This window comes from Roseateles sp., assembly GCF_039595295.1.
Lineage (GTDB): Bacteria > Pseudomonadota > Gammaproteobacteria > Burkholderiales > Burkholderiaceae_C > Roseateles.
The window spans coordinates 1-54,450 of record NZ_JBCNLU010000009.1 but is presented as its reverse complement, the minus strand read 5'-3'; the positions used below and the strand labels follow the sequence as shown (position 1 = coordinate 54,450).

Annotated in this window: 53 protein-coding genes (1 of these 53 only partly in view); 33 read left to right on the top strand and 20 right to left on the bottom strand. The window is 69.0% G+C overall.

Annotated elements, in window-relative coordinates; genetic code table 11:
• Together ABDW59_RS09180 and ABDW59_RS09175 are read left to right on the top strand one after the other, a co-directional pair.
• Positions 1–540, top strand: the 3' portion of a protein-coding gene (locus ABDW59_RS09180; protein ID WP_343629394.1) for an ABC transporter ATP-binding protein. 315 nt of this gene lie to the left of the window's left edge; the window shows 540 of its 855 coding nt (coding positions 316–855); the start codon falls outside the window, past its left edge; the stop codon is at positions 538–540.
• Positions 537–1,475 (top strand): ABC transporter permease subunit, encoded by a 939-nt coding sequence (locus tag ABDW59_RS09175; protein WP_343629393.1) that lies wholly within the window; start codon positions 537–539, stop codon positions 1,473–1,475. The genes ABDW59_RS09180 and ABDW59_RS09175 overlap by 4 nt, the downstream gene beginning before the upstream one ends.
• Here ABDW59_RS09175 and ABDW59_RS09170 read toward each other — a convergent pair.
• Both ABDW59_RS09170 and ABDW59_RS09165 read right to left on the bottom strand, forming a co-directional pair.
• A complete protein-coding gene (locus tag ABDW59_RS09170; RefSeq protein ID WP_343629392.1) occupies positions 1,450–1,881 on the bottom strand; it encodes a VapC toxin family PIN domain ribonuclease in 432 nt (143 codons plus the stop codon). The genes ABDW59_RS09175 and ABDW59_RS09170 overlap by 26 nt on opposite strands.
• Positions 1,878–2,084 (bottom strand): type II toxin-antitoxin system VapB family antitoxin, encoded by a 207-nt coding sequence (locus tag ABDW59_RS09165; RefSeq protein WP_343629391.1) that lies wholly within the window; start codon positions 2,082–2,084, stop codon positions 1,878–1,880. Before ABDW59_RS09165 ends, ABDW59_RS09170 begins: the two co-directional genes overlap by 4 nt.
• Positions 2,085–2,525: 441 nt before the next feature.
• Here ABDW59_RS09165 and ABDW59_RS09160 point away from each other — a divergent pair, with 441 nt between their 5' ends.
• Both ABDW59_RS09160 and ABDW59_RS09155 read left to right on the top strand, forming a co-directional pair.
• The gene (locus tag ABDW59_RS09160; protein ID WP_343629390.1) at positions 2,526–3,941 is read left to right on the top strand and encodes a pyridoxal-phosphate dependent enzyme; all 1,416 of its coding nucleotides are present in this window, start codon (positions 2,526–2,528) and stop codon (positions 3,939–3,941) included.
• The gene (locus ABDW59_RS09155; RefSeq protein ID WP_343629389.1) at positions 3,938–5,149 is read left to right on the top strand and encodes a PLP-dependent aspartate aminotransferase family protein; all 1,212 of its coding nucleotides are present in this window, start codon (positions 3,938–3,940) and stop codon (positions 5,147–5,149) included. The genes ABDW59_RS09160 and ABDW59_RS09155 overlap by 4 nt, the downstream gene beginning before the upstream one ends.
• Before the next feature lie 90 nt (positions 5,150–5,239).
• On the opposite strand, the gene ABDW59_RS09150 is transcribed toward ABDW59_RS09155, so the two are convergent.
• Positions 5,240–5,446, bottom strand: a complete 207-nt coding sequence (locus ABDW59_RS09150) for a hypothetical protein (RefSeq protein WP_343629388.1) — start codon at positions 5,444–5,446, stop codon at positions 5,240–5,242.
• 286 nt (positions 5,447–5,732) lie between these two features.
• Here ABDW59_RS09150 and ABDW59_RS09145 point away from each other — a divergent pair, with 286 nt between their 5' ends.
• The 3 genes from ABDW59_RS09145 (at position 5,733) to ABDW59_RS09135 (ending at position 7,936) form a co-directional block, all read left to right on the top strand.
• A complete protein-coding gene (locus tag ABDW59_RS09145) occupies positions 5,733–6,671 on the top strand; it encodes a LysR family transcriptional regulator (protein ID WP_343629387.1) in 939 nt (312 codons plus the stop codon).
• Between the two features lie 108 nt (positions 6,672–6,779).
• Positions 6,780–7,493 carry a Bax inhibitor-1/YccA family protein gene (locus tag ABDW59_RS09140; protein WP_343629386.1) on the top strand — a complete coding sequence of 238 codons (714 nt, stop codon included), beginning with the start codon at positions 6,780–6,782 and terminating at the stop codon, positions 7,491–7,493.
• A gap of 5 nt (positions 7,494–7,498) precedes the next feature.
• Positions 7,499–7,936, top strand: a complete 438-nt coding sequence (locus ABDW59_RS09135; protein ID WP_343629385.1) for a hypothetical protein — start codon at positions 7,499–7,501, stop codon at positions 7,934–7,936.
• 61 nt (positions 7,937–7,997) lie between these two features.
• Here the strand turns inward: ABDW59_RS09135 and ABDW59_RS09130 are convergent, their stop codons facing one another.
• From ABDW59_RS09130 to ABDW59_RS09120, 3 genes are all read right to left on the bottom strand, one after another.
• Positions 7,998–8,639, bottom strand: coding sequence for a glutathione S-transferase (locus tag ABDW59_RS09130; RefSeq protein ID WP_343629384.1), 642 nt, complete (start codon positions 8,637–8,639; stop codon positions 7,998–8,000).
• 67 nt (positions 8,640–8,706) lie between these two features.
• Positions 8,707–9,219: a GNAT family N-acetyltransferase gene (locus ABDW59_RS09125; RefSeq protein ID WP_343629382.1), complete on the bottom strand. Its 513-nt coding sequence runs from the start codon at positions 9,217–9,219 to the stop codon at positions 8,707–8,709.
• A gap of 81 nt (positions 9,220–9,300) precedes the next feature.
• Positions 9,301–10,353 carry a Gfo/Idh/MocA family oxidoreductase gene (locus ABDW59_RS09120; RefSeq protein WP_343629381.1) on the bottom strand — a complete coding sequence of 351 codons (1,053 nt, stop codon included), beginning with the start codon at positions 10,351–10,353 and terminating at the stop codon, positions 9,301–9,303.
• Between the two features lie 218 nt (positions 10,354–10,571).
• On the opposite strand from ABDW59_RS09120, the gene ABDW59_RS09115 reads away from it, so the two are divergent.
• From ABDW59_RS09115 to ABDW59_RS09105, 3 genes are all read left to right on the top strand, one after another.
• Positions 10,572–12,761, top strand: a complete 2,190-nt coding sequence (locus ABDW59_RS09115) for a M3 family metallopeptidase (RefSeq protein WP_343629380.1) — start codon at positions 10,572–10,574, stop codon at positions 12,759–12,761.
• 130 nt (positions 12,762–12,891) lie between these two features.
• The gene (locus ABDW59_RS09110; protein WP_343629379.1) at positions 12,892–13,554 is read left to right on the top strand and encodes a hypothetical protein; all 663 of its coding nucleotides are present in this window, start codon (positions 12,892–12,894) and stop codon (positions 13,552–13,554) included.
• Positions 13,551–13,718, top strand: a complete 168-nt coding sequence (locus tag ABDW59_RS09105; RefSeq protein WP_343629378.1) for a hypothetical protein — start codon at positions 13,551–13,553, stop codon at positions 13,716–13,718. The genes ABDW59_RS09110 and ABDW59_RS09105 overlap by 4 nt, the downstream gene beginning before the upstream one ends.
• 20 nt (positions 13,719–13,738) lie before the next feature.
• On the opposite strand, the gene ABDW59_RS09100 is transcribed toward ABDW59_RS09105, so the two are convergent.
• Both ABDW59_RS09100 and ABDW59_RS09095 read right to left on the bottom strand, forming a co-directional pair.
• Positions 13,739–14,323 carry a DUF2242 domain-containing protein gene (locus ABDW59_RS09100; protein WP_343629377.1) on the bottom strand — a complete coding sequence of 195 codons (585 nt, stop codon included), beginning with the start codon at positions 14,321–14,323 and terminating at the stop codon, positions 13,739–13,741.
• A 149-nt stretch (positions 14,324–14,472) separates the two neighbouring features.
• A complete protein-coding gene (locus tag ABDW59_RS09095) occupies positions 14,473–14,835 on the bottom strand; it encodes a hypothetical protein (protein ID WP_343629376.1) in 363 nt (120 codons plus the stop codon).
• A gap of 221 nt (positions 14,836–15,056) precedes the next feature.
• On the opposite strand from ABDW59_RS09095, the gene ABDW59_RS09090 reads away from it, so the two are divergent.
• The 3 genes from ABDW59_RS09090 to ABDW59_RS09080 all read left to right on the top strand — a co-directional run bounded on the left by ABDW59_RS09090 (position 15,057) and on the right by ABDW59_RS09080 (position 16,158).
• The gene (locus ABDW59_RS09090; RefSeq protein ID WP_343629375.1) at positions 15,057–15,257 is read left to right on the top strand and encodes a hypothetical protein; all 201 of its coding nucleotides are present in this window, start codon (positions 15,057–15,059) and stop codon (positions 15,255–15,257) included.
• 32 nt (positions 15,258–15,289) lie between these two features.
• Positions 15,290–15,604, top strand: a complete 315-nt coding sequence (locus ABDW59_RS09085) for a BON domain-containing protein (RefSeq protein ID WP_343629510.1) — start codon at positions 15,290–15,292, stop codon at positions 15,602–15,604.
• Positions 15,605–15,726: 122 nt separating this feature from the next.
• Positions 15,727–16,158, top strand: coding sequence for a response regulator (locus ABDW59_RS09080; RefSeq protein WP_343629374.1), 432 nt, complete (start codon positions 15,727–15,729; stop codon positions 16,156–16,158).
• Here the strand turns inward: ABDW59_RS09080 and ABDW59_RS09075 are convergent.
• Positions 16,136–16,768: a response regulator transcription factor gene (locus ABDW59_RS09075; protein ID WP_343629373.1), complete on the bottom strand. Its 633-nt coding sequence runs from the start codon at positions 16,766–16,768 to the stop codon at positions 16,136–16,138. The genes ABDW59_RS09080 and ABDW59_RS09075 overlap by 23 nt on opposite strands.
• Positions 16,769–16,816: 48 nt before the next feature.
• Between ABDW59_RS09075 and ABDW59_RS09070 the strand changes: the two genes are divergently transcribed.
• From ABDW59_RS09070 to ABDW59_RS09035, 8 genes are all read left to right on the top strand, one after another.
• On the top strand, positions 16,817–18,244 hold the full coding sequence (locus tag ABDW59_RS09070) for a CHASE3 domain-containing protein (protein ID WP_343629372.1): 1,428 nt from the start codon (positions 16,817–16,819) through the stop codon (positions 18,242–18,244).
• A gap of 210 nt (positions 18,245–18,454) precedes the next feature.
• Positions 18,455–18,901: a BON domain-containing protein gene (locus ABDW59_RS09065; RefSeq protein ID WP_343629371.1), complete on the top strand. Its 447-nt coding sequence runs from the start codon at positions 18,455–18,457 to the stop codon at positions 18,899–18,901.
• A gap of 389 nt (positions 18,902–19,290) precedes the next feature.
• A complete protein-coding gene (locus tag ABDW59_RS09060; RefSeq protein ID WP_343629370.1) occupies positions 19,291–21,417 on the top strand; it encodes an esterase-like activity of phytase family protein in 2,127 nt (708 codons plus the stop codon).
• A gap of 92 nt (positions 21,418–21,509) precedes the next feature.
• Complete coding sequence (locus ABDW59_RS09055) at positions 21,510–22,328, top strand: hypothetical protein (RefSeq protein WP_343629369.1); 819 nt, start codon at positions 21,510–21,512, stop codon at positions 22,326–22,328.
• Positions 22,329–22,418: 90 nt separating this feature from the next.
• Entirely contained in the window at positions 22,419–22,874 is a 456-nt protein-coding gene (locus ABDW59_RS09050; RefSeq protein ID WP_343629368.1) for a universal stress protein, read from the top strand.
• 113 nt (positions 22,875–22,987) lie between these two features.
• Positions 22,988–25,126, top strand: coding sequence for a M13 family metallopeptidase (locus tag ABDW59_RS09045; protein WP_343629367.1), 2,139 nt, complete (start codon positions 22,988–22,990; stop codon positions 25,124–25,126).
• A gap of 215 nt (positions 25,127–25,341) precedes the next feature.
• A complete protein-coding gene (locus ABDW59_RS09040) occupies positions 25,342–25,989 on the top strand; it encodes a hypothetical protein (protein ID WP_343629366.1) in 648 nt (215 codons plus the stop codon).
• Between the two features lie 31 nt (positions 25,990–26,020).
• Positions 26,021–27,505, top strand: coding sequence for a hypothetical protein (locus tag ABDW59_RS09035; RefSeq protein WP_343629365.1), 1,485 nt, complete (start codon positions 26,021–26,023; stop codon positions 27,503–27,505).
• 73 nt (positions 27,506–27,578) lie between these two features.
• Here ABDW59_RS09035 and ABDW59_RS09030 read toward each other — a convergent pair whose 3' ends face one another.
• Positions 27,579–27,938, bottom strand: coding sequence for an H-NS histone family protein (locus ABDW59_RS09030; protein WP_343629364.1), 360 nt, complete (start codon positions 27,936–27,938; stop codon positions 27,579–27,581).
• A gap of 433 nt (positions 27,939–28,371) precedes the next feature.
• Between ABDW59_RS09030 and ABDW59_RS09025 the strand changes: the two genes are divergently transcribed.
• Positions 28,372–29,163: a GntR family transcriptional regulator gene (locus tag ABDW59_RS09025; protein ID WP_343629363.1), complete on the top strand. Its 792-nt coding sequence runs from the start codon at positions 28,372–28,374 to the stop codon at positions 29,161–29,163.
• Positions 29,164–29,257: 94 nt separating this feature from the next.
• Entirely contained in the window at positions 29,258–30,853 is a 1,596-nt protein-coding gene (locus ABDW59_RS09020; RefSeq protein WP_343629362.1) for a methyl-accepting chemotaxis protein, read from the top strand.
• 28 nt (positions 30,854–30,881) lie between these two features.
• Here ABDW59_RS09020 and ABDW59_RS09015 read toward each other — a convergent pair whose 3' ends face one another.
• Positions 30,882–31,349 carry an Lrp/AsnC family transcriptional regulator gene (locus ABDW59_RS09015; RefSeq protein WP_343629361.1) on the bottom strand — a complete coding sequence of 156 codons (468 nt, stop codon included), beginning with the start codon at positions 31,347–31,349 and terminating at the stop codon, positions 30,882–30,884.
• Between the two features lie 185 nt (positions 31,350–31,534).
• On the opposite strand from ABDW59_RS09015, the gene ilvB reads away from it, so the two are divergent.
• The gene (gene ilvB / locus ABDW59_RS09010) at positions 31,535–33,364 is read left to right on the top strand and encodes a biosynthetic-type acetolactate synthase large subunit (protein WP_343629508.1); all 1,830 of its coding nucleotides are present in this window, start codon (positions 31,535–31,537) and stop codon (positions 33,362–33,364) included.
• A gap of 63 nt (positions 33,365–33,427) precedes the next feature.
• Here ilvB and ABDW59_RS09005 read toward each other — a convergent pair whose 3' ends face one another.
• The gene (locus ABDW59_RS09005) at positions 33,428–34,090 is read right to left on the bottom strand and encodes a GntR family transcriptional regulator (RefSeq protein WP_343629360.1); all 663 of its coding nucleotides are present in this window, start codon (positions 34,088–34,090) and stop codon (positions 33,428–33,430) included.
• A gap of 234 nt (positions 34,091–34,324) precedes the next feature.
• Between ABDW59_RS09005 and pcaC the strand changes: the two genes are divergently transcribed.
• The 4 genes from pcaC to ABDW59_RS08985 all read left to right on the top strand — a co-directional run bounded on the left by pcaC (position 34,325) and on the right by ABDW59_RS08985 (position 38,086).
• Entirely contained in the window at positions 34,325–34,723 is a 399-nt protein-coding gene (gene pcaC / locus ABDW59_RS09000; RefSeq protein ID WP_279755557.1) for a 4-carboxymuconolactone decarboxylase, read from the top strand.
• Between the two features lie 12 nt (positions 34,724–34,735).
• Positions 34,736–35,599, top strand: a complete 864-nt coding sequence (locus ABDW59_RS08995) for an NAD(P)-dependent oxidoreductase (RefSeq protein ID WP_343629358.1) — start codon at positions 34,736–34,738, stop codon at positions 35,597–35,599.
• Between the two features lie 4 nt (positions 35,600–35,603).
• On the top strand, positions 35,604–37,004 hold the full coding sequence (locus ABDW59_RS08990; RefSeq protein WP_343629357.1) for an NAD-dependent succinate-semialdehyde dehydrogenase: 1,401 nt from the start codon (positions 35,604–35,606) through the stop codon (positions 37,002–37,004).
• Positions 37,005–37,102: 98 nt separating this feature from the next.
• Positions 37,103–38,086, top strand: coding sequence for a tripartite tricarboxylate transporter substrate-binding protein (locus ABDW59_RS08985; RefSeq protein WP_343629356.1), 984 nt, complete (start codon positions 37,103–37,105; stop codon positions 38,084–38,086).
• Between the two features lie 25 nt (positions 38,087–38,111).
• On the opposite strand, the gene ABDW59_RS08980 is transcribed toward ABDW59_RS08985, so the two are convergent.
• Complete coding sequence (locus tag ABDW59_RS08980) at positions 38,112–39,023, bottom strand: LysR family transcriptional regulator (protein WP_343629355.1); 912 nt, start codon at positions 39,021–39,023, stop codon at positions 38,112–38,114.
• Between the two features lie 259 nt (positions 39,024–39,282).
• Between ABDW59_RS08980 and ABDW59_RS08975 the strand changes: the two genes are divergently transcribed.
• The 4 genes from ABDW59_RS08975 to ABDW59_RS08960 all read left to right on the top strand — a co-directional run bounded on the left by ABDW59_RS08975 (position 39,283) and on the right by ABDW59_RS08960 (position 45,473).
• A complete protein-coding gene (locus ABDW59_RS08975) occupies positions 39,283–40,845 on the top strand; it encodes an AMP-binding protein (protein WP_343629354.1) in 1,563 nt (520 codons plus the stop codon).
• Positions 40,846–40,847: 2 nt separating this feature from the next.
• Positions 40,848–42,014, top strand: a complete 1,167-nt coding sequence (locus ABDW59_RS08970) for an acyl-CoA dehydrogenase family protein (RefSeq protein WP_343629353.1) — start codon at positions 40,848–40,850, stop codon at positions 42,012–42,014.
• A 4-nt stretch (positions 42,015–42,018) separates the two neighbouring features.
• Positions 42,019–43,425: an MFS transporter gene (locus ABDW59_RS08965; protein ID WP_343629352.1), complete on the top strand. Its 1,407-nt coding sequence runs from the start codon at positions 42,019–42,021 to the stop codon at positions 43,423–43,425.
• 68 nt (positions 43,426–43,493) lie between these two features.
• Positions 43,494–45,473, top strand: a complete 1,980-nt coding sequence (locus tag ABDW59_RS08960) for an alkyl sulfatase dimerization domain-containing protein (protein ID WP_343629349.1) — start codon at positions 43,494–43,496, stop codon at positions 45,471–45,473.
• Here ABDW59_RS08960 and ABDW59_RS08955 read toward each other — a convergent pair whose 3' ends face one another.
• The 7 genes from ABDW59_RS08955 to ABDW59_RS08925 form a co-directional block, all read right to left on the bottom strand.
• A complete protein-coding gene (locus ABDW59_RS08955) occupies positions 45,474–45,971 on the bottom strand; it encodes a hypothetical protein (RefSeq protein ID WP_343629347.1) in 498 nt (165 codons plus the stop codon). It abuts the gene before it with no gap.
• A 76-nt stretch (positions 45,972–46,047) separates the two neighbouring features.
• Positions 46,048–46,488 (bottom strand): hypothetical protein, encoded by a 441-nt coding sequence (locus ABDW59_RS08950; RefSeq protein ID WP_343629346.1) that lies wholly within the window; start codon positions 46,486–46,488, stop codon positions 46,048–46,050.
• A 122-nt stretch (positions 46,489–46,610) separates the two neighbouring features.
• The gene (locus ABDW59_RS08945; protein WP_343629345.1) at positions 46,611–49,016 is read right to left on the bottom strand and encodes a CHAT domain-containing protein; all 2,406 of its coding nucleotides are present in this window, start codon (positions 49,014–49,016) and stop codon (positions 46,611–46,613) included.
• Positions 49,013–50,077 carry a histidine kinase gene (locus tag ABDW59_RS08940; RefSeq protein ID WP_343629343.1) on the bottom strand — a complete coding sequence of 355 codons (1,065 nt, stop codon included), beginning with the start codon at positions 50,075–50,077 and terminating at the stop codon, positions 49,013–49,015. Before ABDW59_RS08940 ends, ABDW59_RS08945 begins: the two co-directional genes overlap by 4 nt.
• Position 50,078: 1 nt before the next feature.
• Entirely contained in the window at positions 50,079–51,290 is a 1,212-nt protein-coding gene (locus ABDW59_RS08935; protein ID WP_343629342.1) for a hypothetical protein, read from the bottom strand.
• Positions 51,291–51,325: 35 nt separating this feature from the next.
• Positions 51,326–52,600 (bottom strand): hypothetical protein, encoded by a 1,275-nt coding sequence (locus ABDW59_RS08930; RefSeq protein WP_343629341.1) that lies wholly within the window; start codon positions 52,598–52,600, stop codon positions 51,326–51,328.
• 187 nt (positions 52,601–52,787) lie between these two features.
• A complete protein-coding gene (locus ABDW59_RS08925) occupies positions 52,788–53,600 on the bottom strand; it encodes a LytTR family DNA-binding domain-containing protein (protein ID WP_343629340.1) in 813 nt (270 codons plus the stop codon).
• Positions 53,601–53,851: 251 nt separating this feature from the next.
• Here ABDW59_RS08925 and ABDW59_RS08920 point away from each other — a divergent pair, with 251 nt between their 5' ends.
• A complete protein-coding gene (locus ABDW59_RS08920; RefSeq protein WP_343629338.1) occupies positions 53,852–54,262 on the top strand; it encodes a DUF3224 domain-containing protein in 411 nt (136 codons plus the stop codon).
• Positions 54,263–54,450 lie beyond the last annotated feature (188 nt).

Below are 54,450 nucleotides of genomic sequence, written 5' to 3'. Positions count from 1 at the left end.
CCGGGGCCCGATCGCATCGCCGTCTTCCAGGAGTTCGATCAGTTGCCGCCATGGAAGACGGTGCTGGAGAACGTCGCCTTCCCGCTGGTCGCGTCGGGCACGGCGCCGCGCAAGGAGGCGCTGGAGCGGGCGCGGGATTGGCTTGCGCGGGTCGGGCTGGCGGACTTCGCCTCGACCTTTCCGCACCAGCTGTCCGGAGGGATGAAGCAGCGTGTCGCGATCGCCCGTGCGCTGGCGATGAAGCCGCGCGTGCTGCTGATGGACGAGCCCTTCGCCGCGCTGGACGCGCTGACGCGCCGCCGCATGCAGGACGAACTGCTGGCGCTCTGGGAGCAGGAGCGCTTCACCTTGTTGTTCGTGACGCACTCGATCGAGGAAGCCTTGCTGGTGGGGCACCGCGTGCTGGTGCTGTCGCCGCATCCGGGCCGGGTGCGGGCGGAGCTCAATGCGCAAGGCCTGACCCCGTCGCAGCGCGCCGCGCAGACGCAACGGATCGAGCGGCTGCTCTTCGACGACGAAATGACCGGAGGCCAGCGATGAGCGTGACCGTCCTGCAAGGCGCGGTCGCGTCGGACCTCCCAGGCGGCTTGACCGCGCCCCCGGCCGCGACGCGCCTGCCCGACCCGCCGCTGCGCCTGGAGCGCGAGATCGCGCTGAGCGTTTACGCCGCGCCGGTCGAGGCGCCGGTGTCGGTCTGGCGCCGGCTGCTCGACTCGAGCGCCTGGCGCCAGGCCTTGCTGCTGGTGCTCCTGGCCGGTGCGTGGGAGATCGCCGCGCGCGTCGCCGACAACGAACTGCTGCTGCCGACTTTCACCGCGGCCGCTCGCGCGCTGTGGGAGGGCCTGGCGGGTGGTGAGCTGCTGCTGCGAGCGGGGATCTCGCTGAAGCTGCTGCTGCAGGGCTACGCGCTGGGCGTGGTGCTAGCGCTCGCGCTGACGGCGCTGGCGACGGCCTCGCGCTGGGGTCGGGACCTGCTCTCCAGCCTGACGGCGATGTTCAACCCCTTGCCGGCGATCGCGCTGCTGCCGCTGGCGCTGCTGTGGTTCGGGCTGGGCGCGACGAGCCTGATCTTCGTGCTGGTGCACGCGGTGTTGTGGCCCTTGGCGCTGGCCGCGTCGGCGGGCTTCGCCTCCGTGCCGGAGACGCTGCGCATGGCGGGCCGCAACTACGGTCTGAAGGGGCCGCGCTATGTCGCCTTCATCCTGCTGCCGGCGGCGCTGCCGGCCATCCTCTCGGGTCTACGCGTGGGCTGGGCCTTCGCGTGGAGGACGCTGATCGCCGCCGAGCTCTTCTTCGGCGCCTCGTCGGGCCAGGGCGGGCTGGGCTGGTACATCTTCCAGAACCGCAACGAGCTGATGACCGATCGGGTCTTCGCGGGGCTGGCGCTCGTGATCCTCATCGGGTGGCTGGTCGAGCGCCTGGTCTTCAGCACCATCGAGAAGGCGACGGTCAGGCGGTGGGGGATGCAGCGGTGAGCGCGGGCTCGCCTCGATGCATCGTGTGAGGCGGCGGCTCGACGTGCGCGACGCCTAGCCGTTTTGCTAGCGCCGCCAATCGCTTGTCCATCGCCCAGAGTCGAGCGCCCGGCGTCTTGATCGTCGACATCAGCAGCGCAAGGTCGACCAGACCGCAACCCCTTCCAAAAATCTCCTCCTCCTCGATCAGCGTGATCACCTCATCGATGCTGACGGCGGCGCTGTGGTGCAGGCCCTCCACTGTCGAGAGTGCCTTGGAGCGAGGGGTCGGCAAGGAGCCGCATCGCAGCTCTCCCAGGATCAGCGGGTGTGCCAGCACGGCATGCGTCTGCAGGAGCCGCAGCAGGGTGGGGTTGGATCGACGAAAGTGGTCGATCCAAACGGAGGTGTCGACGACGATCTTCATGACAGCGGATCCTCCGGATGCTCCGGGTCCTGACGGCGGCCCTTGAACTCAGGCAGGTCCGGCGCGATGCCGCCCATCTCGCACAGTCGGGCCTGCGCCTGGTACGCGATGAAGGTGCGCAGCGCCGTGTTGATGAGCTGGTCCTGACTCATGGGCTCATCCGCGACTGCCATCGCGCGTTGATAAAGGGTTTCGTCGATCATGATCGTCCTTCGCATCGATTCGCTCCGCGGCGCTGTCACTGAAGCCGGATCAGTGACTCGACCCGCCTGTCGGATCGCGAGGGCAGCAGCTTGATCCATGGGCGCCCGCGCGTCATTGACTCGATTCAGCGGATTTCGCCTCGTCGCCTACCGACTCCAGTCGTCGTGCCCCCAAATAGGAACGCCCCGGCCGAAGCCGGGGCGTGCTCGCATCGGATGACAAGGTGATCAGGTCATGGCTGGGTCTTGAAGACTCCCTTTCTGGACGACACGGATCCAAGGGTATGAGCTTCGATCCGGCGCGCGAACGAAGCGATGCGGATAAGCTGCTGCGGCCACCGCGCTAGCGATCGCCTACGCTGGACGGTTCGCCGCCCGCCCCGGCGCCATCCTTGCCGGACGCGGGCCCTCCCCCATCCCACCAGGATCGAAGGAACGCGCATGACCGCCTCTCCCACCGTCGACGACATGCCCTCGCGGCGCCCCGAGCGCGCCGACCGTCCCGCCGTGCTGGACCTGATCGGCAACACGCCGCTGGTCCCCGTCAACCGGCTCGACACCGGCCCCTGCCAGCTCTTCCTCAAGCTCGAGTCCCAGAACCCCGGCGGCTCCATCAAGGACCGCATCGGCCTGTCCATGATCGAGGCCGCCGAGCGCGACGGCCTGCTCCAGCCCGGCGGCACTGTCGTCGAGGCCACTGCCGGCAACACCGGGCTGGGCCTGGCGCTGGTCGCACGCGCCAAGGGCTACCGCGTCGCGTTGGTCGTGCCCGACAAGATGTCGGCGGAGAAGGTGCTGCAGCTCAAGGCGCTGGGCGCCGAGGTCCACATCACCCGCTCCGACGTCGGCAAGGGCCACCCCGACTACTACCAGGACCGCGCCGCCCGCCTGGTCCAGGACATCCCCGGCGCCTGGTACGCCGACCAGTTCAACAACCCCAACAACCCGCTCGCCCACGAGACCACCACCGGTCCCGAGATCTGGCATCAGACCGGCCACCGCATCGACGCGCTGGTCTGCGGCGTGGGCTCGGGCGGCACGATCACCGGGCTGTCGCGCTTCTTCGCGAAAGTGCGGCCGGGCCTGGACGTGGTGCTCGCCGATCCGGCCGGCTCCATCCTCAAGGACTTCATCGAGACCGGCAGCTACGGCGAGGCCGGCTCCTGGGCGGTCGAAGGCATCGGCGAGGACTTCGTCCCGCCCATCGCCGACCTGAGCGGCGTGCGCCACGCCTACTCGATCACCGATCAGGAGAGCTTCTCCACCGCCCGCGACCTGTACAAGGCCGAGGGCATCCTGGCGGGCTCGTCCACCGGAACGCTGCTGGCCGCGGCGCTCAAGTACTGCCGCGCCCAGACCCAGCCCAAGCGCGTCGTCACGCTGGTCTGCGACACCGGCACCCGCTATCTCTCCAAGGTCTACAACGACCCGTGGATGTTCGATCAGGGCCTGCTCGAGCGCGCGTCCAAGGGCGACCTGCGCGATCTGATCGCGCGGCGCGCCGAGGACGACGCGGTCGTCAGCGTCAGCCCCGAGGACACCTTGGCCACCGCCTTCTCCCGCATGCGCCAGGCCGAGGTCTCGCAGCTGCCGGTGCTGCGCGACGGCAAGCTGGTCGGGTTGCTGGACGAGTCCGATCTGCTCGCGCAGATGCACATGGACGCGCGCCACTTCAAGGACCCCGTCGAGGCCGCAATGAGCCATGATGTGCGCACCTTGCCCCCGGGGGCGCCGCTGTCCGACCTGATCGCCCAGCTGCGCCAGGGCCTGGTCGCCGTGATCGCCGACGAGCGCGGCTTCCACGGCCTGGTTACCCGCTTCGACCTTCTGAATCATCTGCGAAAGGGCTTGTCATGAGCCAGTCCCCCAAGAACGACGCCCAGGCTCTCGGCCACGACGACGCCTCGCTGCGTTTCGACACCCGCGCCATCCACGGCGGCCAGCATCCCGATCCGCTGACCGGCGCCGTGATGCCGCCGATCTACGCCACCTCGACCTATCGCCAGCAGAGCCCCGGCGTCCACCAGGGCTACGAGTACGGCCGCACCCACAACCCCACCCGTCAGGCTTATGAGCGCGCGATCGCCAGCCTGGAGGGCGGCGTGCAGGGCTACGCCTTCTCGTCCGGTCTGGCGGCGATGGCGACGGTGCTGGACACGCTGGACGCGGGCTCCCACATCGTGGCGGGCGACGACCTCTACGGCGGCAGCTACCGGCTGTTCGAGCGGGTGCGCAAGCGCAGCGCCGGCCTGCAGGTCACCTACGTCGACAGCAGCCATCCGGAGAACGTCCGCGCCGCGCTGCGCCCCGAGACGAAGATGATCTGGATCGAGACGCCCAGCAATCCGCTGCTGAAGCTGACCGATCTGGCCGCGGTCGCGAAGATCGCGCGCGAACACGGCGCGCTCGCCATCGCCGACAACACCTTCGCCAGCCCCTGGTCGCAGCGGCCGCTGGAACTGGGCTTCGACGCGGTGATGCACTCGGCGACCAAGTACCTGAACGGGCACAGCGATGTGATCTCCGGCGTGGTCGTGGTCGGCGGCGAGCAGCGCCAAGCCCCGCTTCGCGAGCAGCTCGAGTTCCTGCACAACGCGGTCGGCTCGATCGCCGGCCCGTTCGACAGCTTCCTCGCGCTGCGCGGTCTGAAGACGCTGGCGCTGCGCATGGCGCGCCACAACGAGAGCGCACTGGAGCTTGCCCGCTGGCTGGAGGCGCAGCCCAAGGTGCGCCGCGTCCATTACCCGGGGCTGGAGAGCCATCCGCAGCTCGCGCTGGCCAAGCGGCAGATGCGTGGCGGCGGCGGGATGATCAGCGTGCAGCTCGACACCGATCTGGCCGGCGCGCGCCGCTTCCTGGAACGGGTGCGGATCTTCTCGCTGGCCGAAAGCCTGGGCGGCGTCGAGAGCCTGATCTCGCTGCCCGCGCTGATGACGCATGCGTCGATTCCGCTGGAGACGCGCGAGCGGCTGGGCATCACCGACTCGCTGGTGCGGATCTCCGCCGGCATCGAGGACATTGAGGATCTGCGCGACGACCTGAAGGCGGGCCTGGACGCGGTCTGAGGCTCAGCGCCCGTCGACTTTCCCAGTGACAACGCGCCGGGGCCGTGAGGCTGCCGGCGCGTTCTTCATGGGCGCCGCGGTGGCAGGGGCTCAGCGCGACTCGCGCCAGCCCAGCACGCGGGCCGGCAGGAACAGGATGGCCTTGAGCAGGGCGAACACCGCCTCCACGCTCAGCCCGATCAGCCGGAACGGCAGCGTGATCAGCCAGGCCAGCGGCCACAGCACCAGCGCCAGCAAAGCCAGCGGCCAGCACAGCACGAACAGGATCATCCAGAACAGCAGGCCGATGAAGCCCATGACGCTCTCCCGCAGCGGGGACAGTCCCGCGAAAGCCAGAGCCTGGACTGTAGGCAGCAGGCCCCCGCGAACTGGCGAGCTTGCGATGAACCGGCCCGGAAGCCTCATGGACTGCGCCTCGGTCCGACGCGCCGGACCCCTTTTGGGTTCGGTCGGGATCCGAAGTTCCGAAGCTCGGGATCGGTGTTCAGGAATCTGAACGAAAAAACCTTCAACAAAATCGTCTTAACTACCGTCTAAGCGAAGTTGGTTATCATCCCGCTTCGACTTTTTCGGAGGCCCCGCCATGTCCAACCTGAACTACCGTCATCTGCATTACTTCTGGGTCGTGGCCAAGGAGGGCGGTTTCGCCCGCGCGGCCGACCGTCTGGGCATGGCCGTGCAGACCATCAGCGCCCAAGTGCGCGAACTGGAGCGCTTCATGGGTTGCCAGCTCCTCAAGCCCGAGGGCCGCGGCCTGGTGTTGACCGAGGCCGGCCAAGCCGCCTTCAGCCGCGCCGAGGAGATCTTCCAGATCGGTCAGCTGATCCCGCACGAGGTGCACGAGGCCGCGACGCAGCGCGTGCAGCGCCTGTCGGTGGGTCTCTCGGACGGCCTGTCCAAGCTGGCGGCCCATGCGCTGCTGGCGCCGGTGCTGGATACGCCGCATCTGCGTCTGGTCTGCCACGAGGGCGAGGTCGATCAGCTGCTCGGCGAGCTGGCGCTGCATCACCTGGATCTGGTGCTCACCGACCAGCCCGCGCCGGTGAACCCGACGCTGCGCATCACCAGCCAGTTGCTGGCCAGCACGCCGGTGGACTGGTACGGCCCGGCCGTGCTGGTCGAACGCGCCAAGCGCTCGCCCAGCAAGGGCTTCCCGTACAACCTGGAGCAGCTGCCGGTGCTGCTCCCCACCCGCCACGCCTCGCTGCGCGCCGGGCTGGAGCGTTGGTTCGAGCAGCACCACATCCGCCCGCAGATCGTCGGCGAGTTCGAGGACAGCGCCCTGATGAGCGTCTTCGCGGCGCGCGGACTGGGCGTGTTCCCGGTCAGCCGGCTGGGCGCGGACGACTTGTCCATGATGTCCGGCTTGCACCTGCTGGGGCAGACCGAGGTGATGGAGGACGTCCACGCGATCTATTCCCGCCGCGGCCAGAACCACCCGCTGGTGTCCAAGCTCCTGGGCCGCCGCAGCACCGCCGCCGGCGAGGTGAGTATCGAGTCGGAAATTACTTCAGAAAATTGAGAAAGAAGCAGGTTTTTTGGAATCTATCGAGCCATTAAGGTCAGGGCCTCGTGCGCGCGCGAGCGCGCTCTCGTCCAACGGCTCAATCGGATCCAGGAGAACCTAGCCATGAGCGATTTCCAACGACAGCCGGCGTCCCCTTCGGCCTGGACGCCCGCCACTTCCTCGACGTCCCCCGGTGACGTCTTCAGCCAGCGCGGCGACGTCGCCCGCGTCCTGCGCAACACCTACGCGCTGCTGTCGATGACGCTGCTGTTCAGCGGCGCCGTCGCGGCCGCCGCGGTGGCCTTCAAGCTGCCCGCGCCGGGCATGATCCTGACGCTGATCGGCTACTTCGGCCTGCTGTTCGCGATCCACAAGACGCAGAACAGCGCGGCTTCGGTGCCGCTGGTGTTCGCGCTGACCGGTTTCATGGGCTACACCTTGGGGCCGCTGCTCAACGCCATCCTTGGTCTGCCCGGCGGCGCAACCACGATCGCTCTGGCGCTGGGCACCACCGGCGCGACCTTCCTGGTGCTGTCGGCCTACGTGCTGGCGACCAAGAAGGACTTCAGCTTCATGGGCGGCTTCCTGTTCGCCGGCATGATCATCGCGATCCTGGCGTCGCTGGCCAACATCTTCTTCCAGCTGCCGGCGCTGGCCATGGCCGTGTCGGGCGTGGTGGCGCTGCTGTCGGTGGGCATGATCCTGTTCGAGACCAGCCGCATCGTCAGCGGCGGTGAGCGCAACTACGTGATGGCCACCGTCAGCCTGTTCGTGTCGCTGTTCAACCTGTTCACCAGCCTGCTGAGCCTGTTCGGCTTCGCTGGCCGGGACGAGTAAGCGCCATGACCCAAGCCCCTGGCGACACGCGCCGCCGCGGCCTCGATCCGCTGAAGACGGCGCTCTGGAGCATCGCCGGTCTCCTCGCGCTGCTGTGGAGCGGCCTGGCCTGGGCCGCCGCCGCGGTGGTGCGATGGACGGTGGAGGCGCTGTCCACCGGACAGGCCGCCGAGCTGGGCAAGACCGCGGTGGAGTTCAAGTTCCCCGCCTGGCTGGAGCCCTTCCTCGACACCGGTCTGCTGAGCGCGCTGCAGGACCTGGCGCGTTGGGTGCTGGAGATGGCCGGACAAGGTGCGCCGCTCGCGGGCGCCGCGGTCGGCTGGCTGGTGCCGGTGGTCTGGGTGGGCTGGGCGTTGGGGCTGCTGACGCTGTTCGCGATCGCGGGTCTGCTGCATTTGGCGCTGCGCTCGCTGCCGCGCATCGGCGGGCCGGCGACGACCTGATCTGGCGAACGCGCATTGCACAGGGGGGCTCAGCCCCCCTTCTTCATGGCGGGTCGGATCCTCAGCCCGCGACCGGCTGCACGGTGCCGTCACCATGTGGCGCGGCCTGGAACTCGGGGAGCTGCTCGACGGCCGTCGCGTAGGCGATCAAGGAGGGCAGATCCTCCGCTGGCGGCAGCAGGTCCGGCACCATCTGCCGGACGAACTCCCAGGCCACGCCCACGCTGACGCCCGCCAGCCCGATCACATCGCGCTCGGCGGACAGCGGCGCCTTGCGCAGCTCGGCCTCCAGCTCCGTCAACGCCGCCCGCAGCTGACCCGTACAGCGATCCAGCCACGGCCCGTGCTGCTTGTCCTCGGGACGCAGCTGCTGCTCGTAGACCGCCTGCACGCTCTTGTCGCAGACGGCCATCGCCAGACCGATGATGCGCAGCGCGCGGCGCAGATTCGGATCGCTGGGCGGCAGCAGCGGCCGTCCCGGCGACAGCGCCTGCGCGTACTGCAGGATCAGCGTCGAATCCATCAGCACGGTCCCGTCCTCGCAGACGAAGCTCGGCGCCTTGACCACCGGATTGATGCGGCTGAATTCGTCGAAGGTCCGGAACACCGACAGCGAGCGGTGCTCGAAGTGCAGCCCGAGCAGCAGCATCGAGATCGCCGTGCGGCGGACGTAGGGGGAGTCGAGCATGCCGATGAGCTGCATGGCGGTACCTCGTTCGATGAAGAAGAAATCGGAAGCGATCAGGTAGGAGGCGGTCGGGCGTTCTCGCTCAAGGCGCGGCGACGGTGAATCGGTAGAGGCAGCACTCGTCCTCGTGTAGCGTCCGCACTTCGCGGGCGATGTCGCCGGCCGCGTGCGCGCGGATCACGCCGGGCCAGAACTGCGCGGCGGGCGTATTGGCCATCAGGTGATAGACCTCCCAACGTCCGGGAAAGCGGCTCAGCACCTCGCCGGCGGCGCGCGCCGCCAGTCCGTGGCCGCGATAGCCGCGCGCCAGGAAGAAGTAGCCCATGTTGTGGTCGGCGTCCGGGTGCTCGCACTCGGCGTCGACGACCGCGAAACCGGCCAGCTCCCCATCGACCTGGATCATGAACGGGTGCACGTCCGGCTGCGCCCAGTACGGCGCCTTGGGCCGCAGCTGATAGCGGCCCTCCGGCGCGAACGCGACCGGCGTCCACTCGCTCAGGTCGTAGTTGTAGAACTGCATGAGGTTCTCGATGCGCGGCAGGTCGTCGGGCGTGGCGCGGCTCAGGCTGAGCGCCGGGTCGGGCAAGGTCTCCATGGTCGTTCTCGTCTTGTCTCTCGTGGTTGTTCTTGTCGGCGGATCTCTACGGATCTCTGTGGATTCGGTGGGCTCGTGCCCTCAGGCGGGCGCGGGGAACGCCTCGTCGAAGGCGTAGCGCACGCCGGCCAGCGCCCGGATGCGGTCCATCCAGCCCAGCACCGCCAGCGTCTCCGCATGCGGCACGACCGGGCTTTCGATCTCGCCGGCGCGGGCGCAGCGCATGGTCTCGCGGATCTCGCCCTCGAAGCCGTTGATCTCGAAGGGGCGCTCCAGGGTCTCGGGGGTGCCGCGCGCCGGCAGCAGCTGCACGCGGGTCGCTTCCCAGAAGGTCTCGGGCAGGACGATGGCGCCCAGCTCTCCCAACACCTGCATCGAGTTGGGCGCATAGCTGTCGATGGCGCAGACGAACTGTGAGGTCAGCCCGTCGCCGAAGTCCAGCGTCACCGCGAGTCGCGCATCCACGCCCGTCGGCGCGAGCTTCGCCCGCACGTCCAGATCCGCCAGCGGCGGCACCTCGCCCAGCGCGTGCTGCAGCATCCAGCGCGTCGCGGTCAGGTTGTAGACGCCGACGTCCAGCAGCGCGCCGCCGGCCAGCGCCGGATTGAAGATGCGACCGTCGGGGTCGTAGGGCGCGGGGAAGCAGAAGCTCGATTGCATGCCGCGCAGCGCGCCGATGCGGCCCTCGCGCAGCCAGGTCGCGACCTCGGCATAGGCCGGCAGGAAGCGCGTCCACACGGCTTCCATCAGGAAGGCGCGGTGCTCGCGCGAGGCCTCGACGAGTCGACGCCCCATCGCCTGATTCGGCACCAGCGACTTCTCGCACAGCACCGCCTTGCCGGCGCGCAGCGCGGCCAGGACGTAATCGAAATGCTGCCCATGTGGCGTGGCGACATAGACGCCGTCCACGGCCGGGTCGCTCATGACCGCCGCGGGGTCGGTGTGCGCGAGCGCGGGCGCCTCGTCGGGGCGGGACCAGCGATCGGCGAACTGCTGCGCGCGGTGGGCGTCGCGGCCGCAGACCGCATGCAGGCGGCAGCCGTCCAGGCGTGCCACCGCGTCGGCGAAGCGGTGCGCGATGGCGCCGGGGCCGATCACGGCCCAGTGAAAGGTGCGGGAGGTGGAATCGGACATCGGGACGATGCTAATCGTCCGCGTGCGCGGCATCGGCCCCCGCGGGGGCGACTAGGGTAGACCCGGGGTCGGGCATGTCCGGGGCGGACGGCGCCCGTGGCGACCGTCGGGACGGGGTGCCATCGGCTAAGGTGGCGGCCTTGCAAAAATAGATCGTCCGCACCGGCGGGCCGCATCCCATGAGGATTCCCTTCGTCCTGGCCGCTACCGTGGCCCTCGTGAGCGCCACACTCCCCGCGCTGGCCCAGAACAACGGCGCTTCCGCCGCCCCCGCTTCCCAGAACGCAGCCGCCGCCGCCGGCGACGCCGAGGCGCCGAGCGCCGTCAATCTGCTGCTTGCGCCGAGCACGCTGCCGCTGCAGTACCCGCCCTTCGACAGGATCCGCGACGCCGACATCGGCCCCGCGCTGGACCAGGGCATGGCCGAGCAGCTGTCCGAGGTCAACGCCATCGTCGACAACCCGGCCGCGCCGAGTTTCGAGAACACCATCCTCGCGCTGGAGCGCGGCGGCCGCACGCTGGGCCGCGCCTACACGCTGCTGTCCAGCCTGACCGGCGCCGACGCCAACCCCGCGCGTCTGAAGCTGCAGGCTGATTACGCGACCAAGCTGGCCGCGCATCGCGATGCGATCGCGCTCAATCCCAAGCTGTTCGCGCGCGTCGAGGCGCTCTATCAGCAGCGCGCGACGATGAACCTGGGCGCGCAGGAACAGCGCCTGGTCGAGCGCCATTACAACCAGCTGCTGCGTGCCGGCGCCAAGCTGGACGAGGCCGGCAAGGCCCGCATGAAGGCGATCAACGGCGAGCTCGCGCAACTGGGGGCGCGCTTCAACCAGAACGTGCTGGCCGAGGTGAACGACTCGGCAGTCGTCGTCGACAGCGCTTCCGAGCTGGCCGGTCTGAGCGAGGAGCAGATCAGCGCCGCGGCGGCCGCCGCGAAGACGCGCGGGCTGGAGGGCAAGTACGTCATCGCGCTGCTGAACACCACCGGCCAGCCGGTGCTGTCGCAGCTGGAGAACCGCGCGCTGCGTCAGCGCATCTATGAGACCTCGATCGCGCGCGGCTCGCGCGGCAACGCCTACGACAACACCGGGCTGGTGTCGCGCGTGCTGACGCTGCGCGCCGAGCGCGCGCGCCTGCTGGGCTTCGCCACGCATGCGGACTTCGTGCTCAAGGACGAGACCGCGCAGAGCGTGTCCGCGGTCAACGCGATGCTGCGCCAGCTGGCGCCCGCGGCTGAGAACGCCGCGCGCCGCGAGGGCGGCGAGTTGCAGGCCATGATCGATCGCGAGCAGGCCGCCAAGCGGCAGCCCTCGTTCAAGCTGGCGGCCTGGGATTGGAGCTTCTACAGCGAGAAGGTGCGCGCCGCCAAGTACGGCTTCGACGAGTCGCAGCTCAAGCCGTACCTGGAGATGAAGAACGTGCTGGAGAACGGCGTGTTCTACGCGGCCGGTCAGCTGTACGGGCTCAAGTTCAAGCAGCGCCGCGACCTGCCGGTGTACCAGCCGGACGTGCTGGTCTATGACGTGTTCAACGCGGACGGCTCGCAGCTGGCGATCTTCATCGCCGACATGTACGCGCGGCCGTCCAAGCGCGGTGGCGCGTGGATGAACGCCTACGTCGACCAGAGCGGGCTGCTGAACCAGAAGCCGGTGGTGGCGAATCACCTGAACATCCCCAAGCCCATGGACGGCAAGCCCACGCTGCTCACCTGGGACGAGGTGAACACGATGTTCCACGAGTTCGGCCATGCGCTGCATGGGATGTTCTCGAACGTGAAGTACCCGAGCATGGCCGGCACCAAGGTGCCGCGCGATTTCGTCGAGTACCCGTCGCAGGTGAACGAGATGTGGGCTGACTGGCCGAGCATCCTGTCCAACTACGCCAAGCATTACAAGACGGGCGAGCCGATGCCGCGCGCGCTGCTGGACAAGGTGCTGGCAGCCAAGCAGTTCAACCAGGGCTTTGCGACGACGGAGTACCTGAGCGCGGCGATGCTGGACCAGCGCTGGCATCAGCTGCCGCTGGAGCAGATCCCGGCGGCGGACGGCGTGATGGACTTCGAGGCCAAGGCGCTGCGCGAGGAGGGCTTCGATTACGACGCGGTGCCGCCGCGTTATCGCACCCCCTACTTCAGCCACATCATGGGCGGCTACGCGGCGGGCTATTACGCCTACGTGTGGTCGGAGGTGCTGGACGCCAACACGGTGCAATGGTTCAAGGCCAACGGTGGTCTGAAGCGCGAGCTGGGCGACGCCTTCCGCGCGAAGCTGCTGTCGCAGGGTGGCAGCCAGGACGCGCTGTCGATGTTCCGCGCGGTGGTCGGCCACGAGCCGCTGATCCAGCCGCTGCTGGAACGTCGCGGACTGGTGCTGGACAAGGGCGAGAAAGCCAAGCCGACGAAGTGATCCAGGAAGCGGTCAGCCGCTTGACCGCGACAAGTCAGAGGGGCGTCCACAAGGACGCCCTTTTGTTATTCACCGAATCGAACGACATCCCGAGACTGCCGGCCTCCCATGTGAGACGAGGTGGTACGAGATGGATGAAGTGACGAGGAAGTGGTTTGACCCGAGCACCGTGAAGGTGATGCGGAGCCCGGAGTTGGAGGGGTGGCGCACCGACGCCGAGTTGGCGAGGCTCTCCGGAGCGCCAAGAGACAGTCGCCTGGAAGTGACGGTCCTCGACGGCGGAGCAATTCAGCTCAAGGCGATCAATGATCGCTTGCTTGAAGAGCCGCTGGTTCGGCTGGTGAGGCAGGAAGCGGACGGCTATGTCTTCCAGATCCTGAACGCGAGCTTCGTGTTGCAGGCGGAGTTTCGATTTCTGGGCATCGGCCCGCGCAGCGTCGCGATCGAGCTGCTGGAAGCGAAGAGCTTCGGAAGCATCAGCAAGGTCATCGTCCATGCCGTCGGCGACCGGTCGACATGGACGGGGAGCAACGCGATGAACGGTTACTACGTGTGGCCGCTCATTGGCTTCAACGCGCCGTTGCCAGAGCGGCTCCGCGAGCATCCTGAGCTGCCTTCTTGCTGCCGCGGGATTGAGACAATGGCAGGCCTGATGTCTACTTGTGAGGGTGAGAGGTTCTGGCTCGAGCACGGCGAGTCGATCCGGCTGGAGTTCTCGTTGGCAGATGGTTCAGAAAGCTGGACGCGTTTTCATCACTACGTCGGGCAGCGCAACATTCGGGTGACGGCATGAACAGAGACGACATCGCACGGCGGGCTATCCGTCCAGTTTCGGATGATGATTTTTGGAAGCTTGTGGAGAAGCATCACGGTCCGCTGAAGGAGTTGGCCTGTGACGACCCTGTTTCCGAGGAGCGCATCAAGGCGTTCAGAAGCCAGGGTGGCGCTGACCGCTGACCGCTGCGGCGGGCGGTGTCTCAGCCGCCCGTCTTCTCACTCTCACGCGCTTCCTCCGCCCCCTGCTCCTTGAGCAGCCGCTGCATCAACGCGAAGAACCGGTCGTAGAACTGTCCGGCCGGGATGGTTTCGGAGGCCACCTTCACCAGCGACTCCGAGGTCGACGACAGCGGCACCGAGATCGATCCGATCGCGCTCACGCCCAGGCTCGTGGAGTTGGAGCTGCGCTTGACGTTGTAGCGGTCCTGCAGCGCTGACACGTAAGCGGTCGCGATCTTGCCGCCGCCCCCTTCGGGCACGCACACGATGTTGAAGTTGATCTCCACGTGCACGTCCGCTTCCGGCTGGAAGCGCTTCGCGCCGGTGATGGACGAGGCCGACGCCGTGTTGATGATGTAGCCCTGGCTCAGCAGCGCGCGCCGCGCCGCCTCGCAGGTCTCCTCGACGCTGGCATCGAACAGCCGCGAGTAGGTCTCATCCGATTGGAAGCGCTCGTTCAGGTAGACCGAGTTCTTGCGTGCCGCCTTCGCGTCGCTGCCGAAGGTGCCGCAGCCGCTCAGCGCCAGCGCCGCAGCGGCGCATATCGCCAGACAGGCGGCGCGCATCGCGAAGCGGCGTGGATGACGGCTTGTGGAGCGGCGTGGAAGCCGGGTCGGGGAAGAAGGAAAGTCGGAAGAGGAGCGTCGGATCATGCGTCGTCGGGCCCCCGCAGGGCCAACGCCGGATTATCCGCGTCCAGGCTGTCCAGGAGCCGTCAATGGCCCGGTTGTGCGGTCAGCAGCGTCTTCCACTCGCCGTCGACGCAAGTCAGCATGCGTCGCGCGTGGCCGGGGCAACGGTGCCAGTGCTCGGTCGCGGCCGACAGCAGCGCCGGCCAGTAGGGCTGGTCGCCCTCGCAGCGGCTGCGCGGGATCACCAGCGCCAGTTCCTGTTCGTCGGCCAAGCCATCGGGGGCGATGAAATCCAGTCGTGCCCTCACCACCACCGTCAGCGGCGTGGACAGGAGCAACTCGGCATTCACGCCGTGCGTGGGACGGAAATCGGGGGCTGCCGGCGCCGGACTCGGCGCAATCGTCGGCGCAATCTTCGGCGCCACCGGGGAAGCAATCAGGGTCATGGTCGTCTCGTTCTGAATCTTGCCCGCATCCTAGGCAGCCCCTGTGCCCGATCCTGTCGGGCCCTCCCGCTAGCCCCTGTAGGACAAAGCCCCATTCCCCCGCGCGCCGGCCCCATGGCCGCTTGTCCTACAACACATCGCGGATGCGGACGACAGGCCCGCATGTTCGGCATACGTAGAGTGGATTCCAGCGCGCCACGGGGCGCCCAAGGAGCCAAGAGATGGGATTCGCCGACCACAGTTCCCTCAGCCTGTTCGCCCAGGATGCCGAGTGCCAAGTCCAATGGACCGCCCTCGCTGAAAACGACCCGATGCTGGGCCTGGAAGCGGCGCTGCCCTATCTCTTGGATCACGCCCCCGCGACGTTCGCAGAACCGGCCCAGGCCGTCGTGGCGATGCACCGCCACGCCGCGAGCGCCTGAGCCTCACCACCACTCCAAGGAGATTCGACATGATGATCCGTGCCACCGTTCTTGCCCTGGCCACCGCGCTGGGCGCCATCACCCTGCTGCCGGGCTGCGCGGTCACGCGCGGTCAGTCCTCCGTCGGCGAATACGTCGACGACGCCGGCATCACCGCGTCCGTGAAGTCCAAGTTCGTCGAGAACAAGGCCGTCGACGCGACCTCGATCCACGTCGAGACGCTGCAAGGCGAGGTGATGCTGTCCGGCTTCGCCAAGAACGCCGACGAGAAGGCCAGCGCCGAGCGCCTGGCTCGCGAGGTCAAGGGCGTGAAGCGCGTCAAGAACGAGATCGCCATCCGCAACTGACGCGGCTCGCGATTCCGAAGCGTCCGGTCGGCGGCCAGTGCCCGCCGGCCAGGCGCCCCGCGCGAACGGACGAACTGCCTCGTGCATGACGCCCGCTCGCGCGCCGTTGTTTCTGAAGTGCCATGGAAGTCCAGCCCGCCAGCGCCGCCCTGACCTGCTTCCTCGTCGAGGACAACGCCGTCATCCGGGAGAACCTGGTGGCGACGCTCGAGGAGATGGTGGATCTGCGCGTGCTCGGCCATGCGGTCGACGAGGGGGGCGCGCTGCGCTGGCTCTCGGGCGAGCACCCCGGCTGCGACCTGCTGATCATCGACATCTTCCTGGCGCAGGGGACCGGGCTGAACGTGCTGCGCGCGGCAGGCGAGCAACTGCCGGACGCGCATCGCGTCGTGCTCAGCAACTACGCCACGCCGGACATGCGTCAGCGCTGTCTCGCGCTGGGGGCCCACAAGGTCTTCGACAAGTCCGCGGAGCTCGAGGATCTGCTGGCCTATTGCACCGGCCTGGCCGATGCGGCGACGCGCGATGCGGCTACTCGATCAGCCCGTTCTTGAGGGCGTAATAGGTCAGCTCGCTGTTGGTGTTGAGCGCCAGCTTCTCGAGCACCCGCGACCGGTAGGTCGACACCGTCTTCACGCTCAGCGACATGCCGTCGGCGATGTGGCCGACGGTCTCGCCGCGCGCCAGGCGCAGGAAGACCTGCAGTTCGCGCTCGGACAAGGTGTCATGCGGGGCCTGGTCGGGCGAGGCGCCCAATCCTTCGGCCAGCAGTTCGGCCACCGCCGGCGTGATGTACTTGCGGCCGCGGAACACCGTGCGGATCGCCGTGGCGATCTCTTCCGGGTCACATTCTTTGTTCAGATAGCCGCTGGCGCCCTGGCGAAGCAGCGTGGTCGCGTAGTGCGTCTCCGGGAAGCCGCTCAGGATGAGCACCGGGAGCTCCGGCTTGCGGGCCTTGATGGCGGCCAGCGTCTCGACGCCGTTCTGGTCGGGCAGCGACAGGTCCATGAGCATCACGTCGAGCTCGCCGGCGCGGACCAGGTCCAGCGCCTCGCGCCCGGAGCCGGCTTCGCCGGTCACGCGCAGGTCGACCTGCTCCGAGAGGAATTGGCGCAGTCCGGCGCGGACAATCGCGTGGTCGTCGACGATGGCGATTCGGATCATGGTGGCGATGGTCAAGTGAAGAGCGTATCGCTCGAGGGAGTGTAGAGGATGAGCCTGAAGGACACCGTCACGAACCTGGGCCGCAAGACCTGGGCCTTGCCGCTGGGCTTGTTCGTGGCCCTGCTGATGATCCTGATCAGCGAGCTGGCCTACTTCGGCGCTGTCTCGCAGATGGACCGTCTGGACACGCTGGGCCGCGCCCGCATGGAACTGCTGCGGCTGATGGCCCGGGTGACCGACGCCGAGTCAGGGCAACGGGGATTCCTGATCACCGGGCGCGCGGAATACCTGGATCCTTACCGATTCGCCGCCGAAGATGCCTCCCAGGGCCTGAACGCCTTGCAGCGCATGTACGGGCAGGTCGGCGCCGCCGACGCTCAGCACCGCAGCAAGGAGATCGCCACCGCCGTGGGCGCCAAGCTCAGCGAGCTGCAGGAGGTGCTCAAGCTCTATGAGAGCGGCCGTCCGGAGGCGGGGCGCGAGCTCATGATGACCGACATCGGCCGCGACCAGATGGAGCAGATCCGGCGCCGCAGCGCGGAGCTGCTGGCCGACGAGAACGCCCGCATTGCCATGGGGACCGGTCAGGTCTACGACACGCTGATGCTCAGCCGGATCGGCGTGTCGGGGATGACGCTGCTGAGTTTGCTGGTGTTCGTGCTCTTCCTGCGCAAGAGCCGCGCCCTGGACGTGCAGCGCGCCGAGCAGCAGGAGGAGATGCGCGCCGAGCGCGACCGGCTCGAGGTCGAGGTGGGCCGCCGCACGGCCGAGCTGACGCAATTGGCCCGCCATCTGCAGACCGCGCGCGAGGATGAGCGCGCCCGGCTGGCCCGTGACCTGCACGACGAGCTGGGCGCGCTGCTGACCGCGGCCAAACTGGACGTCGCGCGGATGCGGCCCAAGCTGCAGGTCGAGGCGCCGGACCTGATGCAGCGGCTCAGCCATCTGACGGAGACGCTCAACAGCGGCATCGCGCTCAAGCGCCGCATCATCGAGGACCTGCGGCCGTCGACGCTGGATCAGCTCGGCCTGGTGCCGGCGCTGGAGATCCTGTGCCGCGAGACTTCCGAGCGGCTGGGCGTTCCCATCGAATTGGCGCTGGATCCGGCGGTGAAGCTGCCCGCCAGCGCGCAGCTCACGGCCTTCCGGCTGGTGCAGGAGGCGTTGACCAACATGGCCAAGTACGCGCATGCGACGCAGGCCACGGTGACGCTCAAGCGCGAGTACGCGCAGGCGCTGGTGTGCGTGACGGACAACGGCCAGGGCTTTGATCCGGCGCGGATGACGATGGGGTCGCATGGGCTGCTGGGGATGCGCTTTCGGGTGGAGGCTGAACGCGGCCAGCTGCAGCTGCACAGCGCGCCGGGTCAGGGGACCGAGGTGCGCGCCTGGCTGCCGCTCAAGGCCGAGGATCGGGATGAGGCGGAGATCCCGCGCATCGACTTCCCGATGCCCGGCATACCGCCCGGTCCGTGAGCGGGAGAGGGCGTGGTAGCGCCGGCGGTTTGGGCCGTAGGCGCGGTCCTACGGCGGGGCGGGACGCGGGGCGACTGCGGCTTCCGGCGCCAGCCGACCCGCGGCATGCGGCGACCTGCCTAGAGTCAAGGACATGGACCGGAGGGACCGCGAGGACCGCCAGGTCTACCTGACGTCCTCTTGCACCCCAGCACCCGAAAGGAGCCTGCCATGCAACACACGAATCGCCCCCATTCCCTGGCCCTGCTGCTGCCCGCCGTGGTGGCCGCCGTCGCCCTGGCCGCCTGCGGCCGTGAAGATGACGACCGCACCGCCGGTCAGCGTCTGGACGACGGCATCGCCAAGATGGAGCAGAAGTCCGACCAGGCCGCGGCCGAGACCCGCCAAGCCGCCGACGACATGGGCAAGAAGATGGAGCGCGCCGCCGACAAGGCCGGTGTCGCCGTCGACGACGCCCAGATCACCACCGCCATCAAGACCGCGCTGGCCGGCGATCCCAAGCTGAGCGCGCTCGACGTCAAGGTCGAAACCGAGCACGGCCATGTGACCCTGGACGGCAAGGCGCCGGACCTGGCCGCGCGCGACCGCGCCGGCTCGATGGCGCTGGCGACCAAGGGCGTCCAGTCCGTCAACAACCGCATCAAGGTCAGCGGCTGATCCTCCTCTGCATCCGCTGACCGGGGCCCCGGGTCGCGCCTTCACCGCGCGACGCCGGGGCTTTCTGTTTTCTTTCCCCGTACTGCGCGCTCCGCCTTCCCTGCTCACTCTTCCCCTCTTACCTCTTACCTCTCTCTTCCCCCCTCTCTCTTCCCCCCTCTCTCTCTCTCTCTCTGCGTCTTGCCCCCTCGCCCGCTTGCGGGAGAGGGCTGGGGAGAGGGTCTTCGAGAGGTCTCCAAGAGGTCTTCGAGAGCCGGTCTCCATGTCACCTCCCTGTCTCTTTATTGCCGCTGCGTGAAGCGCCTTCACGCCGCTGTCACGCCGCATCCTTAGCGTGCCGCCCTGTCCGGCGTTGGGCCGGGACCCACAAGAAGCGAGACGAGAACGACATGAGGACCTTGCCCCCCACCGGCGCCCGCCGCCTGAGCCTGTCCCTGCTGGCCGCCGCCAGCGCCGCCGCGCTGAGCGCCTGCGGCGGTGACGACAGCATCGACACCACGCCCGCCAAGACCGCGATCTCCGCGCGCCTGGTCGATGCGCCGGTCGAGGGCGTGAGCTACTCGGCCAAGCCGAGCGGCGCCTCCGGCAAGACCGGCGCGGGCGGCCTGTTCCCCTGCATGGCCGACGACACGGTGACCTTCACCGTCGGCGGCGTCACGGTGGGCAGCGCCAAGTGCGTGGCCGACATCGCCGTGGCCGATCTGGCCGGCACCACCGCGCTGACCGACGCCGCGCTGCAGAACCGCCTGGTCTTCCTGCAAGCCCTGGACGAGGACGACGATCCCACCAACGGCATCGCCATCCCTGCCGCCGTCAGCACCGCGCTGGCCGGCAAGACCCTGGACTTTGCCGCCGCGCCGGCCGCCTTCGACACCGCCTTCTCCGCGCTGCTGCCCGCCACGCAGAACGACGCCTACGGCCAGCCCTACTCGGCCCGCGCGATGAGCGCCACCCGCCGCGCCGCCGCGGTCGAGCATTACGAATCGACGCTGGCCACGCTGCTCGGCAAGACCGAGACCAGCAGCTCCAGCCAGGACACCGCCGGCGGCGCCGTCGCGATCACCAAGTTCCAGGTGCGCGCCGCCGACAGCCAGTACGTGCCCTACGAGGGCGCCAACGCCGACGCCAAGAAGGACTTCCCCAAGGGCTTCTATCCGGCGCTGGGCTCCGGCCTGGCCTACAAGGGCAAGAACGCCGACGGCGCGATGGAGTTCTACGCCATCACCGACCGCGGCCCCAACGGCGACAGCCCGAGCGCGCCGCGCCCGGACACCGGCGCGGTGGTCAGCACCAAGATGTTCCCCGCGCCCAGCTTCGCGCCATCCATCGGCGTGATCACGCTGGCCAAGACCGGCGCGGCCATCACCGCGCTCAATCCGCTGAAGAACGCCGACGGCTCCAAGGTCACCGGCCGTCCGCTGCCCTTCGGCGCCGTGGGCTCCAGCGCCGAGGTGCCGCTCAACGACGCGCTCAAGTACGACAACGCCAAGGCCGGCTTCGACGCCAACGGCCTGGACAGCGAAACCCTGATCTGGGACGCCGCCAACAAGGTGTTCTGGACCTCGGACGAGTACGGCCCCTTCATCGTCAAGATCGACGCGACCACCTTCCAGGTCATCAAGCGTTATGCGCCCGGCACGACCGCGGGCAGCCTGCCCGACGTGCTGAAGCACCGCCGTCCCAACCGCGGCATGGAAGGCCTGGCGATGGACACGGCCAGCGGCAAGCTGCACGGCTTCCTGCAGAGCCCCATCGACCCGGTGGACGGCGCCGGCAAGAGCATCGAGGTCGTCGACACCAGCGACATGGACCAGGACGGCAAGAACAACGACAAGGTGAAGGTGCGTGACTTCGCCCAGTTCGCGCGCTGGATCGAGTTTGATCCCAAGACCGAGACCTCCAAGCTCTACGCCTATCCGCTGAGCTATCCGCTCGCGGCCAAGGGCGGCAAGTGGGACCGCAATCGCACCGGCAGCGCCAAGCTGGGCGACCTGGTGTCGCTGGGCAACGGCAAGTTCATCGTCATCGAACAGGGCGCCGATTCCACGGGCGCGGTGCGCAATTTCCTGATGCTGGTCGAGATCCCCGCCACGGCGACCGAGATCACCGCCATCGGCACCGAGCTGGAGAAGAACAGCATCGACGGCGTGACCGCCTCGGCGGTGAGCTGGGCCGACGTGGTCAAGCTCAAGAAGACCGTGCTGCTGGACCTGAACGCCGCCGGCTGGAAGGCCGAGAAGGCCGAGGGTCTGGCCGTCGTCGACGCCAACACGCTGGCGCTGGTCAATGACAACGACTTCGGCCTGAAGTCCACGCTGGTGGACGCCAAGGGCAAACCAGTCGCGGGCGACCCGACCGAGTGCACCGTCGACGTCAACGGCGTGATCCTGCAGGATGGCAGCTGCGCCGCCGGCGCCGTGACGGCGCGGGTGACGCGAGGCAACGAGGTCGACCGCCTGACGCGGCTGTGGCTGTTCAAGTTCCCGAAGGCGCTCAGCACTTTCAGTGCGCAGTGAGCGGGAAAGGCCGGGGCTGGCCCCGGCCGGGTCGCCACTGACAAGGCGCGCGGTCCGCGACGGACCGCGCGCCTTTTTGTCTGGAGACTCTGATGATCAGCATGCCTTCCTACGCCAATACGTCAAACGGGATCCCCGACCAGCCGGGGGTCCACCCTCAGCCTTCCGAGCCTGAGCCCGACGCTAGCCCCAACAACTACGACCACCTGCGGACTCACCGGAGCGCGCCTTCCGAGAACCTCTATGGCCCGGCCTCGGGACTGGCGGCGCTGGCCCAAACCCTGGGGCGCGCGGGGCAATTCCGCCCGCAGACCCAGGCCGAGAATCCGCTGTATGAGCCGGTCGGCGAGCCCGCCCAAGCCCGCAGTTCCAGCGCGGGCCGAGGCTCGGGCATCTACGAGTCGATCGACCCCGCCGAGGAGTCGCGCGCGGAGTTCTTGAACTCAGCGTGCTTCAAGGAATGGCAAAACCCGGTCAACGGGTCACGTGGCGTCCATCTGCGGCAGTTCGCGCTGGATCTGGCCAAGGTGCTGGGTGAGGAATACCCCGCCGGCATGGCGCGGGCGATCATGCCTGCGCACACCTTCGGCGCGGGCAAGGCCCTGCATCTGGCCGCGCAGACGGCGACGCTGAACAAGTACGACGCGATGTTCACACGCCTGAGGAATGACAGCGCCGAGGCACGAAAGACGTTCGGCGTCCAGTCGCATGTTGCCCAGCAAGAGGTCCTGAAGCATGCGCTGAAGGACGTCTTCGATGCGCTGCCTGAGGAGAAGCGGGCGAAGTGGATCAAACGTCTGACCCCTGAGAACGTCGAGCAATGCAGAGATCGGCTGCAGCTGGAACTGCGCGGCAACATGACGCCCAATGCCGCGACATTGACCGTTCTGCAATCCGTGACGGCGGGTTGAACCGCCTGTCGCCCCGAGGCTGATACCGGAGCACACCGGGGAGGTCGGCGGAATTAGCATCCCCCCATCCCATCCGATGGAGCGATGACCATGTACGCCAAGATCCTGGTTCCTGTCGACGGCAGCCCGACCTCCAACGCCGGCCTGGCGGAGGCGATCCGGCTGGCCCAGCTCAGCGGCGGAGAGATCCGCCTGCTGCACGCGCTGGACCTGCAGGCCTTCTCCATGATGTCCAGCGCCGGGCTGGGCATCACGCCGGACAACTTCGAGCAGATCCGCTCCGGCGGTCGCAAGGTGCTGGACGACGCCGCCGCCCTTGTGCGCGCCGCCGGCGTCGCGGTGTCGGAGCAGCTCACCGAGAGCCTGGCCTCGCGGGTGAGCGATCTGGTCACCGCCGAATGCAAGTCCTGGGGCGGCGAGGTCATCGTGCTGGGCACGCACGGCCGGCGCGGCTTCTCGCGCGCGCTGCTGGGCAGCGACGCCGAGCTGATCGTGCGCTACGCCGAGGTGCCCGTGCTCCTGGTGCGCGGACCGCAGGGCGGCTGAGCCCGGACGTCAGGTCGGTGCGGCGCCTGCGCGCCGGGAGTGTCGGAAGACACCTTGGCGCGCGCGGACGCTGACGGAGAATGCCCGCCAGCTTTCACCACCCGCCGCCGGCCATGACCCGTCCTCCCCTTGCCCGCAATGCCGCGGCCGTGCTCATCGCGGCCGCCGTTCTTGGCGCTTGCGCCAGTGCCCCCCCGCAAGACCCGGCCCGCGACGCGACGCCCGTGGCCGCCCTCGCCACGCCCGGCGCCGAGCCCGTGGCCACCGAAGGTCCGCTGGACCGCCTGCCCTACACGCCCAGCCTGGACACGGCGGCGATGGACCGCGGCGCCGATCCTTGCGAGGACCTCTACCAGTTCGCCTGCGGCGGCTGGATGCAGGCCAATCCGATTCCCCCGGACCAGGCGCGCTGGTCGGTCTACGCCAAGATGGCCAACGAGAACCAGCGCTACCTGTGGGGCGTGCTGGACAAGCTCTCCGCCGCCGATCCGGCGCGCAGCGCCAACCAGGCGCGCATGGGCGACTACTTCGCCGCCTGCATGGACGAGGGCGCCGCCGACCGGCACGCGCTCGCGCCGCTGCGTCCGCTGCTGTCGCGCATCGAGGCGCTCAAGGACCGCCGCGAATTGCCCTCGCTGCTCGCGGCGCTGCAATTGGCGACCAACAACGAGCGCCTGCTGTTCCGCTTCACGTCCGGCCAGGACATGAAGGATGCGACCAAGGTGATCGCCTTCGCCTATGCCGGCGGCCTGAGCCTGCCGGACCGCGAGTACTACTTCAAGACCGACGACAAGTCGCGCCAGCTGCGCGAGCAATTCACCGCCCACGTGGCGCGCAGCTTCGCGCTGCTGGGCGACACGCCCGTCGCCGCGCAGGCGCAGGCCCAGCGCGTGCTGGCGCTGGAGACCGCGCTGGCGCGGGCCTCGCTGAGCCGCGTCGACAAGCGCGACCCCTACAAGGGCTTCCATCCGATGCGGGCCGCTGGCCTGCAGGCGCTGACGCCGGGCTTCGACTGGGCGGCTTACCAGCGCGCGCTGGGCCTGGACCCGGCCAAGTCGCTCAACGTCACCGAGCCGGCCTTTTTCAAGGCCATGGGTCAGGAGCTGGCCAAGCGCGACCTCGGCGAGCTGCGCGACTACCTGCGCTGGCAGCTGGTGAGCAGCCTGTCCGGGACGCTGTCGGCGGACTGGGTGCGGGCGGACTTCGAGTTCTTCGGCCAGACGCTGCAAGGCGTGCCGCAGCTCAAGGCGCGTTGGAAGCGCTGCGTCGAGCTGGTCGACGCGCAGCTGGGCGAGGCGCTGGGTCAGGAATTCGTCGCGCGCAACTTCAGCCCCGAACTGAAGGACAAGACGCTCACCATGACCAAGCAGATCGAGGACGCGATGGCCGCGCGCATCCGCTCGCTGAGCTGGATGAGCGAGGCTACGCGCAAGCGCGCGATCGAGAAGCTGCAGGCCATCGTCAACAAGGTCGGCTACCCGGACCGCTGGCGCGACTACGGCGCGCTCGCGGTGGCGCGCGACGACTTCGCCGGCAACGTGATGCGCGGCCATGCGTTCGAGCTCAAGCGTCAGCTGGCCAAGATCGGCAAGCCGGTGGATCGCGGCGAATGGGGCATGACGCCGCAGACCGTCAACGCCTATTACGACGCGCAGATGAACGACATCAACTTCCCGGCCGGTGTGCTGCAGCCGCCGCTGTTCGACCGGAAGATGGATGACGCGCCCAACTACGGCAACACCGGCGGCACCATCGGCCATGAGCTGATCCACGGCTTCGACGATGAGGGGCGGCAGTTCGACGCCAAGGGAAACCTGCGCGATTGGTGGACCAAGAAGGACGCCAAGTCTTTCGAGCAACGCGCCGCCTGCGTGACGCAGCAGTACGCGCAGTACGTCGTGGTCGACGACATCCGAATCAACAGCAAGCTCACCCTGGGCGAGGACCTGGCCGACCTGGGCGGGCTGGTGCTGGCTCATGCCGCATGGAAGGCGCAGGTGGCGGACATGACGCTGGAATCGCGTGACGGCCTGACGCCGGAGCAGCGCTTCTTCGTCGGCTTCGCGCAATGGGACTGCAGCCAGACCCGGCCCGAGTACGCGCGCGTGCACGCGCTGACCGACCCGCATTCGCCGGGGCGCTATCGGATCAACGGCGTGGTGGTGAACATGCCGGAGTTCGAGAAGGCCTTCAACTGCAAGCCCGGCCAGAAGATGGTCAAGCCGAACGCGGAGCGCTGCAAGGTGTGGTGACGGCGCGGGCCGGCTGAACCCGCAGCGCCGGGGACGGACAACAGGGGCGGCGCGCCGAAGGGTGCGTCGCCCTTGTCACCTCCAGGAGTGCCACGATGCCCCGTTCAATTGATGGATCCGCCAGTTCTTCCCCCATTCCCACGCCAGCGTCTCATTACGCCGAGCTCGCGTGGAGCAATTCGAGCCAGAGCGAGCCCGCGACGCGGGATCGAGGCGTGACCGCCCGGGAGGACGCCTGCATCTATGCGGATCTGGATTTTGTGCGCATGATCGCGACGGGTGGGGAGTGCTCGACCGTGGCGGTGACGCCCAGCGGGATTGTGATGCCGTCCCCCGTGTTGACCAAGAGCATGGGCAAGTTCATCGGCGATGCCGTCCGCACCTTTGCGCGGTCTCATCGTTTCGACCTGAGGCCCAGCGTGACATTGGCGCATCACTACGGTAGCCGTGTCGCGGTCAATGATCTTCGACGCTCGACCGACAGCTTCCAGTTCGAGACGCTGGCGGTCGGCTTGTGGTCCGACCTTGAGGAGCGCAATGCCGACAAGCCCCGGGCGGCCCTCATGGCGGTCTACGCGACGCTTGTGAAAGCGATGGTCCGCGTCGCCGTCAGGGGCCTGTCGGACGCGCAGAAACAGGTGTTCGCACGCCATGCGACGCGTGGCGAGTATCTGCAGATGGCGATCAATGAGAGCCGCGGCAGCGAGGCTGCCAAGTGGCGCGCTTGCCGCGATCTCTTCGGCACGATGAGGCAGGTCGGCGATGAGTTGGCGCATGTCGGCAAACGCGGTCGGGCCGAGAGATCGGCCCTCGCGCAGGAGGTGGCGGCAGGGCCGGAACGGCGCGCGCGAGCCGCCGACTGACCGGCCTCTTCACGACCCCCAGGCGCTTGTCATGCTGCTCTCCTCCCCGCCCCAAAGCTCGGCGCCCGGCGCTTGGACGGCTGATTCGCCGGACATCCTCAAGTCGACGGTGCAGCGGGAGCCGGCGGCCGAGGTCCGCGTGCCTCGGCTCTCTGGCCAGGGAAGGCTGGCGGGGATGGATGTGATCGGTCAGCTCCTCCCGCCCTTGGGATCGCACGGCATCGAGGTGCTGCCGTTCAAGATCCCTGATAGCGCCCAGTTCTCTTCGCCGCGTACAGACGGCGGTCAGCTGGGTGAAGATCTCTCCTCGCCTCTGAATCTTGAGCAGACACGTCTGCTGTGCGGACTGTTCGATGCCGAGCCGTCCGGCGTCGTCATCGTGGAACGCGGTCGCTTGCCCTCGCTGCTCGGCGTCGAGCTGCCCGAGGGGCATCACCCGACCAGCCGGTGCGACGCTTCTGATCGCCAGCTGTGGGTCGAGACGCCCATCCTCAACCACCTGCGCCTGTTTCAGATGCGCGGCGAATACGTCGTGCCGCGTCGGCACGTGCCGCTCGTCGCCGTGGATGCGTCTCTGAAGCCGGAGAAGACCGTCGAGGTGCTGCGGTGCCTGCTGGTGAATGCGTCACGCTGCAAGGCGCGCAAGGACGAGGGGGCGTCCGCGGAGCAGCAAAGTAGCCCGTTGCGCGTCGCCATCGGTGGTGCCACGTTCCACGGAGAAGCCGGCGATGTCGCAGCGATTCTTCATGCCCTGAGATGCGCGGAGAGGGCGGCGGAGGCGTCTCAGGCGCTTTCCGAGGAGCAGGTCAACGAAGCCATGCAGAAGCATTTCAAACATCAGCAGGCCCATGGCCGGACGGATGTCCACCCGGATGAATGTCTGTTCGCGGCCACCGCTCGGGTGATCGGGGTCGTCAGGCGGTCGGCGGACCTGCCACGCTCGAGCCAGGCGACATCGAGCGCCCCGTCCTTGCCGATCCGCGCCGGCAATCCAACGTTGTCGAGGACGGTCGCCCCGATCGAACCAGCTAAACCAGCTAAACCAGCCGAACTGATCGCGCTGCACGCATGCTGCGGGGCAGTGGCCCGGTGTTTTGCGAAGTCCTATCCCCTCGGCTGGGGAGGATCCTTCAGACGAGCCGTGACGCCCGAGGCCTTCGGCAAGTATCCACATGGCGCGGCGAAGGCCATTCAAAAAGTCATGGAGCTGCTCAAGAGGGACATGGACAACCGCAGTCTCGAGTGGTTGAGGGTGGCCCACGGTGCCGACGGCGAGTTCCCGAAGACGAGTCCGCTGCTGTCAGAGTGTTTCGCCAAGGCCCTGCGCGAACACCACGCACAGTTGGACTCGACAGCGCAGCATGCGTGGCGCAGACATGCCATCCATGAGGAGCTGGGCAACGCGATCTCCGCCAACGAGGGATTGCTTCGGGACGAGCGCGAGCGGGAGCAGTGGCCGATCGCCCTCGTCACCGTGGAGATGCTGAAGCAGTTGCGCGCGGTCGGACAGGCTTGATCCGCGTGGGAGGTGGCGGCGGCCGAATGGACTTCAGCCGTTCAGCCGTTCGGCCGTTCAACCGATCGAGCGCTCAGCCGATCAACAATTCCTCGGCCGTCTTGCCGGCGGCCAAGGCGTCCTTGAACCAGTTGGGACGCTTGCCGACGCCGGTCCAGGTGCGGCCGGCGCCGTCGTGGTACTTCGGGGTGCCGGCGCTGCGCGCGGGCTTGGCGACGCGGGCCTTGCGCGCCGCCGCGACGCGGGTCGCGCCGGTCTTGCCGGACGCGCCGCGGACGCCGGGACCGAACAGCTCTTCAGGCGTCAAGCCGTAATGGTCGATCGCCTCGCGGATGCGGGCGACGACGCCGGAGATCTCTTTCGCCCTGAGCGCATCGGCTTCCTTCTGAAGCTTCTCGATCTGGCTCAGGACTTGTTTCAGCGACTTGGCCATTCAGCCGTCTCCAATGGGTATCGACATGGGCATTCGCCTCTGGCTGCCGGAACCCTCCCGGCGGCGACTGTAGCGCGTCGGGATCGTCAGGCGACCGCGGGGCGGCGATTCCGGGCCGCTTGGCATGGCGTCGCGGCGCCGGACCGACCCGAGTCAATGCATGGGCAGCGCGCGTTCATCGATTCATTGGTCCGTGTGGCCCGGGTCGGAGCGTCGCGCGTAGCCGACAGCGCGCCTCCCGGTCTCGGGAGCGCCCCCACAGATTCCGGTAGGCCGAGGCCGGATCGACACGGGAATGGGCGGGTGGATCCGCCCGGCCGCACGGACTTCATTGCGATGCGGCAAGAACGTGCCGCCGAGCGTTCAAAGGCGCGCCTACCGCGCCGCGCGACTTCCTAGAGTGGACGAGTCATTCACTGGATGGAGTTCCACGATGGTTCGTTCCCATCACCCGATCAATGCCCCGACCTATCTGCGTCTGCGCGACCAGATCCGCACCGACATCGAGGAAGGCAACTGGCGATTGGGCCAGCACCTCACGCTCAATGAATTGAGCGTGCACTACCGCGTCAGCAATGTCCCGGTGCGCGAGGCACTGCTGCAATTGCAGGGCGACGGCATGGTGGACATGCGGATGAACAAGGGCGCGGTGGTGCTGGATGTCGACGAGCCCTTCATCGACAAGTACTTCGATGTCCGCGAGGCGCTGCAGTCGATGCTGGTGACGAATGCCTGTCGGATGCGGCTCGGGCAACTGGGCGCGGCACCTCCCGGGCTGGCACAGCCATCGCCGCAGGAGTCCGCCTCGATGGATTTTGCGGCGGGGCTGAAGCGCGGGCTGGAGTGGTTGGCCCGGATGGAGGACGCCGCGCGGCGCGGGGTGGTGCGGGATCTGCTGGCGGCCGATCACGCGCTGCATGAGCAGTTGGCACGGCTGGGCGGCAACGATCAGGCCGAAGGCATGCTGGCCGCGCGCGGGCGGCTGCTGGAGGCCTTCCGGCGGATGCGCGTCGATCTGCTGGCGCCGGAGCTGATGGTGCTGCCCATGCACGACGGCGCCTTGCTGCGAGCCGTGGCGGACGGCGACGGGGCCGCGGCGCGCGAGGCGGTCCGGCTGCATGTGGCCGCGTCGCGCGCCTACATGAAGAAGCTGCTGAAGATCCCGGCGGGCAGGCTGCGTCCGGACGGGGGCGTGATCGCCGGCGTCTCCCTGCCGGGCGCATGATTTGCCGTCAAGGACGGCCCGGCCGGCGTGAGGATGCCCCTGCGCCGGCCCGCGGAATTGGCATCGGCCGGCGTTCCGGCCCAGGAGGTGCGAGATGCGCGATGAGGTTTCAAGCCGGGGCGGCGCCTCGGGCGGGATGACGCTGGGCCGCAAGCTGGGCCTGGCCTTCGGCGTCATGGTGGTGTTGACCGCCTTGATCGGCCTGTTCGGCATGAATCGGATGGGTGAGGTCAACGATCACACGACGGCCATCGCGAAACGCTGGCTGCCGGCAGTGAAGATGCTCGGCGACATGCGCTCGGTGGCCAACCAGCTGCGGCGTGCCGAGGCCGAGCATGTGCTCAACACGGGCGCGGCGGACATGGCGGCGGTCGAGGCGCGGCTGGCGGACCTGCGGCGCAAGCTCACCGAGCAGGAGCGGGCCTATGACCCGCTGGTCGAGCATCCCGACGAGGACAAACTCTTCGAGGAGTACGGCCGGCTGCGCGACCGATATCTCGACGCGCAGACCCAGGTGCTGGCGACGTCGCGGGGCGGCAGCGGGCGCTTCGAGGAGGCCCGCGCCGCGTATCTGGGCGCGTCCAAGCAAGCCTTCGATGCGTGGGTCGTGCAAGTGGCCAAGCTGGTGGACTTCAACAACCGCGGCTCCGACGCGGCCGCGTCGCAGGCGTCGGCGACGCACCGTTCCGGCAGCCTGGCGATCGCCGCGGTGATGGCGCTGGCGGTGGTGGGCGGCGTGGTGCTGAGCATTGTCATCGTGCGCGGCGTTCGGCGCCAGATCGGCGGCGAGCCGGCGCTCGCGGTGGATCTCGCGCAGCGCGTCGCCGACGGCGATCTCACGCTGGAGATCCGCGTCGCCGCGGACGACTCGACCAGCGTGCTGGCCGGGCTGCAGCGGATGCAGACTCGACTGAACGAGATCGTGCGCACGGTGCGCGGCAACGCGGAGGGCGTGGCGACGGCTTCGGCGCAGATCGCTCAGGGGAATGCGGATCTGAGCAGCCGGACCGAGCAGCAAGCCAGCGCCTTGCAGCAGACGGCCGCCTCGATGGAGGAGCTGGGCGCGACGGTGCGGCACAACGCGGACAACGCGCGTCAGGCCAGTCAACTGGCGCAGAGCGCGTCGTCGGTGGCGGGCGAAGGCGGCGGCGCGGTGGGCGAGGTGGTGTCGACGATGTCGGAGATCGACGAGTCCTCGCGGCGCATCGGCGACATCATCGGCACGATCGACGGCATCGCTTTCCAGACCAACATCCTGGCGCTGAACGCCTCGGTCGAGGCGGCGCGCGCGGGCGAGCAGGGACGCGGCTTCGCGGTAGTGGCGGAGGAGGTGCGCACGCTGGCGCAGCGCAGCGCGCAGGCGGCGCGCGAGATCAAGACGCTGATCGGCACCAGCAGCGCGCGCGTGGAGCGGGGCTCGAGCCAGGTGGCGACGGCGGGCGAGAAGATGACGGCCATCGTGCAGTCCATCCAGCGGGTGACGGACATCATGGGCGAGATCAGCGCGGCCTCGCAGCAGCAGAGCCAGGGCGTGTCGCAGATCAGCGAGGCGGTGTCGCAGATGGACCGCGCGACGCAGCAGAATGCCGCGCTGGTCGAGCAGAGTGCGGCCGCCGCGGAGAGCCTGCGCGCGCAGGCGCAGAAGCTGGTGGAGGCGGTGGCGGTGTTCAGGCTGGCGGGCGAGCGCTGACGCTCGTCGTTCTTGGCCGATGGCCGGATCAGAGCGGCAGCGAACTCGCCTTCAGGCAGCGCAGCACGAAGCTCGACTTGCTGTGGCGCACGCCGGGGATCTTGTAGAGCTTCTCGCGCAGCAGGCGTTCGTAGTCGCGGGTGTCGCGCACCGACAGCCGCAGGACGTAGTCGTAATCGCCGGAGACCAGATAGGCGTCGATGACCTCGGGGATGGCCTCAAGGTGACGCGCGAACTCGGCCATGGCGGCGTCGGTGTGCTTGTTCAGCGTGAGCTGCACGATGAGCTGCTCGGGGCGGCCGACCTTCTCGGCATTGACCTTCACGGTGTAGCCCTCGATGACGCCGGATTCCTCCAGCCGCTTGATGCGGGTCCAGCACGGCGAGGTGGTCAAGCCGACCTCGTCGCTGACCTCTTGCAGGCTGGCGCGAGCATTCCGCTGCAAAGCGCGCAGGATGGCGCGGTCGAACTTGTCGAGCTTGATTTCCTGTTCCATTGACGTTCGGCGGGAAGATTTGCTGTGACGGTGATTCTAGGAGGCAAGAACGGCAACAATTGCGGCTGACTCCCCGGGACACTGGGCATATGAACGCCACGCTCCCCGCCCAGCTCCAGCCGCCTGCCAAGGCACCGCCCGTATTCGATCCCGAGCTTCAGATTGATGTGGCGATTCCGGGGGCGATGTCGGAGCCGCCCATCGCGCCCATTGCGCCCATTGCGCTCAATGCGCTCAATGCGCTCAATGGCGCGCAGACGCTGCTGGACACGCTGGTGGCCTGTGGCGTCGACACGGTGTTCGGCTATCCGGGCGGCGCGGTGCTGCCGCTGTACGACGCGCTGCACGGCGAGCCGCGTCTGCGCCACGTGCTGGTCCGTCACGAGCAAGCGGCGGTGCACGCCGCCGAGGGCTACGCGCGCAGCACGGGCCGGCTGGGCGTGGTGCTGGTGACCTCCGGCCCGGGAATGAGCAACACGACGACCGGTCTGCTGGACGCGCTGTGCGACTCCATTCCCCTCCTGTGCATCAGCGGCCAGGTCAACAGCGCGGTGATCGGCACCGATGCCTTCCAGGAGTGCGACGCGCTGGGGATCTCGCGGCCGGTGACCAAGTGGAATGCGCAGTTGCGACCGGGCGGCGACGTCGCCGGGATGGTGCGCAAGGCCGTGGAGATCGCCCGAGGCGGTCGGCCGGGGCCGGTGCTGCTGGACATGCCCAAGGATGTGCAGCTCGCGTCGCCCTTGGACCCGGTGGCGAAGTCGAAGGGCAAGACGGTGTCGATGAACAAGCTGGCGATCGCGCAGCGGGCCGCTGCCGAGGCTCGCCGTGAGCGGGCGCCTACGACGACTGCGCAGCCGGTGGAAGTCCAGGCCATCGAGCAGGCCGCCGATTGGATCGCTGCGGCGCGTCGCCCGGTGTTCTACGGCGGCGGCGGGCTGATCAACGCGGGCGAGGACGCATGCGCGGAGTTCACGGCGATCGTCGACGCGACGCAGGCGCCGTGCACGCTGACGCTGATGGGGCTGGGCGCGGTCCCGGCGTCATCGCCGAGCTGGCTGGGGATGTTGGGCATGCACGGCACGCTGGAGGCCAATCTGGCGATGCATCACGCCGATCTGATCGTGTGTGCGGGCGCGCGCTTCGACGACCGGGTGACGGGTCGGCTGGACAGCTTCGCGCCGGGCGCGCGGGTGATTCATCTGGACATCGATCCGGCGCAGATCGACAAGGTGCGTCGCGCCGACCTGGCGCTGTGCGGCGATGCAGACACGGTGCTGCCGCGGCTGCGTCGCGCGCTGGCGCGTCGCGCAATGCCGGCGGCGCGGCTCGCCGATTGGTGGTCGCGCATCGAGGGCTGGCGGGCCCAGCGCTCGCTGGACTTCGAGGACACGCCCGCGGTCATCGCACCGCAGGCCTTGATGGCGCGGCTGCGCGCTCGACTGGAGGGACGCGATGCGATCGTCTCGACCGACGTGGGTCAGCATCAGATGTGGGCGGCCCAGCATCTGGCTTTCGAGCGTCCGAGGCGCTGGTTGACCTCGGGCGGTGCGGGCACCATGGGCTATGGCTTGCCGGCGGCGATTGGCGCGCAGGTGGCGCATCCGGACAAGCTGGTCGTGTGCGTCAGCGGGGACGCGTCCATCCTGATGAATCTGCAGGAGCTGGCAACGGCGCGGCAGCACCGCGCGGGGGTGAAGGTCGTGCTCTGCAACAACGGCCACATGGGCATGGTGCGGCAGTGGCAGGAGCTGCATCACGGCGAGCGCTACAGCCATAGCTACAACGCCTGTCTGCCGGATTTCGTCGCGGTCGCGAAAGGCTTCGGCTGGGGCGCGCGACGGGTGGAGCGACGGGAGGAGTTGGATGAGGCGCTCGCCGAATGCCTGGCGAGCGAAGGCCCCTTCTTCCTCGACGTCGCGGTCACGCCCACGGAGAACTGCTTCCCGATGATCCCGGCGGGGAAGGGGCATCAGGAGGTGATGTTGCGCGCTCCGGTGAAAGAGCCCTGGTGAGCTGTCGCTGTCCGCCGAATCTGGACCCCGACGCCACTCGGCTTCATGCCGACGCCCCCTTCATCACCGGCCCATGCTGCGCAGCACGTTCTCGACGGCCTGCTTCACATGCTCGCCGCACAGCCGGGCGGCGAGCTCGCCATCGCGCTGCTCGATGGCGGTGACGATGGCGTCGAGCTCCCGCAGCGTGTGGGGTAGCCGACCCGGCTGCGCCATCGACAAGCGCCGCAGCACCGTCACGCGGTTGTTGAGCTGGCGCAGCATCTGCCCGGCCACCGCGTTGCCGCAGCCCTCGACCAGGATGTCATAGAACTGGTTCTTGATCGTCAGGATGCGGGCGCGATCGCCCGCCTCATGCGCCTGGGCCAGCTCGGTGAGCTTGGCCCGCAGCGCCACCCGCAAGTCCGCCGACGCGTTCAGCGCGAAGCCGCGGCCGGCCAGACTCTCCAGACTGGCGCGCACCTCGTAGATCTCCCGCACCTCGTCGCGCGAGATGCTGGTCACCTCCGGCCCGCGGTGCGGAATGATGGTGATCAGCCCCTCGGCCTGCAGGTGCTGCAGCGACTCCCGCACGCAGGAGCGGCTGACCTCCAGGCTCTCGCACAACTCCCGCTCCGACAGCTTCTGACCCGGCGCCAGCACGCCGTCCAGGATGGCGGTGCGCAGCGCTTGCGTCGCGCGCTGGCGCAGCGATGTTTCTTCTCGGGCGACTTTCACAAGGCTCATGGGGCGGGATCCTACCGGCGCTCGGGGCGATGTCCGGACATTCGGACAGCGCTGGCGCAGACAAGCGGATTGTCATACAGCACGTCGATGCTGACTTCAATCCATACATTCCCAATGTCGGATTGTCAGACAATCCGACTACATTGAGCTTCATCGATCGCCGCCCGGCGGTCCCCCACCTGGTCCCCGGACCTCGTCCCCCTCTTCATCCCCTCACCGATCCAGGAGTTTCCTATGACCCGCGCCTACGCCCCGAAGAACCAGGCCCTGTTCGACCAAGGCCTCTCGACCCGCCGTGAGGTGCTGGGCGCCGAGTACGTCGATGCGTCGATCAAGAACGCCACCGACTTCAACATCGACATGCAGGAGCTGGTCACGCAGTACTGCTGGGGCGACGTCTGGAACCGCCCGGGTCTGGACCGCCGCACCCGTTCCTTCCTGAACCTGGCCATGATCACCGCGCTGAATCGTCCGCACGAGCTCAAACTGCACGTGCGCGGCGCCATCAACAACGGCCTGACGCGCGACGAGATCAAGGAAGTCTTCCTGCAGACGGCGATCTATTGCGGCGTGCCGGCGGCGATCGACTCGTTCCGGGTCGCCGCCGAGGTGTTCAAGGAAATGGACGCCTGAGGAGCCGCCGCCATGACCCGCATCGGATTCATCGGCCTGGGCATGATGGGCGTGCCCATGGCCCACCTGCTGCACGCCGCCGGCCATGAGCTGGTCGTACAGGACGCGCGCCCCGAGGTCGCCGCCAGCTTCGTCGACGCCCACGCCGGCGCTCGCATCGCGCAAGGCGCGGCGGACTTCGCAGCCTGCGAGGTGCTCATCACCATGCTGCCCAACTCCGATATCGTCGACGCCGTGCTCGCACCGCTGGCCGGCGTGCTCGAGCCGGGCACGGCGGTGATCGAGATGAGCTCCGCCGATCCCAACCGCACCCGCGCCCTGGCCGCGCGTTTGCAGGAACACGGCGTCACGCTGATCGACGCGCCGGTATCCGGCGGCGTGAAGAAGGCCGTCGCCGGCACGCTGGCCATCATGGTCGGCGGCGACATCCCGACCTTCGAGCGCGTCCGCCCAGTGCTGGACACACTGGGCAAGGCGATCTCGCATGTCGGCCCGGTGGGCGCCGGCCACGCGCTGAAGGCGCTGAACAACTACGTCTCCGCCGCCGCGCTGATCGCGACCGCCGAGGCCATCCATGTGGGCGCCGCCTTCGGCATCGACCCCGCGACCATCGTCGATGTGATCCAGGCCTCCACCGGTCGCAACAACACGACCGAGAACAAGGCCCATCAGTTCATGCTGAACGGTTCGTTCAACTCGGGCTTCTCGCTCGCGCTGCAGGCCAAGGATGTGGGCATCGCCGCGTCGCTGGGCCGCGCGATGGGATTGCCGATGTCGCTGGCGCAGGACGTGTACGCGATGACGACCGAGGCCTCGGAAACGCTGGGCGCCGGTGCGGACCACACGGAGCTCTACCGCTTCGTCGGCAAGGCCTGACCCCATGAGCCGCATGAGCGCGTTTTTCGACGTCATCAACCCCGCGACCGGCGAACGTGTCGCGCAGGTGCCCAAGGCCACGGCCGGGGACGCGCTCGCGGCGGTCGAGGCCGCGCGTGTGGCGCAGGTCGAGTGGCGTCGGCGCGGCGGCCATGCGCGGGCCGAGGTGCTGCAAAGCTGGCACGACCTGGTCATGGCGAGCGCCGAGGAACTCGCCCGGATCATGGTGACCGAGCAGGGCAAGCCCCTGGCCGAGGCGCGCGGCGAGATCACCTACGCCGCGAGCTACATCCGCTTCTACGCCGAGGAAGCGAGGCGGCTGCATGGCGAGACCATTCCGTCCGCGACCCCGGACCGGCGCCAGCTGGTGGTGCGAGAGCCGGTGGGTGTCTGCGCCGCGATCACGCCGTGGAATTTCCCGGCCGCGATGGTGACCCGCAAGGTCGCGCCGGCCCTGGCGGCCGGATGCGCGATGGTGCTCAAGCCGTCGGAGCTGACGCCGCTCACCGCGCTGAAGCTGGTCGAGCTGGCGCATCGCGCGGGCGTGCCGGAGGGTGTGTTGGCCGTGCTGGTCGGTGATGCCGTGGAGATTGGTGCGGTGCTGACCGCCTCGCCCACGGTGCGCATGCTCAGCTTCACCGGGTCGACGCCGGTTGGCCGGCTCCTGATGGCGCAATGCGCGCCGACGGTCAAGAAGCTCGGGCTGGAGCTGGGCGGCAACGCGCCCTTCATCGTCTTCGACGATGCGGACCTGGACGCGGCGGTGGAGGGCGCGCTCGCCTCGAAGTTCCGCAACGCGGGTCAGACCTGCGTTTGCGCCAACCGCTTCTTTGTGCAGCGCAGCGTCTATGAGGACTTCGCCCGCCGCCTCACCGAGCGCGTGAGCGCGCTCAAGCCCGGCAACGGCTTCGAGGACGGTGTGACGCAGGGGCCGCTGATCAATGAGGCGGCGCGTCGCAAGGCGTTGTCGCACGTCGAGGACGCGCGCTCGCGCGGCGCCCGCGTGGCGACGGGCGGCGAGGCGGTCGACGGGCCGGGCTGGTTCATGCAGCCGACGGTGCTGCTTGACGTCACGGCCGGTATGCGCTGCCTGGAGGAAGAGACCTTCGGTCCGGTGGCGCCGCTCGTCGTCTTCGATGACGAGGCCGAAGCCGTGGCCTGGGCCAACGCCAGCGAGTTCGGGCTGGCGAGCTACTTCTACTCGCGCGATGTGGCGCGCTGCTTCCGCGTCGCGGAGGCGATCGAGTCCGGGATGGTCGGCATCAACACCGGCGTGATCTCGAGCGAGACGGTGCCCTTCGGCGGCGTCAAGCAGTCGGGCCTGGGACGGGAGGGCTCCCGCCACGGCCTGGACGAATACACCGAGCTGAAGCTGATGAGCTTCGGCGGCATCGGCGCGGTCTGACGCGCCAGCCACTCCCCTTCTGCATCGACAGACACGCAGCGGCCGGCGACGGACCGGGCCGCGCATTCCTTACCCCTTGGAGAGTCCTGGAGAGAGACATGCGAAAGATTGCAAAGAAGGTCCTGGGCGTCGCGTTGGCGGCGGCATCGATGGCGACGGCGACCGCGGCGCTGGCGGCCTATCCGGACAAGCCGATCACGATGGTCGTGCCCTATGCCACCGGTGGCTCCACCGACGTGATCGCGCGGCTGCTGGCCGAGGCGATGACGCGCGATCTCAACCAGCAGGTGCTGGTCGACAACGCGGGCGGCGCCGGCGGCACCATCGGCACGGCCAAGGTCGTGCGTGCGCCCAACGACGGCTACACGGTGCTGCTGCACAACATGGGCATCGCGACGGCGCCCTCGCTGTATCCGAAGCTCACGTTCGACGTCACGAAAGACCTGGCACCGATCTCGCTGGCCGGCGACGTGCCGATGATCCTGGTCCGCAACAAGGACTTCGCGCCGGCGACGGTCGCGGACCTGATCAAGTACATGAAGGCCAAGCCCGGCGAGGTGCGCTTCTCGCATGCGGGCGTGGGCGCGACGTCGCACCTGTGCGCGATGCTGTTCAACCAGACGGCGCATACGACGGCGACGATGATTCCTTATCGCGGGACCGGGCCGGCGCTTCAGGATCTGATCGCGGGGAACGTCGATCTGATCTGTGATCAACCGGTGGCGACCGGGCCGCATGTGGCGTCGGGGATGCTGAAGGCCTATGCGATGGCGACGAAGGCGCGCGTGCCGCAGCTGCCGAATGTGCCGACCTTCGCGGAGAGCGGACTGCCGGGGTTCGAGCTGGCGGTGTGGCACGGGTTGTATGCGCCGAAGGGGACGTCGCCGGCGATCGTGAATCGGCTCAACCTGGCGCTGCGCCATGCGCTGGCGGATCCGAATGTGGTCAAGCGCTTCCAGGAGATGGGCGTGGTCGTGCCGGTGGACAGCCGACTGACGCCGCAGGCGCTGAGCACGCAGACGGCGGCGGAGATCAAGAAGTGGGCGCCGGTGATCAAGGCGGCGGGGGATAAGGCGGAGTGAGCCTCTGAACTCCGAACGGCGCGCGTCACGACGCGCGCCGTCTCCCCGTCCCGAACTCGTCCTTCAACAACTCCTCCATCCTCTCCAACAACGGCGAGCGATGCCCATGCCTGCGGGTGATCCACCCGATCCTACGCTTCAACGCCGGCAACGCGATCGGCAGCGGCCTCAACCCGATCGACGCCAGCGGCTCCAGCGACCAGCTGCTGCTCAGCGTCAGCAACGGCGTCCCGCACAGCAGCCGCATCGTGTTCAGATTCGTCGCCGCGGCCTCGATCCTCACGGTCAGCGGCGGCAGGCCCGACACCTGCACCAGCCGCTCCAGCTCCCGCCGCAGCCGGGTGTCCGCCGGCGGCAGCAGCCAAGGCTGAGCCGCGATGTCCGCGACACCCAAAGCCTTGCGCTTCCTCAGCGCGTGCCCCGCATCCGCCATCACCTGCAGCTCGTCGTCGCACAGCCGCAGCGCCTCCAGCTGCGCCGGCATCGGCTGCGGCAAGGGCGCGACCACCGCGTCCACCTCGCCCGCGTCCAGATCCGCCAGCAGGTAGTGCATCAGCCGCTCGCTGAGGTGAATGCGCGCCACCGGCCGCTCCATCAGCAGCCGTCGCACCACCCGCATCAGCCGCTCCACGTCCGTCGACGGGCTGTAGCCGATGCGCAGAATGCCGAGCTCCCCGGTCTTCATCTGATGCAGCTCGCTGAGCGTGTCGTCGTACTCGAGCTGGATGCGACGGGCGCGGCGAAGGAAGGCCAGGCCCGCCTCTGTCGGCATCACGCCTTTGGGATGACGCTCGAAGAGCGGTAAGCCCGCCAGCGCTTCGAGTCGTGCCAACGCGCGTGTCAACGCCGATTGCGTCAGCCCCAGCGCCTCCGCCGCACGGCCTACGTGCCGGTGCTCCGCCACGGCGACGAGGTAGTCGATGTCGTTCAGGTTCATGAGGTTTCCTTCATCGAGCGCGAAGACCCTCTCCCCCGCCCTCTCCCGCAAGCGGGAGAGGGAGTCAGAGTGGCCGCGCGATCTCCGATTGGCCCCCCACTCCCGCAACGCGGGAGAGGGAGTCATCCGGCACCGCGCGCTTGGCAGTCCGCGACTCGATGACAAATTCTCATCGCAATGTGCCATACCGTGCGTTGCGGGAATGTCCCGCCCGTTCCAGACTGCATCGCACTTGCAGTCACAACAACGGAGACAACCCATGACCACGTGGGACATCTGCAGGCACATCCGGAACGGCGCGCGCTTCTGGGGCGAGCGGCCGGCCGTCGTGTGCGGCAACGACAGCATCAGCTTTCGCGAGCTCGACACCCGCAGCAATCGCCTCGCCGCCGCGCTGATCGGATTGGGGCTGTCCAAGGGCGACCGCGTCGCCGTGCAGTCGCGCAACGCGACCGCGCTGGTGGTGCTGGAAACCGCGCTCTTCAAGGCCGGTCTGGTGAAGGTCGCGCTCAACGCCCGCTTTACCGAGGACGAGGCCCGCGACGTCGCCGAAAGCGCCGAGCCGCTGGTCTTCCTCGCCGGCGCCGGCTTCACCCATCGCGGCCCGGACACGCCCGGCTTCGCCTCCGTGCGCCACTTCATCAGCCTCGCCGGCCCGGCCGACGGCCACCTCGACGCCGAGGCCCTGATGGCCGCCGCCCCCGACGCTCCGGTCCATGTCCCCGTGTCGGAGGACGACCTCGCCGTCCTGCATTTCTCTTCCGGCTCGACCGGCAAGATCAAGGCCGCGATGCAGACCTTCGGCAACCGCCGCGCGTGCATCCGCAAGGTGCTGTTCCGCAACGAAGGCGCGCCCCGGCCTGGCGACCGCATCGCGCTGGTCGGTCCGATCACGCATGCGAGCGGCATGCTGATGCAGCCTTTCCTCTACGCCGGCGCGACGCTCCACCTCTTCGACCGCTTCCAGCCGAAGGCCTTCCTCGAGGCGATCGGCGAGCACCGCATCACCCACGCCTTCATGGTGCCCGCCATGATCCACGCGCTGCTGGAAGAGCCCTTCCTCGACCAGGCCGATCTCTCCAGCCTGCGCCAGCTCAGCTACGGCGCCGCGCCGATGGCGCCGGCCCGCGTCGAGGAGGCCTGGCGCCGCATCGGCCCCGTGCTGGCCCAGGGCTACGGACTGAGCGAGTCCACCTCCGCCGTGGCCTCGCTGTCCACCCGCGATCACGCCGAGGCACTGGCGAGCGCGCCGCATCGTCTCGCGTCCTGCGGCCGACCCTACGGCGAGACCGAGGTGCGCGTCGTCGACGAGCAGGGCCGCGAAGTCCCGGTCGGCGAGATCGGCGAGATCGTCATCCGTGGCGAAGACGTCTTCGCCGGCTACTGGCGCGAGCCGGCGCTGAGCGCCGAGGCGGTGCGCGACGGCTGGCTGCTGACCGGCGACCTCGCGCGCCGCGATGAACAAGGCTTCCTCTACATCGTCGACCGCAAGAAGGACATGGTGGTTTCGGGCGGATTCAACGTCTATCCGACCGAGGTGGAGGCGGTGCTCTATCGCCACCCCGATGTCTACGAGGCCTGCGTCATTGGCGTGCCCGACGCCCGCTGGGGCGAGGCGGTGAAGGCGGTCGTCGTGCCGCGCGGCGGGGCCGGCGTCGATGCCGACGCGCTCATCGCCCATTGCCGCCGCTACCTCGCCGACTACAAGTCCCCGCGCAGCGTGGAGATCGTCACGGCGCTGCCCAAGAACGCCAACGGCAAGATCGCTCGCAAGGAAGTCCGTCAGCCCTTCTGGGCCGGTCACGAGCGCCAGGTCCATTGAGGATGAACATGAGCATCACCCGCCCCGTCTACGACGACCTGCGCACCCGCGCGCTGCGCTTCATCGAGGAAGAGCTGTTGCCGCTGGAACGCAAGCTCGGCCTCCAACCCGACGACCCGTTGCCGCGCGAGGTGCTGCGCGACATCTGGAAGCGCTCGCATGCGCTGGGGCTGCTCACGGCGGCGATGCCGACGGAGCTCGGCGGCCCCGGGCTGACGACGGTGGAGCTGTGTCTGCTCAAGGCGGAGCTGGCCTCGACCGGTGCGCTCTTCGCGATGCACGTGCTGGGCGAGCTCAGCGGACCGCCGCGCATCGGCAACCTGATGGCGATCGCCACGGCGGACCAGCGCGCGCGCTTCCTGACGCCGGTGATGAACGGCGACAAGGGCGTGTGCTTCGCGATGACCGAGCCGCATTCGGGTTCCGACGCCGCCAGCATCCGCACCCGCGCCGAGCGCGACGGCGAGGACCTGATCATCACCGGCCAGAAGCACTTCATCACCGGCAGCCCCTTCGCGGACATCGCCATCGTGATGTGCGTGACGGACCCCGAAGCGGGTCCCAAGGGCATCACCGCGGTCTTCGTCGAGCTCGACGCGCCGGGCGTGCGCGTCGATTCGAGCTACGTGCCCATGTCGGGTCAGCACATCGACGCCGACATCCATTTCGACCAGGTCCGCGTTCCCGTCAGCAACGTGATCGGCGGCTTCGGCACCGGTCTGCGGCTGGGCATGGCGCGCATCCATCTGAACCGGCTGCTGCATACGGCGACGATGATCGGCATCGCGCGCAGGGTGCATCGGATGTCCATCGCCTATGCCTGCGAGCGGCAGCAGTTCGGCGGACCGATCGCGCGCTTCCAGGCGATCCAGCACATGCTGGCGGACATGCAGACCGAGCTCTTCGCCTGCGAAAGCATGATGCTGAACGCGGCCATGCGCGCCGATGCCGGCGATCCGCTCAAGTGGGAGGCCTCGGCCTGCAAGCTCTTCATCAGCGAGCGCTGTTTTGCCATCGCCGATCGCGCGGTGCAGATCCACGGCAATGTGGGCGTGACGCAGAACCATCCGGTGGAGCTGGCCTTCCGACAGCTGCGGATGATGCGCATCCTGACGGGGACCAGCGAGATCCAGCGCAACACCATCGCGCGCGAGATCCTGCCGGGGTGAGGCCATGAGCAAGGCCTATCAACCCAGGCGCGCCTGGACCGTCGCCGGTCTGCTGGCGCTGATGATGACGACCAACTTCCTCGACAAGGTGGTGCTGGGCCTGGTCGCGGTGCCGATGATGGCGGAGCTGCGGCTTATGCCGACCGAGTTCGGCCTGATCGGCGGCAGCTTCTACTGGCTGTTCGCGATCGGGGCGGTGGCGGGCGGCTTCGCGGCCAACCGCATTCCGGCGCGTCGGGTGCTGATGGCCATCGCGCTGTCCTGGGCGGTGATCCAGTTGCCGCTGGCGATCTCGGGATCGCTGGTGGCCTTCGTCGTTTGCCGCGTGCTGCTCGGGCTGACCGAGGGGCCGGCCTCGCCGGTCGCGACGCACGCGCTGTGCAAGTGGTTCCCGGATCAGCGTCGCAGCCTGCCGGTGGCGCTGCTGCATCAGGGCAGCTCGGCGGGGCTGCTGATCGCCGGCCTGGCGATCCCGCAGATCACTGCGCACTGGGGCTGGCGCGCCAACTTCGTGGTGCTGACCGCGATCGGCCTGCTGTGGTGCGTGGCCTGGTACTTCCTCGGCGCGGAGGGACAGGTTGAGGAGAGCGCCCCGGCCGGCCGTCCCGACCAGACCGCGCCGGCGGCGAGCGAGTCCGTCCGGACGTCGTCGCAGCAGCAGGCTCTGCCGGCGCGCATCCCGTACGCGCGCCTGCTGACCGACCCGACGGTGCTGGGCAACTTCGCGGCGCACTTCGTCGCGCACTGGGTGCTGGCGGCCTCGCTGACCTGGCTGAGCGGCTATCTGCAGCAGGGCCTGGGCTTCGCGCCCATCCATTCCGGCCGGATGTTCGCGCTCTTCATCCTGATCACCGCGCCGGTGAGCCTGGGCCTGGCCTGGGCCTCGCAGCGGCTGGTGCTGGGCGGCATGGCGACGCGGCGCTCGCGGGGCGCTTTCGTCGGCTGGTCGCTGGTCGTCGCGGGGCTGGGCAACTGCGCGCTGCTGTGGCTGGACCTGTCGACCATGCAGCGCTTCTTCATGCTGGCGGTATCCGGTGGCATGACGCTGACGATCAACTCCATCGGCCCGGCGATCCTCGGCGAGGTCGTCCCCCGCGCGCAGCGCGGCGGCGTTCTCGCCATCGGCAACGCGGTCGCCTCGCTGGGCGGGCTGGGCGCGCCGGTGGTGATGGGCTGGCTGATCCAGCGTGCATCGAACGCCGCCGACGCCCCGCGCGCCGCTGCGCTCGGCTACGAGCAGGGCTTCTTCGTCGGCGGACTGCTGCTGATCGCGGGCGGCCTGATCGCGCTGATGACGATGAACCCGCAGCGCTCGGCGCGTCGTCTCGCACGCGGGGCCGAGCCCGAGTCGGCCTCCAAGCCCGATGCCGTGGCCGATGCGGCTCCCCAGGTCAGGCCCGATCCCCTCTGAGCCTTCCGCGTGCTACACCCGGGGAGCGCGGCGAGGCCGCGCGCCGGTCGATTCTTCGAGACATCCCCATGATCCGAACCCTCCATATCGCCGCGCTGGCCACGGCCGGCCTCGCCGCCTCGCTTGCTCCGCTAACGGCGAGCGCCGCCGACGATCCTCGCGGCGACGCGACCCGCTTCACTGTCGACCGCCAGAAAGCCGGTCTTGTCGGTCTCAAGATCGACGATCCCGGCAGCTTCGAGGACGCGCGGCGCGGCTTCGTCGCCGCGCCCAGCGGCCAGATCCTCGACGAGCAGGGCAAGCTGGTCTGGGACTTCGCCGCGCTCGCGTTCACACAGGGCGAGGCGCCGGCCACGGTCAATCCCAGCCTCTGGCGCCAGGCCAAGCTCAATCACCAGCCAGGGCTCTACAAGGTCACCGAGGGCATCTGGCAGCTGCGCGGTTTCGACCTCGCGAACCTGACCGTCATCCAGGGCAAGAGCGGCTGGATCCTGGTCGACCCGCTGACGACGCAGGAGACCGCGGCCGCGGCCCTCGCCTTCGCGCGCAAGCATCTGGGCGAGCAGCCGGTCACCGGCGTCGTCTTCACGCACAGCCATGTGGACCACTTCGGCGGCGCGCTGGGCGTGCTGTCGGCCAAGGAGGCGGCGGATCGCAAGGTTCCCGTCGTCGCGCCGGTGGGCTTCATGGAAGAGGCGACCAGCGAGAACGTGCTGGTCGGGCCGGCGATGTCGCGGCGCGCGGGCTACATGTACGGCGGCCTGCTGCCCAAGGATGCGCGGGGACTGGTGGACACGGGGCTGGGCGCGGGCGTGGCAGCGGGCCGTATCGGCATCCTGCCGCCGACGGTGCTGGTGGACCAGCCGACGCAGCCCATGACCATCGACGGCGTGCGTTTCGTCTTCCACAACGTGCCCGGCACCGAGGCGCCGGCCGAGATGACCTTCGAGCTGCCCGATCTTCGCGCCTTCGGCGCCGCGGAGCTGGTCTCGCAGACGATGCACAACCTCTACACGCTGCGCGGGGCGAAGGTGCGGGACTCCCTGTCCTGGTCGCGCTTCATCGACGAGGCCATCGGTCAGACGGCCGACAAGGACGTGGTCTTCCTGCAGCACGGCTGGCCGGTGTGGGGCCGCGAGCGCATCGACGAGTTCATGGTCTCGCAGCGCGACACCTATCGCTATCTGCACGACCAGACGGTGCGGCTGATCAACGCGGGCAAGACGCCGTCCGAGATCGCGGAGGAGGTGCAGCTGCCGGCCTCGCTGGCGCGGATGTGGAGCTCGCGCGGCTACTACGGGACGGTGAAGCACAACGTGCGCGCGGTCGCGCAGTTCTATGTCGGCTGGTTCGACGCGCATCCTTCGAATCTGGATCCGCTGCCGCCGGTGGAGGCCGCGAGACGCTACGTCGCGCTGGCTGGCGGCGCCGAGGCTGCCACCGCGGTCGCGCGCAAGGCCTATGAGGCGGGCGACTACCGGTGGGCCGCGGAGCTGCTGCGACATGTGGTGCTCGCGGACGACCAGGCGGCGCGGGCGGCGGGCGCGAAGGAGCTGCTGGCCCGGAGCTTCGAGCAGCTCGGCTATGCGGCCGAGTCGGCGCCGTGGCGCAACTTCTATCTGACCGGCGCGCAGGAGCTGCGGTCGGGACCGCCCCAGCGCGGGCCCTCGCGCGCCAGCGTGATGGACATGCTGATGCAGACGCCGATCGAGCAGTTCCTGACGGCGATGGCGGCGTCCCTGAACGGGCCGCGCGCGGACGGCGTGAAGCTGGCGGTGGCCTTCCGATTCAGCGATCTGAACGAGAGCTACGGGCTGTGGATAGAGAACGCCGTGCTGCACCACCGCAAGGGCGCCGCGCCGATGTCGCCAGCGGCGACGCTGACGCTGACCAAGCCGGCCTTCCTGAAGCTGAGCTCGGGCTTGGCGACGCCGATGGACCTGGTGATGTCGGGGGCGCTGAAGGTCGATGGGGACGCGGGCGCGCTGCGGCAGTTCCTGGGGCTGCTGGACAAGCCGGCGACCGGCTTTCCCATCGTGACGCGGTGATCACCGAGGCGTGTCGGCCTTCCACTCCGAGCCATCGGCGAAGCTGACACGCGTGACGGCGGCGCGCGAGCGCGGGCACAGCAGGGGCTTGGCGGCCGATTGGTCGCGCGGGCGGTCGAACTCGCGGCTCATGTCGACGTGGTGCTCGGGCCGGACGGCGCTGTCGCTGATCGTGACGCCGCCGAATTCGCTGAGGACCTCGTAGCCGCCAGCGGCGCGCGGACGCACGCAACCGACCTCGGCCCCGACGATGTCGCGTTGGCTGCGGTTGGTCAGGACCAGATGCAAGACGGCGCCCACGGGCTTGAGCTCCAGCAGCATGGGCGCGGTCGGAAGGTCCAGCCAGTCGGCGGGATAGACCGGTGGCGCCGGGATCTGCGGTGACGGGAGCGACGCCGCATCGGGCGTCTGCGCTCGCCCGATCGACGGGAGGCTCGCGATCATGAGCAGGATCGCGAGACGGGCGGCGGATCGATGACGGAAGGCGACCGGGATCATGGCAACAGGCCTGGGTGAGCGAGACCGGCGAATATGCCATTCGCCTGTTCCGGGCGCGTGAGAGAAGCGTGAAGCCCTAGGGGCGCGCCGAGTCCGCAGCGGACGCGGCGACAGCCTTCAACTGCTCCGCCTCGGCGCTGCTCAAGCCGGGCTTGCCGGTGGCCTCGCGCAGGCAGTTGAGCATCGCGGACGCGGAGCCCGCGGCCTGACAGCGGCGCACCTCGGCCAGCCGCGTGCGCAGATGCGCCAGCCGCTGGCGCAGGGCCTGACGGGCCTCGGGGATCACGCGCAGATCCTGGTCCGGCGCGACGGCGCTCTGACAGGACTCGAGCCGGCGACGCAACGTGTCCTCGACCTGACGCGAAAGACGGGCCAGGTCCTGCGGCCACGCGAGTCCCCATCCCTGCGACACGCAGACCGCGACCGGCAGCGGCACCTCCATGCCCTGCCACGCCGACAACTGACCGGCGCGCAGCAGCAGCTCCCAGTCGTCGATCTCTGCCGAAGGGCGAGCCATGCGCGCGCTCGCGCCCGCATCAGCGACGGCGCCATCTGATGCTGTCGCTGTTGCTTGGAAGGCTGCCGTCAGCAGGACCAGCGCACCTAGCGTGCGCATGCGCTGCCTGTCCCTCATGAACCTCATGTCCCGCTCCCCGACAGCACGAAGCCGGCCCATGCCGATGCCGGGGCGCCCTCCTTGCGCAGCTGGAGCTTGGCGCGGGTGAGCGCCTCGGCCAGCGGCTGCCCCTCGGCCACGGCGCCGTAGAACAGATGCATCAGGCGAGCGGTCTGCGCGCTGGGCACCGGCCACAGCGAGGTCAAGGTCGCGCGCGCACCGGCCAGCTCGGCCGCGTGGCGCAGGCTGGCCAGCCCCTCGTGCGGGTCCAGCACGCCGTTGCCGGTGTCGCAGGCCGACAGCACCACCAGCCGCGTGCCCCGCAGATCCATCGCCTCCAGCTGCGAGGCGCTGAACAGCGGCCCCTGCGCATCCGCGCTCAGCACCAGCGCCGCGAGCTGTCCCGGCATCAGCAGGCGCACCCGCTCCTGGCTGGCGAGGTCGCCCAGCGGCTCCGTCGACAGCAGCGCGCCGTGCGCGGCGACATGCAGGATCGCGGGCCGGCGCACCTGGGCCAGCCGCTCGGGCGTGGCCTCCGCACCCAGCAAGAGCCGCGGTTGCAGGCCCATGCGCCGACCGGCCTCGGCGACATCCGCCGCCTCGGCGCGGGTCTCGGGCAGCGGCGCGGGCACGGCATCGCGCATGCCGCGATCGCGCGCCGCCAAGCTGCCCGGTTTCGCGGCCACGCCCAGCGACTGATCGCCGTAGCGCGGGTCGGCGAGGATGGCGAGCTCGTTGCCCGCCGCGCCATTCGCCGGGTCGGCGGTCGGCCTCAAGTCGATCGCATGATTCACCGCGCTGATCGCGTGCCGTTCCAGCAGCTGCGTGCCGCTCGCGTCGCGCAGCACCTCGAAGGGCAGCAGCGTCAGCAGACCGTCGGCATCGATCAACCAGCGCCGCGCGGCGCTGACCTCCGCCGGCAGCTCGCTCAGCAGTTGCTGGCCGAGCGCGGTCTCGCGCGCCGCGGCGGAGGACGTGTCGCGCTGAGCGCGCCATCCCCGCAGCGCCTGCTCCAGCGCCTGGCGCGGACCGAGGTCGGTCAGACTGACACCGCGCGCCGTCACGGTGAATCGCAGGGTGCGCGCCGGCGTCGGCTCCTGTCTGCCGACGCGGTATTCACTCACCGTCGCGAAGGCGATCAGCGCCTGGTCCGGCGCGAGCGCCGACTGCACACGCCGCAGCGCGGCCTCGGGTTCGGCGATGACGGCATCCAACCCGGCCTGCGCCAAGGTCGGCCGCACCGGCGCCAGCGCCTCGATGTAGCGGTTTTCCCACTCGACGACGCGCATCATCCCCGCCGCACCGGAGGTCTCCAGCATCGGCAGCGCGGCTTCCAGCGCATCGATCTCGCGGCGCGCCTTCGCGATCGCGCTGCCTCCGGTGTCGCGCAACAGGCGACGGCGCTCGGCCAGGTAGCGGCTCGCCAGTCCTTGCGAGGCGACCAGCTCGGCGACGGCGGCCTCGCGGTCTTGCGGCCGGCCCGAGCGCAGCGCGGCGCCCGCCATCGAGCCGGCGATCGCCGCCGTCTGCTGGAAGCCCGAGGCCCGCACGTCGATCGCCGAGGCGAAGCGTCGCAGTTCCTCGCGCGTCCAGCGATTGGCCTGCCGCAGCGCCTCCATGGCCTCGGCCTCGGCGCCGACCTGACGCTGCGCCAGCCCCAGGTGCCAAGCGAAGACCGCGCCGTCATGCACGGCCGCCAGACGCAGATCGGGCGGGCCGCCGTCGACGCGGCGCCGCTCGGCGGACAGCCCGTCGGCGGCGAGCTTCAGCACGTCGGTGCGCCGGCCTTGCAGCGCGCGCAGATCGGCTTCCAGCGCGAGCGGCGACGCGGTCGCCGGCAGGCGCGGACGCAGCGCCCGTTCGATCACGGCGGCATCGGCGCCGGCCAGGTCGAAGAGCATGCGTTGATTCAAGGAGCGCGCGTTCTGGCGCGCCAGATCGAAGGCGGCATTCAGCGCGCGCATCGCTTCGGCGAAGCCGACGGCTTGCCCGTTCGAGGCGGACGGCGCCGGCGGCACCGTCGACAGCAGCATGAGCGCCTGATCGGCGGCGTCGAGCTGGCCGCTGTCCATCAGCGTGCGGGCATAGGCGGGCAGCAGGCTGCGCATCTTCTGCTCGAGCAGCCGCGGGGGAGATCCGGCCGCGGCTTGCAACGCCACCGCGTACTGGCGAGCGGCCTCCGCGGGATCAAGCAACTGCTCGGCCCGATCGGCCAGTTGCGCCGGATCGGGCGCCTGCGGCGACGCGCGGCCCATCGCGCCGGCGGGCATGCCGGGGAACTGCGGTTGCGCAGGGACGGTCGTCGCCGTCATCAGCAGCGAGACGGCGACGACCAGGGTGGTCGCCGCAGCCGTCGCCGTGCGCGCCCGTGGCCGCCAAGCGGTCGGCGAGGACCGAGCCCATGGGGGTGTTCCGGCCATCGTCGTCATGGGGCGTAGGTCCATTCAATCTGCACGCGCACGCCGCCCTCGGGCTCCGCCGAGATGCGCAGCAACGCATCGTCGCCATGCAGCAGGCGCAGGCGTTCGCGAATGTTGCTCAGGCCCAGGCCGGTGCCGGCCGTGCGGGGTTTGGGCTGCAGGCCCACGCCGTTGTCGCGCACTTCCAGCCGCAGCCGGCCGGGACCGGCTTCGCTGGCGCGGACCCACATCCGAACCGGCCCGGTCTGCGGCTCCAGACCGTGCTTGATGGCGTTCTCCACCAGCGGCTGCAGCAGCAGCGACGGGCAGGCCGCGTCGCGCAGCGTCGGCGGCAGATCCAGGTCGAAGTCGAAGCGATCGCCCATGCGCAGCCGCATGAGCTGCAGGTAGGCGTCGATGGAGGCGAACTCGGCCTTCAGCGTGGTGGCCTGATCGCGGCGGTCCGCGACGATGGAGCGCAGATAGGTCGTCAGCAGCTCCAGCATGCGCTGCGCCCGGTCGGCGTCGTGGCGCATCAGGTAGCCCAGCGCCCCCAGCGTGTTCCACAGGAAATGCGGCTCCACCTGCGCCTTGAGCAGCCGCAGCTCGGTCTGCGCGAGCTCCCGATCCCGCTCGGCCAGTTCGGCCCGGGCGTTGGCCGCGTCGCGCTCGGAGGCCACGCGCTGGGCCGCGCTGCGGGCGGCGCGGCCCCAGGCCCGGGCGGCGACCGCCAGCACCGCGCCCAGCAGCAGCAGCACGATCCATTCGCTCACCCGGTCGGCGGCGTAGAGGCGATCGGCCCAGCCGGCCGGCAGCAGCAGCGCCAGCGGCGCGCTCAGGGCGAAGACCAGCACCACGCCCAGCACGCCCTCCAGCACGCTGCGCCAGGCCGAGGCCCAGGCCGCCTGCGTCGGTTGCAGCGGACGCAGCAGCCGGGCGCCGGCCCAGCCCAGCGCGGTGGCCAGGCACACGCCGGTCAGCAGACCGCGCATCGGCACCGTGTCTTGGGACGCCAGGTCCAGCAGCACCAGCCCCAGCAGCACGACCGCGGGGACGATGACGGCGCTCAGCCGCGCGGCGAGTCGGCGCATCTCAGCCGCCGCAGGCGTTGGTGGTGGTGTCCCAGTCCCAGTTGCTGGTCATCGGGTTGTAGCGCCGCGGCGCCTGCCAGCGTTCCTGCCGGCCGTCCTCGAAGGTGCGCAGGCAGTTGCCGTTCACGCAGTCGTTGCGGCAGCGCAGGACATTGCGCGAGGTCGTCGTCGATTGCACGACCGGGCGTTGCGCCGGACGCTGGGCGTCGCGCTGCGCCTCGCGCTTGACCTTGGCGGCTTGGTCGGCGTCGAACTTGGCCACGGCCTTCTGGAGGTCCTCCAGCTTGGGATAGGTCTGGCCCGCCTCGGTACCGTACTTGTAGAGGTCGGGCAGGTCCTTCTCGTAGCCGTCGCGCAGCAAGGTCATCGCGTCGCTGAAGACGCCGCCGACGCAGCTGCCCTCGCCGGCCTTGGGCACCCGGTACTGGGCTTTCAGATTGGGCGGCACATAAGCGTTCTTGCCGTCCGGGCTGTAGGCCGTGATGCCGGTCAGCATCAGGCAGTAGGGATGGCCCTCGATGGTCTTGGTGTCGCGCAGATAGGCGTACACGCTGAACTTGCGGTGGTCCAGCACCGTGGTCCAGCGGTCGCTCAGGGTGTCGGCGATCGCCTGCTTGCCGGAGTCGCTCAAGCCCTGCGTCATGTGGTTGAGGACGCCCTTCTCGCGGCGCTGAGGGGCGAAGCGGGGCTTGGCTGAATCCGAGGTGCGGTCGAAGGCGATCTTCAGTTCGTCGGGCGAGAAGTAGCCGTTGCGTTCGTCGGCCAGCGTCTTGAGCGCGGCGACGAAGGCGCGCTCGCAGGTCGCGGCCGGGGTCTCCTGCGGGCGTCGCTCCGCCACCTGCCACGAGTTGGCGTAAGAGATGCGCTGCATCCGGTCCGGCTTGGGCGCGACCGCGGTGCCCACCTCGATGTAGCAGTCGCCCGACTTGAACGAGAAGGGCAACACGCTGATCGAGACGCCGGCCTCTCGCAGGGCCTGGACCTGCGCGGGGGAGACCAGGGGCCGCGCCAGTTCCCGGACGCGATCCAGGCTGATGCCGTCATCCAGGAAGGTCATGAAGATGGGCGCGCCTGCGGGGGTCGCGGCCGGTGCGGAGGCGGCGGTTTGCGCCTGGGCCGGGCCGTTCAGGCCGACGGTCATCACGGCGGCGGTGAGGGCGACCTGCGCGAAGCGGCGCGCCAGACGATGGGGGTGTTGGATCGGGAGAGTCATGGAAGAAATCCTCGAGGGCATGCGGGGATCGGGGCTCATTGCGGCTTGACGGCGGCGTCGGCCTGCACGGCGACGGACTGGCCGAACAGCGCGGCCACGTCCTCGACCGACTCGCGCGACAGACCCATCTGGGCGCTTACCCCGACGCGGCCGTCCGGCAGCTGACGCGAGTTCCAGTTGGCGATGCCCAGTGCGCGCGAGAACACGGTGACGCGGCGCTCATCGGCCAGGCTGATGGCTTCGAGCTTGCTGATGTTGTCTTCCATCGTCAGCGCGACGGGGCCTTGCGAGGTGGCGTACCAGGCCAGGCGCCAGTAGTAATGCTGGCGGTTGGGCATGCCGTCCTGGCCGTAGAGCGACTCGACCAGATCGAGGCGGTCGCACTGCGCGATCCAGCGATTGCGCTGACGGCACTGGCTGAGGAACTGGGCCTGCTTGTCGTCCAGCGAGATGTGCAGCGGCAGCGTCTTGCGGGATTCGAGGTGGTAGAGCGCGTAATCGGCGTCGCCCTTGGTCACGCCGACCGTGGCGCCCAGCTGCTTGACCGCGCCGAAGAGCCCGCCCAGCGCGGTGCCGGCGAGCACGCCGCCCTCGGCCTCCTTGGTCTCGCGGCGCTTCTCCAGCAGCACCCAGCGGGTCGCGGCGACGTTACCGTTCTGATGCGCGGCCAGCATGAAGTTCTCCGGCAGGCCGAAGGACTTCAGACCCGCGCCCGCGGTGTACATGAACATCGCGTTCTCACGGGCGATGTTGAAGCCGCGCGGCGAGAGGTTCAGGCCGTTGCCGGCCACGCGCACGCCGGTGACGGTCTCCACCGTCCACACGCCCTGCTGGCGACGGGCGGTGGCCACGGTCAGCGGCGCGCCCGTGCCGTAGCGCATCACCTTGATCACGTACTGGCCGGGGCCCATCTCGGCGAGATAGGCGGCGTCGCCGGTCTGGCTGTCCACGGCGTACTTGAGGATCACGCCTTCGGGGTCGAGGACGCGGTCGCCGCCGATGCTGAAGCCGTCGCGGAAGCCCTCGATCGCATAGGGCCCCTGGCCGGCGGCCCAGCCGCCGATCTGCTCGGCCAGCTGCGTCTCGGGAATGGCGGCGGGACGTTGCTGCTGCAGGGGCTGCTGCTGTTGGGCGTAGCCCGGGTAGGGCATCTGGCCGCCGCCCTGCTGTTGCTGCTGCATGCGTTGCATCAGCATCTGCATGAGCTGGTTGGGATCGGGCTGCTGGGTTTGAGCCTGGGCCTGGACGGCGCCGCACAGCGCGAGGGCGGCGACGGTGGGCAGCAGCGAGAAGCGGGCGATGGAGGTCATGGGGTGGTGGGCGTCAAGGGAATCGGAAGGGATGGGAGGCATCCTCGTCGTGGCGGCGGACGAAGGCCGCTGCGGCGTGACGAACCTGGGGCACGCGCCGACCAGCGTGGCGCTGCGCGGATGAACGTGGAGAACCTGGCGAAGCGGTGAGGGTCGGGATGAGCGCGGGCCGCGAGGGCGGCTCGGCTCACATCGCGCGGAACAGGCCGTGGTTGGCGGCGGAGACGCGCAGGCGCTCGGGGCGGCCTTTGAGCTCGATCTCCACCCGGTCGTCGATGCGATGGATGCTGCGGATGTAGCGCCGGTTCACCACGACGCTGCGATGCGTCTGGAGGAAGAGCTCCGGCCGGGCCGCATCGAGGATCTCCTTGAGCGGCAGCCGCACCAGGCCGTCGCAGTCGTCGGCGACGACGCGGGTGTACTTGGTGTCGGACTCGAAGTAGATGACGTCCTCGAGGTGGACCAGCCGGATCTGCTGCCCGACGGCCACCTGCAGCCAGTCCAGCGCGGGCGGGGCGGCTGCCAGGCTCGTCGAGGGCGTGGCCGTGTCGGGGTCGGCGTGGGGCGTGACGCCAGCGGCATTCGCCGCGCTCAGCGTGCGCAGCGCCTCGCGCAGGCGGTCGAGTTCTTCGTGCGGGTCCTGGGAGAGTTGCTCGCGCAGCTTGCCGACGACGCGGGCGAGCCGGGGCAGGTCGACGGGCTTGAGCAGGTAGTCCACCGCGTTGGCCTCGAAGGCCTCGATGGCGTGGTTGTCATGGGCGGTGACGATGACGACGCGGGTGCGGGTGGTCAACGCGCGGGCGACTTCCAGGCCGGTCATGCCGGGCATGCGGATGTCGAGGAAGGCGAGGTCGGGCTTGAGCGCCTCGATGCGCGCCAGGGCGGTGGGGCCGTCCTCGGCGTCCTCCAGCCAGCTGAGCTCGGGCCAGACTTGGCTGAGCCGCTCCTTCAACAATGAACGCATCAGCGGCTCGTCGTCCGCGATCAAGGCCCTCGGCATCCGTTTCCCCCTCCGTGGGATGCATGTTCTTGTTGCCGTGGCGCCTGCGTTGTCCCGAGGTCACCACAACTGCTTACATTCATCCTAAGGGGCCGATGAGGGCGTCTTGGCGAGTTCAGGCGCGCGGGCGCAGCAGGATGGGAGGGGGTGTGAATTGATGCACGGGGCCGGATGCACGGGTGTGCGAAGCGGCGTTGTCGGGAGGCGGCGCGTATGCTGACGCCCTCCTTCAACGAGACGGATTCGATGCCATGACGCAGACCGCCACAGGCACTTTCGACGTGAAGATGACGCCCCAGCCGGCGACCCCGGATCACGAGGCCTCGCAGATCGGCCGTCTGGCGCTGAGCAAGCGCTTCCACGGGGACCTGGAGGGGACGAGTCTGGGAGAGATGCTCGCGTTCCGGACGGCGGTCGCCGGGTCGGCGGGCTACGTCGCGATGGAGCGGGTGGAAGGCAAGCTCGCCGGGCGCGAGGGCAGCTTCGTGCTGATGCACACCGGCGAGATGAACCGCGGGCAGCCTTCGCTGGTCGTGCAGGTGGTGCCGGATTCAGGCACCGGCGGGCTGCAGGGGCTCAGCGGGAGGCTGAGCATCGACGTGCGGGAGGGGACGCATTTTTATGAGCTGGTGTATGAGCTCTCTTCTCCGAGCACCGTGTGAAGCGCTACGGATTGAGCGATCCTGGGCAGATGGGACGTCCGGTGCGAACTATTAAGTATTCCTGAATAGTTGCTCGCGACCTCGTCGATAGGGGGCGCTCAAACAGAAATGGCCCATCCCGCAAGAGATGAGCCATTCCTCATTGCCGCATGGCGGCGACCAGATCCTCCGGGAACTCCGGACGTAGG

What these genes read in the sequence shown, in the direction of transcription:
- ABDW59_RS09175 (WP_343629393.1), top strand. Translation starts at nt 537, where the DNA reads ATGAGCGTGACCGTCCTGCAAGGCGCGGTCGCGTCGGACCTCCCAGGC.
- ABDW59_RS09170 (WP_343629392.1), bottom strand. Translation starts at nt 1,881, where the DNA reads ATGAAGATCGTCGTCGACACCTCCGTTTGGATCGACCACTTTCGTCGA.
- ABDW59_RS09165 (WP_343629391.1), bottom strand. Translation starts at nt 2,084, where the DNA reads ATGATCGACGAAACCCTTTATCAACGCGCGATGGCAGTCGCGGATGAG.
- ABDW59_RS09160 (WP_343629390.1), top strand. Translation starts at nt 2,526, where the DNA reads ATGACCGCCTCTCCCACCGTCGACGACATGCCCTCGCGGCGCCCCGAG.
- ABDW59_RS09155 (WP_343629389.1), top strand. Translation starts at nt 3,938, where the DNA reads ATGAGCCAGTCCCCCAAGAACGACGCCCAGGCTCTCGGCCACGACGAC.
- ABDW59_RS09150 (WP_343629388.1), bottom strand. Translation starts at nt 5,446, where the DNA reads ATGGGCTTCATCGGCCTGCTGTTCTGGATGATCCTGTTCGTGCTGTGC.
- ABDW59_RS09145 (WP_343629387.1), top strand. Translation starts at nt 5,733, where the DNA reads ATGTCCAACCTGAACTACCGTCATCTGCATTACTTCTGGGTCGTGGCC.
- ABDW59_RS09140 (WP_343629386.1), top strand. Translation starts at nt 6,780, where the DNA reads ATGAGCGATTTCCAACGACAGCCGGCGTCCCCTTCGGCCTGGACGCCC.
- ABDW59_RS09135 (WP_343629385.1), top strand. Translation starts at nt 7,499, where the DNA reads ATGACCCAAGCCCCTGGCGACACGCGCCGCCGCGGCCTCGATCCGCTG.
- ABDW59_RS09130 (WP_343629384.1), bottom strand. Translation starts at nt 8,639, where the DNA reads ATGCAGCTCATCGGCATGCTCGACTCCCCCTACGTCCGCCGCACGGCG.
- ABDW59_RS09125 (WP_343629382.1), bottom strand. Translation starts at nt 9,219, where the DNA reads ATGGAGACCTTGCCCGACCCGGCGCTCAGCCTGAGCCGCGCCACGCCC.
- ABDW59_RS09120 (WP_343629381.1), bottom strand. Translation starts at nt 10,353, where the DNA reads ATGTCCGATTCCACCTCCCGCACCTTTCACTGGGCCGTGATCGGCCCC.
- ABDW59_RS09110 (WP_343629379.1), top strand. Translation starts at nt 12,892, where the DNA reads ATGGATGAAGTGACGAGGAAGTGGTTTGACCCGAGCACCGTGAAGGTG.
- ABDW59_RS09105 (WP_343629378.1), top strand. Translation starts at nt 13,551, where the DNA reads ATGAACAGAGACGACATCGCACGGCGGGCTATCCGTCCAGTTTCGGAT.
- ABDW59_RS09100 (WP_343629377.1), bottom strand. Translation starts at nt 14,323, where the DNA reads ATGCGCGCCGCCTGTCTGGCGATATGCGCCGCTGCGGCGCTGGCGCTG.
- ABDW59_RS09095 (WP_343629376.1), bottom strand. Translation starts at nt 14,835, where the DNA reads ATGACCCTGATTGCTTCCCCGGTGGCGCCGAAGATTGCGCCGACGATT.
- ABDW59_RS09090 (WP_343629375.1), top strand. Translation starts at nt 15,057, where the DNA reads ATGGGATTCGCCGACCACAGTTCCCTCAGCCTGTTCGCCCAGGATGCC.
- ABDW59_RS09085 (WP_343629510.1), top strand. Translation starts at nt 15,290, where the DNA reads ATGATCCGTGCCACCGTTCTTGCCCTGGCCACCGCGCTGGGCGCCATC.
- ABDW59_RS09080 (WP_343629374.1), top strand. Translation starts at nt 15,727, where the DNA reads ATGGAAGTCCAGCCCGCCAGCGCCGCCCTGACCTGCTTCCTCGTCGAG.
- ABDW59_RS09075 (WP_343629373.1), bottom strand. Translation starts at nt 16,768, where the DNA reads ATGATCCGAATCGCCATCGTCGACGACCACGCGATTGTCCGCGCCGGA.
- ABDW59_RS09070 (WP_343629372.1), top strand. Translation starts at nt 16,817, where the DNA reads ATGAGCCTGAAGGACACCGTCACGAACCTGGGCCGCAAGACCTGGGCC.
- ABDW59_RS09065 (WP_343629371.1), top strand. Translation starts at nt 18,455, where the DNA reads ATGCAACACACGAATCGCCCCCATTCCCTGGCCCTGCTGCTGCCCGCC.
- ABDW59_RS09060 (WP_343629370.1), top strand. Translation starts at nt 19,291, where the DNA reads ATGAGGACCTTGCCCCCCACCGGCGCCCGCCGCCTGAGCCTGTCCCTG.
- ABDW59_RS09055 (WP_343629369.1), top strand. Translation starts at nt 21,510, where the DNA reads ATGATCAGCATGCCTTCCTACGCCAATACGTCAAACGGGATCCCCGAC.
- ABDW59_RS09050 (WP_343629368.1), top strand. Translation starts at nt 22,419, where the DNA reads ATGTACGCCAAGATCCTGGTTCCTGTCGACGGCAGCCCGACCTCCAAC.
- ABDW59_RS09045 (WP_343629367.1), top strand. Translation starts at nt 22,988, where the DNA reads ATGACCCGTCCTCCCCTTGCCCGCAATGCCGCGGCCGTGCTCATCGCG.
- ABDW59_RS09035 (WP_343629365.1), top strand. Translation starts at nt 26,021, where the DNA reads ATGCTGCTCTCCTCCCCGCCCCAAAGCTCGGCGCCCGGCGCTTGGACG.
- ABDW59_RS09030 (WP_343629364.1), bottom strand. Translation starts at nt 27,938, where the DNA reads ATGGCCAAGTCGCTGAAACAAGTCCTGAGCCAGATCGAGAAGCTTCAG.
- ABDW59_RS09025 (WP_343629363.1), top strand. Translation starts at nt 28,372, where the DNA reads ATGGTTCGTTCCCATCACCCGATCAATGCCCCGACCTATCTGCGTCTG.
- ABDW59_RS09020 (WP_343629362.1), top strand. Translation starts at nt 29,258, where the DNA reads ATGCGCGATGAGGTTTCAAGCCGGGGCGGCGCCTCGGGCGGGATGACG.
- ABDW59_RS09015 (WP_343629361.1), bottom strand. Translation starts at nt 31,349, where the DNA reads ATGGAACAGGAAATCAAGCTCGACAAGTTCGACCGCGCCATCCTGCGC.
- ilvB (WP_343629508.1), top strand. Translation starts at nt 31,535, where the DNA reads ATGTCGGAGCCGCCCATCGCGCCCATTGCGCCCATTGCGCTCAATGCG.
- ABDW59_RS09005 (WP_343629360.1), bottom strand. Translation starts at nt 34,090, where the DNA reads ATGAGCCTTGTGAAAGTCGCCCGAGAAGAAACATCGCTGCGCCAGCGC.
- pcaC (WP_279755557.1), top strand. Translation starts at nt 34,325, where the DNA reads ATGACCCGCGCCTACGCCCCGAAGAACCAGGCCCTGTTCGACCAAGGC.
- ABDW59_RS08995 (WP_343629358.1), top strand. Translation starts at nt 34,736, where the DNA reads ATGACCCGCATCGGATTCATCGGCCTGGGCATGATGGGCGTGCCCATG.
- ABDW59_RS08990 (WP_343629357.1), top strand. Translation starts at nt 35,604, where the DNA reads ATGAGCCGCATGAGCGCGTTTTTCGACGTCATCAACCCCGCGACCGGC.
- ABDW59_RS08985 (WP_343629356.1), top strand. Translation starts at nt 37,103, where the DNA reads ATGCGAAAGATTGCAAAGAAGGTCCTGGGCGTCGCGTTGGCGGCGGCA.
- ABDW59_RS08980 (WP_343629355.1), bottom strand. Translation starts at nt 39,023, where the DNA reads ATGAACCTGAACGACATCGACTACCTCGTCGCCGTGGCGGAGCACCGG.
- ABDW59_RS08975 (WP_343629354.1), top strand. Translation starts at nt 39,283, where the DNA reads ATGACCACGTGGGACATCTGCAGGCACATCCGGAACGGCGCGCGCTTC.
- ABDW59_RS08970 (WP_343629353.1), top strand. Translation starts at nt 40,848, where the DNA reads ATGAACATGAGCATCACCCGCCCCGTCTACGACGACCTGCGCACCCGC.
- ABDW59_RS08965 (WP_343629352.1), top strand. Translation starts at nt 42,019, where the DNA reads ATGAGCAAGGCCTATCAACCCAGGCGCGCCTGGACCGTCGCCGGTCTG.
- ABDW59_RS08960 (WP_343629349.1), top strand. Translation starts at nt 43,494, where the DNA reads ATGATCCGAACCCTCCATATCGCCGCGCTGGCCACGGCCGGCCTCGCC.
- ABDW59_RS08955 (WP_343629347.1), bottom strand. Translation starts at nt 45,971, where the DNA reads ATGATCCCGGTCGCCTTCCGTCATCGATCCGCCGCCCGTCTCGCGATC.
- ABDW59_RS08950 (WP_343629346.1), bottom strand. Translation starts at nt 46,488, where the DNA reads ATGGCTCGCCCTTCGGCAGAGATCGACGACTGGGAGCTGCTGCTGCGC.
- ABDW59_RS08945 (WP_343629345.1), bottom strand. Translation starts at nt 49,016, where the DNA reads ATGACGACGATGGCCGGAACACCCCCATGGGCTCGGTCCTCGCCGACC.
- ABDW59_RS08940 (WP_343629343.1), bottom strand. Translation starts at nt 50,077, where the DNA reads ATGCGCCGACTCGCCGCGCGGCTGAGCGCCGTCATCGTCCCCGCGGTC.
- ABDW59_RS08935 (WP_343629342.1), bottom strand. Translation starts at nt 51,290, where the DNA reads ATGACTCTCCCGATCCAACACCCCCATCGTCTGGCGCGCCGCTTCGCG.
- ABDW59_RS08930 (WP_343629341.1), bottom strand. Translation starts at nt 52,600, where the DNA reads ATGACCTCCATCGCCCGCTTCTCGCTGCTGCCCACCGTCGCCGCCCTC.
- ABDW59_RS08925 (WP_343629340.1), bottom strand. Translation starts at nt 53,600, where the DNA reads ATGCCGAGGGCCTTGATCGCGGACGACGAGCCGCTGATGCGTTCATTG.
- ABDW59_RS08920 (WP_343629338.1), top strand. Translation starts at nt 53,852, where the DNA reads ATGACGCAGACCGCCACAGGCACTTTCGACGTGAAGATGACGCCCCAG.